The organism is Paenibacillus sp. J31P190, from assembly GCF_059692075.1.
On record NZ_JCAUAS010000017.1, the window covers coordinates 115,343 to 173,013 of the forward strand.

The 57,671-nt window shown below is 42.7% G+C and carries 57 protein-coding genes and 1 pseudogene (2 of these 58 running past the window's edge); 23 read left to right on the top strand and 35 right to left on the bottom strand.

Annotated features, from left to right (window positions below; genetic code table 11):
• Both AC58U0_RS25490 and AC58U0_RS25495 read right to left on the bottom strand, forming a co-directional pair.
• On the bottom strand, positions 1-1,299 hold the 5' portion of the coding sequence (locus AC58U0_RS25490; RefSeq protein ID WP_497381709.1) for an MFS transporter. Its footprint begins 105 nt before the window's first position; only the first 1,299 of its 1,404 coding nucleotides appear in the window; it begins with the start codon at positions 1,297-1,299; its stop codon lies off the left edge, out of view.
• 183 nt (positions 1,300-1,482) lie between these two features.
• Entirely contained in the window at positions 1,483-2,064 is a 582-nt protein-coding gene (locus AC58U0_RS25495; protein WP_057306750.1) for a TetR/AcrR family transcriptional regulator, read from the bottom strand.
• 406 nt (positions 2,065-2,470) lie between these two features.
• On the opposite strand from AC58U0_RS25495, the gene AC58U0_RS25500 reads away from it, so the two are divergent.
• The gene (locus tag AC58U0_RS25500) at positions 2,471-3,907 is read left to right on the top strand and encodes a DHA2 family efflux MFS transporter permease subunit (protein ID WP_497381767.1); all 1,437 of its coding nucleotides are present in this window, start codon (positions 2,471-2,473) and stop codon (positions 3,905-3,907) included.
• A gap of 217 nt (positions 3,908-4,124) precedes the next feature.
• Here AC58U0_RS25500 and AC58U0_RS25505 read toward each other — a convergent pair whose 3' ends face one another.
• From AC58U0_RS25505 to AC58U0_RS25520, 4 genes are all read right to left on the bottom strand, one after another.
• Entirely contained in the window at positions 4,125-5,372 is a 1,248-nt protein-coding gene (locus tag AC58U0_RS25505) for a DUF4153 domain-containing protein (protein WP_497381710.1), read from the bottom strand.
• 13 nt (positions 5,373-5,385) lie between these two features.
• Positions 5,386-5,598: a helix-turn-helix domain-containing protein gene (locus AC58U0_RS25510; protein ID WP_057306753.1), complete on the bottom strand. Its 213-nt coding sequence runs from the start codon at positions 5,596-5,598 to the stop codon at positions 5,386-5,388.
• A gap of 10 nt (positions 5,599-5,608) precedes the next feature.
• Complete coding sequence (locus tag AC58U0_RS25515) at positions 5,609-6,091, bottom strand: DUF2975 domain-containing protein (RefSeq protein ID WP_497381711.1); 483 nt, start codon at positions 6,089-6,091, stop codon at positions 5,609-5,611.
• A 218-nt stretch (positions 6,092-6,309) separates the two neighbouring features.
• Positions 6,310-7,515 (bottom strand): MFS transporter, encoded by a 1,206-nt coding sequence (locus AC58U0_RS25520; protein WP_497381712.1) that lies wholly within the window; start codon positions 7,513-7,515, stop codon positions 6,310-6,312.
• 228 nt (positions 7,516-7,743) lie between these two features.
• Between AC58U0_RS25520 and AC58U0_RS25525 the strand changes: the two genes are divergently transcribed.
• Complete coding sequence (locus AC58U0_RS25525) at positions 7,744-8,316, top strand: TetR/AcrR family transcriptional regulator (RefSeq protein WP_060648897.1); 573 nt, start codon at positions 7,744-7,746, stop codon at positions 8,314-8,316.
• A 339-nt stretch (positions 8,317-8,655) separates the two neighbouring features.
• Here the strand turns inward: AC58U0_RS25525 and AC58U0_RS25530 are convergent, their stop codons facing one another.
• Complete coding sequence (locus tag AC58U0_RS25530) at positions 8,656-10,062, bottom strand: ADP-ribosylglycohydrolase family protein (RefSeq protein ID WP_497381713.1); 1,407 nt, start codon at positions 10,060-10,062, stop codon at positions 8,656-8,658.
• A gap of 83 nt (positions 10,063-10,145) precedes the next feature.
• Positions 10,146-11,000, bottom strand: a complete 855-nt coding sequence (locus AC58U0_RS25535) for a helix-turn-helix domain-containing protein (RefSeq protein WP_497381714.1) — start codon at positions 10,998-11,000, stop codon at positions 10,146-10,148.
• 616 nt (positions 11,001-11,616) lie between these two features.
• Here AC58U0_RS25535 and AC58U0_RS25540 point away from each other — a divergent pair.
• The 6 genes from AC58U0_RS25540 to AC58U0_RS25565 all read left to right on the top strand — a co-directional run bounded on the left by AC58U0_RS25540 (position 11,617) and on the right by AC58U0_RS25565 (position 15,838).
• Positions 11,617-11,985: a hypothetical protein gene (locus AC58U0_RS25540; RefSeq protein WP_497381715.1), complete on the top strand. Its 369-nt coding sequence runs from the start codon at positions 11,617-11,619 to the stop codon at positions 11,983-11,985.
• Positions 11,972-12,220 (top strand): transposase, encoded by a 249-nt coding sequence (locus AC58U0_RS25545; protein ID WP_497381716.1) that lies wholly within the window; start codon positions 11,972-11,974, stop codon positions 12,218-12,220. The genes AC58U0_RS25540 and AC58U0_RS25545 overlap by 14 nt, the downstream gene beginning before the upstream one ends.
• A gap of 258 nt (positions 12,221-12,478) precedes the next feature.
• Entirely contained in the window at positions 12,479-13,918 is a 1,440-nt protein-coding gene (locus tag AC58U0_RS25550) for a DUF7948 domain-containing protein (protein ID WP_497381717.1), read from the top strand.
• Positions 13,919-14,133: 215 nt separating this feature from the next.
• Positions 14,134-14,538, top strand: coding sequence for a hypothetical protein (locus tag AC58U0_RS25555; RefSeq protein ID WP_497381718.1), 405 nt, complete (start codon positions 14,134-14,136; stop codon positions 14,536-14,538).
• Positions 14,539-14,573: 35 nt separating this feature from the next.
• Positions 14,574-15,281, top strand: a complete 708-nt coding sequence (locus tag AC58U0_RS25560) for a glycosyltransferase family 2 protein (RefSeq protein WP_497381719.1) — start codon at positions 14,574-14,576, stop codon at positions 15,279-15,281.
• Between the two features lie 200 nt (positions 15,282-15,481).
• Positions 15,482-15,838, top strand: coding sequence for a group I truncated hemoglobin (locus AC58U0_RS25565; RefSeq protein WP_497381720.1), 357 nt, complete (start codon positions 15,482-15,484; stop codon positions 15,836-15,838).
• Between the two features lie 142 nt (positions 15,839-15,980).
• On the opposite strand, the gene AC58U0_RS25570 is transcribed toward AC58U0_RS25565, so the two are convergent.
• From AC58U0_RS25570 to AC58U0_RS25585, 4 genes are all read right to left on the bottom strand, one after another.
• Positions 15,981-16,865, bottom strand: a complete 885-nt coding sequence (locus AC58U0_RS25570; protein ID WP_497381768.1) for a carbohydrate ABC transporter permease — start codon at positions 16,863-16,865, stop codon at positions 15,981-15,983.
• A 12-nt stretch (positions 16,866-16,877) separates the two neighbouring features.
• Positions 16,878-17,768, bottom strand: a complete 891-nt coding sequence (locus tag AC58U0_RS25575; protein ID WP_497381721.1) for an ABC transporter permease — start codon at positions 17,766-17,768, stop codon at positions 16,878-16,880.
• A gap of 85 nt (positions 17,769-17,853) precedes the next feature.
• Positions 17,854-19,521: an extracellular solute-binding protein gene (locus AC58U0_RS25580; protein WP_497381722.1), complete on the bottom strand. Its 1,668-nt coding sequence runs from the start codon at positions 19,519-19,521 to the stop codon at positions 17,854-17,856.
• Positions 19,522-19,586: 65 nt separating this feature from the next.
• Positions 19,587-20,906, bottom strand: coding sequence for an ABC transporter substrate-binding protein (locus AC58U0_RS25585; protein WP_497381723.1), 1,320 nt, complete (start codon positions 20,904-20,906; stop codon positions 19,587-19,589).
• Between the two features lie 173 nt (positions 20,907-21,079).
• On the opposite strand from AC58U0_RS25585, the gene AC58U0_RS25590 reads away from it, so the two are divergent.
• The 3 genes from AC58U0_RS25590 (at position 21,080) to spoVB (ending at position 26,409) form a co-directional block, all read left to right on the top strand.
• Positions 21,080-22,645, top strand: a complete 1,566-nt coding sequence (locus AC58U0_RS25590; RefSeq protein ID WP_497381724.1) for a response regulator transcription factor — start codon at positions 21,080-21,082, stop codon at positions 22,643-22,645.
• Entirely contained in the window at positions 22,642-24,408 is a 1,767-nt protein-coding gene (locus AC58U0_RS25595) for a sensor histidine kinase (protein WP_497381725.1), read from the top strand. Before AC58U0_RS25590 ends, AC58U0_RS25595 begins: the two co-directional genes overlap by 4 nt.
• A 450-nt stretch (positions 24,409-24,858) precedes the next feature.
• On the top strand, positions 24,859-26,409 hold the full coding sequence (gene spoVB, locus AC58U0_RS25600; protein ID WP_497381726.1) for a stage V sporulation protein B: 1,551 nt from the start codon (positions 24,859-24,861) through the stop codon (positions 26,407-26,409).
• Between the two features lie 110 nt (positions 26,410-26,519).
• On the opposite strand, the gene AC58U0_RS25605 is transcribed toward spoVB, so the two are convergent.
• On the bottom strand, positions 26,520-26,861 hold the full coding sequence (locus AC58U0_RS25605; RefSeq protein ID WP_057306766.1) for a winged helix-turn-helix transcriptional regulator: 342 nt from the start codon (positions 26,859-26,861) through the stop codon (positions 26,520-26,522).
• Between the two features lie 261 nt (positions 26,862-27,122).
• Between AC58U0_RS25605 and AC58U0_RS25610 the strand changes: the two genes are divergently transcribed.
• The 3 genes from AC58U0_RS25610 (at position 27,123) to AC58U0_RS25620 (ending at position 29,758) form a co-directional block, all read left to right on the top strand.
• Entirely contained in the window at positions 27,123-28,019 is an 897-nt protein-coding gene (locus AC58U0_RS25610; RefSeq protein ID WP_497381727.1) for an alpha/beta fold hydrolase, read from the top strand.
• A gap of 46 nt (positions 28,020-28,065) precedes the next feature.
• Positions 28,066-28,575, top strand: a complete 510-nt coding sequence (locus AC58U0_RS25615) for a dihydrofolate reductase family protein (RefSeq protein ID WP_497381728.1) — start codon at positions 28,066-28,068, stop codon at positions 28,573-28,575.
• Between the two features lie 250 nt (positions 28,576-28,825).
• Entirely contained in the window at positions 28,826-29,758 is a 933-nt protein-coding gene (locus AC58U0_RS25620; protein ID WP_497381729.1) for an aldehyde dehydrogenase family protein, read from the top strand.
• Between the two features lie 165 nt (positions 29,759-29,923).
• Here AC58U0_RS25620 and AC58U0_RS25625 read toward each other — a convergent pair whose 3' ends face one another.
• Both AC58U0_RS25625 and AC58U0_RS25630 read right to left on the bottom strand, forming a co-directional pair.
• Positions 29,924-30,628, bottom strand: a complete 705-nt coding sequence (locus AC58U0_RS25625; protein WP_497381769.1) for an MFS transporter — start codon at positions 30,626-30,628, stop codon at positions 29,924-29,926.
• A gap of 441 nt (positions 30,629-31,069) precedes the next feature.
• Positions 31,070-32,500, bottom strand: coding sequence for an aldehyde dehydrogenase family protein (locus AC58U0_RS25630; protein ID WP_497381730.1), 1,431 nt, complete (start codon positions 32,498-32,500; stop codon positions 31,070-31,072).
• A 415-nt stretch (positions 32,501-32,915) separates the two neighbouring features.
• Here AC58U0_RS25630 and AC58U0_RS25635 point away from each other — a divergent pair, with 415 nt between their 5' ends.
• Positions 32,916-33,314: a MerR family transcriptional regulator gene (locus AC58U0_RS25635; protein WP_497381731.1), complete on the top strand. Its 399-nt coding sequence runs from the start codon at positions 32,916-32,918 to the stop codon at positions 33,312-33,314.
• Between the two features lie 196 nt (positions 33,315-33,510).
• On the opposite strand, the gene AC58U0_RS25640 is transcribed toward AC58U0_RS25635, so the two are convergent.
• A complete protein-coding gene (locus AC58U0_RS25640; protein ID WP_497381732.1) occupies positions 33,511-34,302 on the bottom strand; it encodes a PaaX family transcriptional regulator C-terminal domain-containing protein in 792 nt (263 codons plus the stop codon).
• Positions 34,303-34,429: 127 nt separating this feature from the next.
• Here AC58U0_RS25640 and AC58U0_RS25645 point away from each other — a divergent pair, with 127 nt between their 5' ends.
• Both AC58U0_RS25645 and AC58U0_RS25650 read left to right on the top strand, forming a co-directional pair.
• A complete protein-coding gene (locus tag AC58U0_RS25645) occupies positions 34,430-35,125 on the top strand; it encodes a metal-dependent hydrolase (RefSeq protein ID WP_497381733.1) in 696 nt (231 codons plus the stop codon).
• A 529-nt stretch (positions 35,126-35,654) separates the two neighbouring features.
• Positions 35,655-35,777 (top strand): annotated as a pseudogene (locus tag AC58U0_RS25650) (TetR-like C-terminal domain-containing protein); the annotation flags it as partial.
• Positions 35,778-35,896: 119 nt separating this feature from the next.
• Here the strand turns inward: AC58U0_RS25650 and AC58U0_RS25655 are convergent.
• Complete coding sequence (locus AC58U0_RS25655; protein WP_497381770.1) at positions 35,897-36,556, bottom strand: SDR family NAD(P)-dependent oxidoreductase; 660 nt, start codon at positions 36,554-36,556, stop codon at positions 35,897-35,899.
• An 8-nt stretch (positions 36,557-36,564) separates the two neighbouring features.
• Here AC58U0_RS25655 and AC58U0_RS25660 point away from each other — a divergent pair, with 8 nt between their 5' ends.
• Positions 36,565-37,155 (top strand): TetR/AcrR family transcriptional regulator, encoded by a 591-nt coding sequence (locus AC58U0_RS25660; RefSeq protein ID WP_497381734.1) that lies wholly within the window; start codon positions 36,565-36,567, stop codon positions 37,153-37,155.
• A gap of 105 nt (positions 37,156-37,260) precedes the next feature.
• Here the strand turns inward: AC58U0_RS25660 and AC58U0_RS25665 are convergent, their stop codons facing one another.
• The 10 genes from AC58U0_RS25665 to AC58U0_RS25710 all read right to left on the bottom strand — a co-directional run bounded on the left by AC58U0_RS25665 (position 37,261) and on the right by AC58U0_RS25710 (position 48,415).
• Complete coding sequence (locus AC58U0_RS25665; RefSeq protein WP_497381735.1) at positions 37,261-37,566, bottom strand: spore germination protein; 306 nt, start codon at positions 37,564-37,566, stop codon at positions 37,261-37,263.
• 419 nt (positions 37,567-37,985) lie between these two features.
• Positions 37,986-38,894: a pyridoxamine 5'-phosphate oxidase family protein gene (locus tag AC58U0_RS25670; protein ID WP_497381736.1), complete on the bottom strand. Its 909-nt coding sequence runs from the start codon at positions 38,892-38,894 to the stop codon at positions 37,986-37,988.
• A 298-nt stretch (positions 38,895-39,192) separates the two neighbouring features.
• Positions 39,193-39,987: a hypothetical protein gene (locus tag AC58U0_RS25675; RefSeq protein ID WP_497381737.1), complete on the bottom strand. Its 795-nt coding sequence runs from the start codon at positions 39,985-39,987 to the stop codon at positions 39,193-39,195.
• Between the two features lie 63 nt (positions 39,988-40,050).
• Positions 40,051-40,644 (bottom strand): hypothetical protein, encoded by a 594-nt coding sequence (locus tag AC58U0_RS25680; RefSeq protein ID WP_497381738.1) that lies wholly within the window; start codon positions 40,642-40,644, stop codon positions 40,051-40,053.
• 215 nt (positions 40,645-40,859) lie between these two features.
• Complete coding sequence (locus AC58U0_RS25685; RefSeq protein ID WP_497381739.1) at positions 40,860-42,521, bottom strand: type 2 periplasmic-binding domain-containing protein; 1,662 nt, start codon at positions 42,519-42,521, stop codon at positions 40,860-40,862.
• A gap of 123 nt (positions 42,522-42,644) precedes the next feature.
• Positions 42,645-43,544, bottom strand: coding sequence for a carbohydrate ABC transporter permease (locus AC58U0_RS25690; protein WP_497381740.1), 900 nt, complete (start codon positions 43,542-43,544; stop codon positions 42,645-42,647).
• Positions 43,545-43,564: 20 nt separating this feature from the next.
• Complete coding sequence (locus AC58U0_RS25695) at positions 43,565-44,419, bottom strand: ABC transporter permease (protein ID WP_497381771.1); 855 nt, start codon at positions 44,417-44,419, stop codon at positions 43,565-43,567.
• Positions 44,420-44,825: 406 nt separating this feature from the next.
• A complete protein-coding gene (locus AC58U0_RS25700; RefSeq protein WP_497381741.1) occupies positions 44,826-47,147 on the bottom strand; it encodes a helix-turn-helix domain-containing protein in 2,322 nt (773 codons plus the stop codon).
• A gap of 189 nt (positions 47,148-47,336) precedes the next feature.
• Positions 47,337-48,131, bottom strand: coding sequence for a phytanoyl-CoA dioxygenase family protein (locus tag AC58U0_RS25705; protein ID WP_497381742.1), 795 nt, complete (start codon positions 48,129-48,131; stop codon positions 47,337-47,339).
• Positions 48,128-48,415, bottom strand: a complete 288-nt coding sequence (locus AC58U0_RS25710) for a hypothetical protein (protein WP_497381743.1) — start codon at positions 48,413-48,415, stop codon at positions 48,128-48,130. The genes AC58U0_RS25705 and AC58U0_RS25710 overlap by 4 nt, the downstream gene beginning before the upstream one ends.
• Positions 48,416-48,790: 375 nt before the next feature.
• Between AC58U0_RS25710 and AC58U0_RS25715 the strand changes: the two genes are divergently transcribed.
• The 4 genes from AC58U0_RS25715 to AC58U0_RS25730 all read left to right on the top strand — a co-directional run bounded on the left by AC58U0_RS25715 (position 48,791) and on the right by AC58U0_RS25730 (position 51,291).
• Positions 48,791-49,717, top strand: coding sequence for a helix-turn-helix transcriptional regulator (locus AC58U0_RS25715; RefSeq protein WP_497381744.1), 927 nt, complete (start codon positions 48,791-48,793; stop codon positions 49,715-49,717).
• A 73-nt stretch (positions 49,718-49,790) separates the two neighbouring features.
• The gene (locus tag AC58U0_RS25720) at positions 49,791-50,141 is read left to right on the top strand and encodes a nuclear transport factor 2 family protein (protein ID WP_497381745.1); all 351 of its coding nucleotides are present in this window, start codon (positions 49,791-49,793) and stop codon (positions 50,139-50,141) included.
• Positions 50,142-50,175: 34 nt separating this feature from the next.
• On the top strand, positions 50,176-50,481 hold the full coding sequence (locus tag AC58U0_RS25725; RefSeq protein WP_497381746.1) for a DUF1330 domain-containing protein: 306 nt from the start codon (positions 50,176-50,178) through the stop codon (positions 50,479-50,481).
• Positions 50,482-50,496: 15 nt separating this feature from the next.
• Positions 50,497-51,291 carry an SDR family oxidoreductase gene (locus AC58U0_RS25730; RefSeq protein WP_497381747.1) on the top strand — a complete coding sequence of 265 codons (795 nt, stop codon included), beginning with the start codon at positions 50,497-50,499 and terminating at the stop codon, positions 51,289-51,291.
• A 215-nt stretch (positions 51,292-51,506) separates the two neighbouring features.
• On the opposite strand, the gene AC58U0_RS25735 is transcribed toward AC58U0_RS25730, so the two are convergent.
• From AC58U0_RS25735 to AC58U0_RS25760, 6 genes are all read right to left on the bottom strand, one after another.
• The gene (locus AC58U0_RS25735; RefSeq protein WP_497381748.1) at positions 51,507-51,674 is read right to left on the bottom strand and encodes a hypothetical protein; all 168 of its coding nucleotides are present in this window, start codon (positions 51,672-51,674) and stop codon (positions 51,507-51,509) included.
• A gap of 304 nt (positions 51,675-51,978) precedes the next feature.
• The gene (locus tag AC58U0_RS25740) at positions 51,979-52,248 is read right to left on the bottom strand and encodes a hypothetical protein (RefSeq protein WP_497381749.1); all 270 of its coding nucleotides are present in this window, start codon (positions 52,246-52,248) and stop codon (positions 51,979-51,981) included.
• A 206-nt stretch (positions 52,249-52,454) separates the two neighbouring features.
• On the bottom strand, positions 52,455-52,574 hold the full coding sequence (locus AC58U0_RS25745; protein ID WP_497381750.1) for an S-layer homology domain-containing protein: 120 nt from the start codon (positions 52,572-52,574) through the stop codon (positions 52,455-52,457).
• Positions 52,571-52,756, bottom strand: a complete 186-nt coding sequence (locus AC58U0_RS25750) for an S-layer homology domain-containing protein (protein ID WP_497381751.1) — start codon at positions 52,754-52,756, stop codon at positions 52,571-52,573. The genes AC58U0_RS25745 and AC58U0_RS25750 overlap by 4 nt, the downstream gene beginning before the upstream one ends.
• A complete protein-coding gene (locus tag AC58U0_RS25755; RefSeq protein ID WP_497381752.1) occupies positions 52,722-53,600 on the bottom strand; it encodes an S-layer homology domain-containing protein in 879 nt (292 codons plus the stop codon). Before AC58U0_RS25755 ends, AC58U0_RS25750 begins: the two co-directional genes overlap by 35 nt.
• A 480-nt stretch (positions 53,601-54,080) precedes the next feature.
• The gene (locus AC58U0_RS25760) at positions 54,081-55,283 is read right to left on the bottom strand and encodes a multidrug effflux MFS transporter (RefSeq protein ID WP_497381753.1); all 1,203 of its coding nucleotides are present in this window, start codon (positions 55,281-55,283) and stop codon (positions 54,081-54,083) included.
• Between the two features lie 495 nt (positions 55,284-55,778).
• Between AC58U0_RS25760 and AC58U0_RS25765 the strand changes: the two genes are divergently transcribed.
• Entirely contained in the window at positions 55,779-56,615 is an 837-nt protein-coding gene (locus tag AC58U0_RS25765; protein WP_497381754.1) for a hypothetical protein, read from the top strand.
• Positions 56,616-56,991: 376 nt separating this feature from the next.
• On the opposite strand, the gene AC58U0_RS25770 is transcribed toward AC58U0_RS25765, so the two are convergent.
• Positions 56,992-57,528 carry an aldo/keto reductase gene (locus AC58U0_RS25770; RefSeq protein ID WP_497381755.1) on the bottom strand — a complete coding sequence of 179 codons (537 nt, stop codon included), beginning with the start codon at positions 57,526-57,528 and terminating at the stop codon, positions 56,992-56,994.
• Positions 57,525-57,671: the final stretch of an aldo/keto reductase gene (locus tag AC58U0_RS25775; protein ID WP_497381756.1), read on the bottom strand. Its footprint extends 258 nt past the window's final position; 147 of the gene's 405 nt are visible here — the last part of the coding sequence; its start codon lies beyond the right edge, outside the window; its stop codon occupies positions 57,525-57,527. The genes AC58U0_RS25770 and AC58U0_RS25775 overlap by 4 nt, the downstream gene beginning before the upstream one ends.

The following is a 57,671-nucleotide window of genomic DNA, read 5'->3' on the forward strand; positions in this document are numbered from 1 at the left end:
GGATACAGAAATAGCGTGTGCAAATTGTTGTTTTAATGGTGACTCTGATCGGTTCACTGTCTCAAAGACTGTAATAAGAATAGCTAAACCCATCGAACAGCCCGTTTGTTGTGCGACATTGATAAGACCTGACGCGGCACCCGAATCATGTGAATCAACACCAGACAGACCAAAAGATGTTAATGGTTGAAATATCATCCCCGCGCCCATACCCATGATGATCAACGGAACGAAGATTTGCGGAAAGAATTGTGAATCTACTGAGATTTGGCTCAACCAGCTCGTACCTATAATCGCAATGATCAAACCGGCAATTAGCACTTTTAAATTTCCAAACCGGGTTACCAACCAAGGCATAAGATACATCATCCCGAACTGCACACCCGTAAAAGGCAGAAATGCGAGCCCAGCTTCAAAAGAACTAAAACCAAGAACGTTTTGTAAAAATTGCGGGATAAAGAAAAACAATGAAAAATTGCCACACAAAAACAGGAACCTTCCAAGATATGCCCCTGACCGCTGACGGCTCGAAAACAAACGAAGCGGTGTAATAGGTTGTTTCGCACGAGCTTCGATAAACACAAAGGCCACTAACAATATAACACCAACAATAAGTGAAACTAATGTCTCTATATTCCCCCAGCCATGAGCTGCCGCTTGTACAAAACCAAATACCAGTGCAGTAATTCCGATTACTGATGTCAATGCCCCCATTATATCAAAGCGCCCCGAGTTTTTCTCCGTCTCCTTTAAATATCGTGGCACCATAATGAGCAGGGCAATTCCAATGGGTACGTTGATAAACATCCCTACGCGCCAAGAAATTAAGTCCGTCAGTACTCCACCAAGGATGAGTCCAATACTGCCGCCTGCTCCTGATACAGCACTGTATATGGCGATCGCTTTGGTACGTTCTTTGGCTTCTACAAAGGTCACCGACAATAATGCGAGCGTAGATGGTGTTGCTATTGCTGCCGCAAGGCCTTGTAATGCACGAGTAATGATCAGAAGTTCCGCTGATTGAGCTAATCCAACCATTATTGAGGCAAGCGTAAATAATGCAATACCAACACTAAACATTCTCCTTCTCCCCAAGATATCCCCCGCCCGGGCACCTAACAATAAGAAACCCCCAAAAGCCAAAATATATGCATTTTGTAGCCATGTCAAATTGGTTGTCGCTATATGAAGTGTACGACCGATTTCAGGCAGCGCCGTTACCATGATGGATGAATCGAGTACAACCATAAGTTGACATGCAATGATAATGGTTAAAATAATTTGTTTGGACTTGTGCATTCACTTCGCCTCTCCTTCTTAAGTGCTTGATTTGAACTATAGCACACAATATTTATAAAGTAAACACTTTATATGTATTTTGTCTATTTTGTTTTTAATGTAAAATTTGTGGGAACGACTTTTTACATACAAAAAGACCTGCTTGATATTTCTCATCAGCAGGTCTTCCTTTATCCATATAGTTTATTGAGAACGAAGCAAAGTAAATTGTTTGGCAAGATAAAGCGGCGTATACGGCATATCCTTACGAAGCCAAGCTACGATCGTACCGATCAAGGCTGAAGATCCGTACCAAATCGCAATGTCCTTTTGAATACCTACTGTAGAAAGGAATGATTCATTCCCCATTCTCTCTACTCTTGCGGTTACCAATTCCGTCAGCAGCTTTAACAACCGCTCCGTAAAGATTGGGGTACGTTTCGACGCTAGAATTACTTTATAAAATTTAGCATGTTCGGCAATATGTTCAAGCAAGTTCACAAGTAGCGGCCAATCCTCTTCTTCTGTGGAATTCTGATTCCCAGGCGCACAGTTCAATATTCCGTTAATGTCCCCGATCATATCATCCGCCATCTTCTCCAGCATATCCGGAATGTCTCGATAATGAAGATAAAAGGTAACTCGGTTGATGGTAGCGCGTTCTGCAATGCGATTTACTGAAATTTTCTCGATATCCATTTCCTGAAGCAATTCCACAAAAGCGTCTTTAAGCAATTGACGTGTGCGGAGTATGCGGGGATCGGTGCGGGATGTTCTATTATTCATATATCCCTTTCTTTTCCTTTATTTAGTAAGTTACATCTAATTTATATTATGTAAATTATATTACAAGCTGTAAATTTAGTCCACGTTAGACCCATCCTTTTCCATGTCCCTCGGGATTGCTCCAAACGCGAAAAAAAGTGTTGAGCCGGTAAGCTACAATTTCCGGAATTTACGTCGTATTTTTTCAAGATAAACTACAAAAAAAGATTTCCATGTATACTAATTTACACTTCGTCAAAGTTTGTCGCTTGTAAACACCATGTTTCTGGATATAATTTAATTTACAGTTTGTTTATTATATAACATATTGTAAATTTATTTGATAGACATGAAAGGATGAACTAAGTTGAGCAAAGGTTTAGAAACAAAAAGCAGTTCGATAAAAAAGGGACCGATCTTGTTCATTATGATTTTGGGTGCCTTTCTTGCGACGCTGAATCAAACGGTTATGAGTGTTGCCGTTCCGGAATTAATGGTTGATTTTAACATTTCTGCTGCAACTGCCCAGTGGCTGACAACAGGCTACATGTTGGTTAACGGTGTTCTGATTCCGATCACAGCGTTTTTGATGCAGCGGTTTACCACACGTGAGCTTTTTCAATCTTCGATGTGGATTTTCCTTGCGGGAACGATCATATCGGCCATCGCAACCGACTTTCCTGTTTTGCTGACTGGACGCCTGATACAGGCAGCCGGTGCCGGGATTATTATGCCGCTGCTCATGAATGTTATTTTAACGCTATTCCCTCCCAATAAGAGAGGAGCCGCCATGGGTTTGGTCGGGTTCGCCATTATTTTCGCACCTGCGATCGGACCTACTCTTGCCGGTTATATTCTGGAAAATTATCCTTGGGAGACGATGTTTTACGGCATGATTCCGTTTACTATCATTGTTATCATTTGCGGCTATGTTTATCTAAAAAACGTGTCGGAGCGAGTCTACGCCAAAATTGACCTTACCAGTGTCGCCCTTTCCACCGTCGGATTCGGTGTCCTGCTGTACGGCTTCAGCCGAGCCGGCAGCCAAGGATGGTCAAGTGCGGAGGTGCTTGTATCTATTATTGCGGGAATCCTTGCCCTCATCTTGTTTACTTGGCGGCAAATCGTTTCTCAAAATCCGCTTCTCGATCTCCGAGCCTTCAAATACAACATGTTCTCCTTAACTACCATCATTAATATCGCAGTTACCATTGTGATGTATGCGGATATGATGCTGCTTCCGCTGTACCTTCAGAATGCCCGTGGCTTTACTGCTCTTGAGTCCGGCTTGCTGATGCTCCCCGGCTCGCTCCTGATGGGCTTCATGATGCCGATCACCGGGAGGCTGTTCGATCGGTTCGGCGCGAAATGGCTTTCTATCATTGGAATGGCCATTACGATCGCCACTACCATTGGCTTTATTAACTTGACGGACTCAACCAGCTATACCTATTTGGTCCTCATGTCTACGGGGCGCCGCTTCGGCATGGCCATGCTCCTTATGCCTATTACCACAGCAGGTTTAAATCAGTTACCGGCCAGACTTAATGCGCATGGTACAGCTATCTCCAATACCATCAAACAAGTGGCCGGAGCCGTAGGTACTTCTTTGCTCGTGACCGTGATGACGAATCGTACCAAAACTCATCTTCAGGAAATAATGGCGACAGGCGGGGCAGATGGGGCAACGCAAAAGCACATGATTATGGAAGCATCCATTCAGGGTATTAATGATGCCTATCTCGTTATTGTTGGGATCGGCATCATCGGGTTACTGCTTTCTTTCTTTATCAAACATGTTGCAGAAAACTCAGAGGAAAAGTCCAAAGTAAATGTGATAAAGGCAACTGTCAAAGAAGCCTAAAGAATTTTGAAATTGAAAATTAATGAGAGTGGAGGTTTTTATTTAGCGTTGCGATCATTCCGTAATATCGGGCGTTTAATCGCGACTTGGTGCGACAGATATAAACCGCGGCAGTCTAGGGCTATATTTTACGTCCTAGTTTGCCGCGGTTTCTTTTAATTGGATCTGTCTATCTTGAAATTTTTTTATAAATTGTAAGTGTCTGACCAGAGCATTTCTAATAAAAAATTAAAGGAAAAGTAAATGTAACGAAAGCCGCCCAAAGTCCGTAGACCGGCAAATACTTAGTGACGGCATCTTGGATGTTGGAAGGTCCGGTTTTGTTTTGTAGAAAACGCATATAGGCGATCATAATCCAAATTAGATTGGCCCAGATCAGTATGTTTACGCCTAAAACAGCAAGTCTGTTGGGCGTAATCCCATAAGAAGAAAGCCTGAACACGATGGCTGATAAAGCCACACTGTCAATGATAAGAGCAAGAACAATGAGGCCAAAATTTATATAATCAGAAATGTTCTTTTTCTCGTCTGTGCTGCTTTCGGTAATGGAGAATATGGTGACGGCCAATACACTAAGGAGAATTCCGTTGAAGGATAGGAGGAAATTGCGGTCCAAGAATGGATTTTTTCCGACCCAAATAACCGTAATAAGATAGACCAACAATGTTGCCATTACAAGAGGGCTAAAAATTTTAGCTATATATGGTGCTATATTTTTAGCAAGTTTAAGGTTCCTTGATACCAGGTATGTAGCCACAATTGCGAGAGCGGCAGCACCAAATAAAACGACATTTTTAAAATAGAATTCAGATATATCCATGCCGACAAATCTAAATAACTGCATAGTTAAACCTGTTAGCAGCATTCCGCTAATTGCCATGCTGGCGTAGAGTATGCAAAATTCCCCATTAAATTTAAGATAGGCTAATCTTATCCTGCCTCTGCCATATTCATTTCCTGTAAAGGCAAGCCCTACTAATACCCATAAGAATATGGGTAGGTGTATATAAGCCAGGATAATACTATCTTTATGCTCTAATGGCAACATATTGAGAAAAAAACCGGAGATTAGGAATGACGATGCTAAGGTGTACAGAACCTTTTTTTTCGGGGTATTATTGGTTATAAAAAAGATAGCGATAAAGGGAAGGATTCCAAAAACAAGGTTAATTGGGGCTATTTCTTGCTGTTCGACAAAATGGAAAAGTATCCTTGTGCTAATCCCGGACAGAATTGCTAAAATCCCCATGGATAAGAAATCTTTCTGAAGCAAGGAAGCTTTTTCTGTATGTACCGTCTCCTTGAAATGCAATCTTTCATACCAAACGGCAAGAATCTTCGAATCTGGGTTCTGTTCCCAGGCGTAGGAGAATGATTTTTTAAAAGCTTCGGGTTCTTTTCTAAACATTCTTTCCAGCTCTCGAGGATTAGCCATATTTTCAATAATCAGATTGGTAATGTCCATGTTATACCTCCCTCTAATATTCGTCACTTTTATATTCTAAAATATCGCCAGGCTGACAGTCTAAAGCCTTACATATCGCCTCTAAAGTGGATAATCGAATCGCTTTTGCCTTACCGTTTTTCAAGATAGAAAGGTTAGCCATTGTGATTCCAACCCTCTCCGAAAGTTCTGTTACGCTCATTTTCCTTTTAGCAAGCATCACATCAATATTGATTATAATTGCCATGTTATTCACCTCAGACCGTTAAGTCATTTTCTGATTTTATATCTATGGCATTTTTTAAAAGCCTTTGGAGAACAGCAGCAAAAACAGCAATCACCATGGAGGCAAAAATCATAACCAGTCCGATTACTATGATACCTGGGGCATCGTCTTTCTCCGCAATGAGATAAAAGAGCGGCATGCCAACCACATACAAGCTACTGATTGTGATTGCACAGTATGTTATTTTCTTTAAAGCTCGTATAGATAATTCCGAGAAAGCTGTGTTCTTGTCAATATAGCTTAAAAGTTTAAAAGCTTGATACAGAGCAAAGTAAAAAGGTATCGCTGTTGCATACAAATCAATTAAAAAGAGATATTTTATATAAGCAATATCTGGATACAATTCTACAGCAAAATTCCCTATCTCAGGCACCAAAAATATGCACAAAGCAAGAACTGGGATTCCAATAAGAATAACAGCTATCTTTAAAAAGAGTGTTGTTCCTCGTTTCATAAAAAGCACCTCACTTATTTAATATTAAGTTGACTTTAACATACGATTTATCGTTTTACAATAAAATATTATTGTTTATTGTATTATTATTGTTGCAGAAATATCCTTTCATTTTAAAAAAAAGATAAAAAACCTTTCTCATTTTTCAATATATGACTTGTTCAACTAACCTCACCTTTAACGAGGCTGCCCAACATTCCCGGCAGCCTCGTGTTCCGTTATTTGATTTCTTCGGTTTTGTTTTTTTCGGTAAGAATGTAAAGCAAAGCTATAAGAGGCAAGACGACTCCAATAATAGAGGCAAAATTCCAGCCCCCGTATGCATAAGACCAACCGCCCAAAGATGAACCAATGGCTCCGCCAACGAAAAAAATAGACATAAAAAGCCCGTTAAGACGGCCTCTTGCTTCTCTTCCCAATGAATAAATGACACGCTGTCCAAGTACAAGATTTCCTGACACGGCCATATCAAGTGTAATCGCGGAAAGAAAGAGCAGTATGAGAGCAAACGTTGAATGGCTTTGGAATAGAAAGATTAGCAAAAAAGACAAGACGGCAATGATCATGGCCAGCCCGGTTAACCATTTGCTCCATCCTTTATCCGCTAATCTCCCGGCAATCGGCGCAGCTATCGCACCACCCACACCTACTAAAGCAAACAATGCAATACCTTGTTGTGACATTCCGAAATCATTCGCCAATCTTAAAGGAACCACCGTCCAAAAAAGGCTAAAAGCTCCAAATAAACAAGCTTGATATAGGGCACGGCGTCGCAATGCAGGCGTTTGTTTTAAAAGGCTGCCTAAAGAGACAATTAGTTTACCGTAAGTTACCGAAGGCGTAGGCCTGCGCTCGGGAAGAATACGCGACAATAGAACCGTCAATAGCGTGACAACAATCGCCGACAAAACAAATACGGCTTGCCATCCCCAGATGCTCGTTAACAAGCTTGCCACCGGCCGTGCAAACATAATCCCGAGCAAGAGACCGCTCATCACATTTCCGACTACTCGGCCGCGCTGCTCTTCAGACGCTAAATAGGTAGCATAAGGAACCAATATTTGGGCGACCACAGATCCAATTCCAATAAACAGAGACGCGGTCAAGAATAACGGCGCATTGGGGGCAAATGCGGCAGCTAGCAAGGCACCGACTGTAACCATTAGCGATACTACCGTAAGGCGCCGATTTTCAATAATGTCGCTGAGCGGTACGATAAACAGCAGCCCAACGACATAACCGATTTGTGTTAAAGTGACAATAAATCCTGCTGCTGTGGAAGAAATGCCCGTAGAGACACTGATAGGTCCTACAAGGGTTTGAGCATAATAAAGATTGGCAACAATAAGACCGCAAGCGGCTGCCAACATAAACATCATCCAACCTGAAATCCGGTTGCCTTTCATCACTTGTTCACTTTGCATGATAATCCTCCTCGTAATTGAATTTCTGAGTGTTCTGCAGCACCCACCTTTTAAGCACTGCCATTACAATATAGATACTAAACGTATAGTTCAATAATTATAGCTAAATAATATACTGAACGTATAGTTTTGTAAATAGTTAATTTCGTTTTATTTTCGTTTAAAATTCAGTATACTAAACGTATAGTTTATATTTTCTAGTTTATTTATGCGAAGGGGAGGATTCTGGTGCAGGGCAAAAGAGGGCGGCCACGTAATGTAGAAACGCAAAACTCTATCCTTTCCGCTTCCTATGATTTATTATTGGAAAATGGCTTTGGAGCAGTTACAGTAGAAAAAATTGCTGATCGTGCCAAGGTTAGCAAAGCCACCATTTATAAATGGTGGCCTAACAAGGCTGCTGTGGTGATGGATGGATTTCTATATGCCGCCTCGGCAAGACTGCCCGTGCCTGACACGGGAACAGTACTCGATGATATTCTGGTTCATGCCACGAATCTAACCCGGTTTTTGGCAAGTCGGGAGGGTAAAATCATTACGGAGTTATTAGGCGAAGGGCAGTTTGATGCAGGATTGGCGGAGGCATATCGGACGCGATACTTCCAACCTCGCCGGCTTGAGGCAAGGCGTCTTATGGAACAGGGGGTTCAGCGCGGGGAATTGAAGAAAAATCTCGATATCGAATTAAGCACGGATCTCATTTACGGGCCGATTTTCTATCGCTTGCTGGTAACTGGTGAAAAATTGGACGATTCCTACGTGCAACATCTTGTAAATAATGTATTTGAAGGAATCCGCTAAATCTGAAGCCTCTCAGTGGAGAATCCAGTGGGGATTGGCCGAGATCATAGGTCGGGATGTTCCTTGCCCAAATGCTTAAGGAGGCTGCCGATCCATTGATTTCGGCAGCCTTCTCCTGTTGTTTATTGCGCGTTTCTGTCACTCCGGTTGCAATTGTCGTATATGGGCTCCCAGGCGTTGTAAGTAGTGAATAGCTGGATGTAAAATGAATATGCCAGCCTAATATAAGGGATTTCCAACGAAACCAACAATGATCGTATGTCTTTCAATTTTGTGATTTTGTAAGCTGAGCGGTCTAGCAAATTAAAAAAGACCAGCCCATTGGGCCAGTCTTTACATTTATGAAAGCTTCTTGCCAGCAGCATATTCGGCAGATATCTTCTTAAACACCTCATAACTGCGCTTGGCGCAATCCGAAATCGCAATCGGATGAAATCCTGTCACTTCTGCGTATAACGTATCGTGAAGCGGCTCGGACCAATAGGCCGGAAGCTTATCGGCCCCTAGCTTCGCCCCCATAATCGACCCAACAGTAGCTCCGTTGCAATCGGTATCCCAACCGCCTAGAACCGCTGTCGTAATAGCCAGCTCAAAATCGTCCTTAGCAAAGATCAGCGACGCAGCAACTAAGGCTGCATTATTATTGGTATGGACACAATGATAGTGCTTGAACGCTTCCCAGATTCGATCAACTAAATCCAATTGGTCAACAGCACTGCGCGCAATTTCTACGGCTTGTCGAATATCGTGAGCCAGTCGGCTATCTCTAGGAATTTCACTAAGTCCAATTTCTACAATACGTTCATTATCGGTTTCGTTAAAAGCCGCTGCAATCATGGCTGCCACAAACATTTCCCCATAAATACCGTTCTTCACATGGGAAAAGGAAGCGTCCCGCCAAGCTAATTCAGCTGCCAGCTCTGGATTCCCCGCCGCGCCGTAAGCAAAGCCATCGGCTCTGATTTGAGCTCCAATCCACTCCCGATACGGATTTAACCAGGTTCGCACCCATTCACTCTTCTGTGCCCAGTCGTCCGTTTTTTCACCTTGCATATGGAAGGTTACCTGAGCGAAATTCAAATAAGATTGCGTCTCTGCTGTACACACTTGCTGATAGCTCAGATGCTTATGCCACAGCTTGCCAATATCCCAGCTATCAAAATCCAATCCTTTTTCCTCTAAAAGAATTAAGCCTAACACGGTATAACGAATATCATCGTCGGATTCCATAAACTGAATATGTTCTTTCCAGCTTTTCTTACACCACTCATTTACTTTCAAATCGTACTCAACTGACGCCCGTGAACTCCCTGGGGTATAACCGCGAATGGGCCAAGCATCTGCTCCTTTGAACCACAACTCAATATTTTTCCAGCCCGCTCTTCCTCCGCTGCCATCCATAAATTGACGGTTCTCAAGCGGTTTCCCCAAGGCACACCCTATACTCCGACCGAGCCACGCACCTTGAAATTGATTGAGCCATTCAGTTTCAGATTTATCCGCCGTTAGTTTTCGCGGTCCTTCTGGCCGCATGGCAAGTATACTAGGCAAATCTGAAGGCTCTTGATATGTGAATTCAGCACTAATTTCAAGCTCCATCAACTGATGATATACAGCCATCAGCTTCGTTTCATCCTCCCCAGCTGTGGCCCATTTGTCCTGAAACCCGCTTACATCGCAGCCTTCTTCTCCCCTTTGTATAAATTCCAAATGTACAATATCCTTTAATCGCTCCCAGCCAGCCATCGTAAAACCACCTTTAATGTAAGATTTTAAGCTGATTATACGGATTTAGCTCTAGCGAATCTTCTCAATTTCCTTCATAATTCTCAAAATAATTGCTTAACGCCAAATTGTTTACGGTATTCTTGAGGCGACATACCAACGACAGAGTTAAAGGCTCGATAGAAGGACGCCAAGCTCTGAAACCCGCTGGAAAAACTAATGTCTGCGATACTATCAAGATTAGTTACAAGTTGTTTCCTTGCTTCGCTAATGCGCAGCTGTGTAATATAGTTCAAAAAGCTGCTGCCTGTATGCTCCTTAAACAAGCGGCTTGTCCGCGCACTGCTCCAGCCTAGATGAGCAGCAACATCTGTAAGCTGAAGAGGCTCAAGAAACCGTTCTTTGACAAATATCATCATTTCTTTGATCTCACGCTGCGACTTGGACATCTTTAGCCATTGCTCGTTGCTAAAAGCAGTCCTGTAATGGCGAAGCAGTGTAACACCCAGCTCCAGCAATTTGCAGCGGGAAATCGTAATATAACCCTCAGCTTTCGCGCTCAGCTCCTCATAAATCTGTTGAATTAATGCCCCTATTCTTTGGGCAAGCGGTGTCCCAGCTGCTATATGATTCTCAAATCTCTCAGAACGATAAGCAAATGGCAGCAATAATCTTTCATCTTCTTCAAGGAAGAGACTAGGATCAAAATTAACAAAAATATATCGGCTCGGATCATGCTGAGCGGATTGTGCAATATGCAGCTCCGTATTATTGACAATAAAGACATCACCTTTGCTAACCTTATATTGCTTATTTTCAAAAACAAATTGCCCTTTACCTTCCAAGCAATAGCCTATTTCCAAGCTGGAATGAAAATGAAGAGGCTGCAGATACGGTTTGGGACACCAAAGATAAGCATTAATTGGAATTAGATTGTCATATTCAATTTTCTGCTTCATTTAGTTTCAGTCCACCTTCGAAATGATGATAGCTATATTTTACCATTAGCAAAAAAGTAATGAAATTGAAATGTGATTTGCAGCTTCCTTTTTAAAACAGCGAAAGCCCCGTTAAAGCAATCGCTTCGACAGAGGCTCATTTGCGACTTAGGGTACTTTTGGGAATGTTTAATTCCCTGGATATCTCGATCGCTCCACAACAGATATAGGCAAGCTAAATGTGCTTATTGCCGCCAACTTTGCGGTATTTCGCGAGATAAGACCACAGTGCGTGCTTATCTGCTGCATTTCCTAACTTACTAGGCTCAAGAACGCACAATAAGCACTCGTACCTTGCTAATGCCTCCATTGCCGCAGCCATTCGAACAAATAAGCACGTTCAGATATCTTATTCTCAGCGAGCGCATCGACTACACCCACGAGAGGATCGAATTTCAACATTAAGTATTGATCATAGTTGTTTATATTTACATTCCAATCCGTAACTCTTGACATATACTAATTTGACCAATAATCTTCATGTTAGAAATGAGGGATCACCATAATTAAACTGGACGATACCATTAAGCGAAAAATTAAAGGGAAGAAACGGATTGGCTCTGGTGGAACGCGAATTGTGTACGATTTAGGAAACGGTTATGTTATTAAGATTGCCAAATCGAAAAAAGGGATTAATTGTAACCGTATTGAAGTTAATATTTATTATTCCTTATTGGAACCGATTAAAAAATATTTAGCTAAGATTAAAGAGTACCATAAAGAATATCACTGGATTGCCATGAAAAAATATGATCGTAAATTCCCTGTTTCTTCCAAATATAAACTAAAACTTATGAAATTGGTAAAAACGTTTCGATCAAATGGAATTATTCCTTCAAAAGGGATACGTCTCTATTATAAACCATATGCACCGAACATCCGGTTAAAGCGGGGTGGCCAGATCGTGATCATTGATTATGGAGGGTTTAAATATGCCCGTAAATAAAAAATATCAGCGGGTCTGGATCGGTCTTGTACCATGCAACAACAGCGAAAGTACTGGTAAACGAAAACCCTCGGAAACTCGCAAAGGAAACAAATCTCTCCGATCGGCGCTTCTTGAAGCTTCACAATCCGTAAGCAGATCTGACAATTATCTCGGAGTCCTATACAGGCGAATCGCAGCACGTAACAGTAACAATCGCTGCTCCCGACGCCTTATAGTAACTCGTTCATATTAAAATACTAGACGCAGCCTTTTGAAAAACGTCATAGTTGCGCCTAGTTTCTTATTGCCATTTTCAGTTCTCTGCTTTATGAGATTTTCAGGAAGTTTATCTACTTCAGTAGATAACAACCTGTGTCATCACTTTTTCCGTCTACATGCCTATTTATTTATATTAAGGATGCATACCCAATCAAGTAATTATAGACATACGTATCTATGTATCAGTATAAATGAACTCACGGCATGAGTCAGAAAGGGGAAAAAAGATCCCATGCAGCCTGAGGAAGAGACGAAACAGAGAAAATTGGAGACTTATGGGCTTCCTATAGTGTTTGTTCCCAATGGTACACTGTTGAATGAAGCGGTTCGGTTCTATGCGGAAGATAGAGAATTTTGTTATACCTTTAGCCAGGAACAAGTAGGGATGACCTTCTTTGAGTTTGATCCTAAACTATCGTTTATTCATAAACCTAGTCTGGCTATGCGTTTTTTGAATGCCCGTTCTGACGTGACCCCTGAAGGAACATCACCGGAAACAGGACGCGGTAGTGATCCTAATGAACTTTACTCGAATCTCCCCATCTATCGGGAAGTCATCTACCGGCAGATGTGGCCTGGCATCGATGTGGTATTTCAAGGACACGAAGGGAATATGAAATATGATGTGATGCTGCAGCCGGGTGCCCGGATGGAGGATATCCGGTTCATCTGTGAGGGGGCAGACGAGATCCGGATCGATGATGCCGGTAATTTGTTGATCATTACCCCCTTCGGGACGTTCATGGACCTCAAACCGGTGGGTTATCAGAAAAAGGATCACATCCAAAACCCAGTCGGTTACCAGTTTGTAATTAGAGCCGAAGCGGATGGAAGCCAGAGCGTTGGATTTGAGATGATCGAAGGCTATCATACAGGTTATTCCTTGGTCGGTAACGCATACGCGACTGAGGACATTAATTCCTCCAATTTCCCCACCGAGCCCGGTACCCTTCCCACTACTTTAGGCGGTTTTCAAGAAGAATTTATGACAATACGGAGAATTACCTGCCCCGTCATGCAAGAACCAACGGGACTTCTAGGGGAACCCGGACCTTTCAGTTTAACAGAACCTCAAATAACCCAAGGAATGGAAGACTACCCAGGGCCTCCTGAATCGCAAGGATTACAATGTGAGCCTGGACCTTTCGGGTCGCCGGGTTCTCGAGCGCAGAAAAAACGAAAACGAATAAGTAAAACGAATAAAATAACAGGCAACCAATCACTGAGAACGGATCTTGTTTCATTAGACAAACATATAAAAAAAATGATTCAAGGAAAAAACATTATCGGTTTGGGTTCAAGACGAGTTGTATATGATCTGGGTAATGGTTACGTTCTAAAGGTAGCGAAGTCTAAATATGGGATAAAAAGTAACAAGAAAGAAGTAACGATATGCATGACATCTCCAACCGATATAAAAAAACATCTTGGCCACATCCTAAAGCACGATGATAGATACAATTGGATAATAATGAAAAACTATAAAACAAATTTCCGGAGAAATAAGGAAAACATGAAAAAATTTTTTGATATGAAAGGGAAATTTAAAAAAAATCGAATAATTCCTTATGAGATTTCAGGTCGTGACGGACCCAATTATCAAAACCTGCGTCTAAATTCTGACGGGGAGATCATTGTGATTGACTATGGAAATTTTAAGTATCAATATTAATTGTTGCTTATATATATAGCGTTTTGTTCAACTGACGGGAGCGATTGTTGAAATATTTAGTATACCAGTCAATGTCACCACACCCATCCGCAGTGCTTACAAAATTTTTCCTTGGCCACCACTTAACGAGGCCTATTTATGGTATATTTTGTAACTTATTAGCGCTGATGAATAGAATAACAAGACACCTTTTGACGGGAGGGGAACATTGTTACATGAAGAAGAAGATTAATAAAATGAAAGTTATCGGGGTAGGTAAGTGGCGAGTAGCATATGATTTGGGTAATCGCCGTGTAATAAAAGTTGCTAAATCAAAAAATGGGAGATCAAGCAACAAGCAAGAAGTAATTGTATATAAATCAGCTCCATCTAGGATTAAAAAACACCTTGGAACAATCACAACTTATGGGTATGGCTATCACATTTTAATAATGAAAAAGTACAAAAGGATGTTTCCCAGATCAAAAAAATATAAGAGAAAACTAATCGCTTTGAGAAGGAAATTCATGAGGAATGGAATCATTCCTCATGATCTTAATTCTAATAACATACGTTTGAAAAATGATGGACGAATCGTTTTTATTGATTATGGGAATTTTGAAAAACACCGCAAAAAGTGAAATGCACACGTATTTTTACATTGGGAGGAGATATCGTGAGCCAAAGAAAGCGGGGAATATCGATCATCACGTGTACGAATAGGCCAAGTTTTATTGGTAATGTTTTGGCAAATTATAAAAGACAGCGTTACCCGATAAAAGAGTTAATTATCGTATTAAATAAAAGTGGTATGAGATTATCCAAATATCGAAAAAAAACAAAAGACCATAAACATGTTTCCGTTTACAAGAGGCCGGAAAAAGTCTCTTTGGGTGAGTGTCTAAATTACGCAATAAAACGGACGAAGCACCCCTATATTGCAAAATTCGATGATGATGACTACTACTCCAAATATTATTTGACTGAGCAGATAAAGGCGATGCGTCGTACGAAAGCGCATGTTGTGGGAAAACGAGCTTATCTGGCTTTTATCAAAAGGAAAAATCTGCTCATCCTCCACTCAGCCAAAAAACAACATAAATACGTAAAATGGGTGACCGGTGGAACCCTTTTTTTTAAAAGGCGTGTATTTAATAAAGTCCGATTTCCAAACGTTTCACTAAATGAAGATGTGATCTTTGCAAAGAGATGCAGGATTAATCACTTTAAAGTGTACTCCTCAAGTCCTTACAATTATGTAATGATCCGCAGAAAAAACAAAAAAGGCCACACATGGAAAGCCAGTGACGACCATCTTCTTTCAAGAAGCAAAATAGTTGCAAAAACCAGGGATTTCCGAAAAAGGGTCACCCGAGCAAAATAAGATATTTCAAATTAATCTAACACATGCACATAACAAGGAGCAGCTGCTACTGTAGAACTGCTCTTTATTTTGTTCCAACTAACTTAATTAAAATAATTATTTATTAGCTGTTCTGTTGAAAGTATGGTGAAACTGGTAATCTGAATGGATATGCCATTCATGGGTATAATTAGATAAACCCAATTTTAGAGGAGTTGCATATGAGCACATTATATGAAAAGTTTGGCGGCGAAGAGTCAATCGCTAAAGTGGTGGACTACTTCTATGATTTAGTTTTAGCAGATGAGACTGTTAAACACTTTTTTGAACATACAGATATGGAAAAACAACGAAAACATCAAACGAAATTTATAAGCTATGCGTTAGGTGGACCTAACCAATACTCTGGCGGTGCTATGTCAAAAGTGCACGAAGGAATGGATTTGCAACCTCCCCACTTCGATGCTATTGTTAAACATCTTCATACTGCTCTAGCACATTTTGGTGTAAGTGAAGTTGATATTAGTAAGGCATTAGATAAAGTAGAGTCCTTGCGAGGAGATATCCTTTATAAATAAAATGGATGGGAAAGTTGTAAAAATAGCCCCTGGTGAGGGAAATTCACACCAAGGGCTTATTCGGCTGTTCTATCTATAACATAATCCGACCATTCCTTATGAAAGAAAGCAGCATCCGCTGCTTCTTGAATATGTATCTCTCTTATTCTTTAACTGAACCAAGCATAATACCATGAATGAAATATTTCTGTAGAAATGGATATAAAATGAGAATAGGCAGCATCGAAATGAAAATTTTTGCAGCATTCATCGTTTTAGCTGAGACATTTTGCAGTTTCACCAGCTGCTCTACGGTCAGTTTACTTGGGTCAATCTTGACGATCAGCTGTTGAATATAGGTTTGTAACGGGTAATGCTCGACCTTATTCATATAAATTAATCCGTCAAAAAAAGCATTCCAATGACCGACAATACTAAACAATGTGATAACGGCTACCGTAGGAACAGCTATAGGCAAGAAGATTCTAATCATCATATACCAAGGTCCGGCGCCGTCCATCATCGCTGCTTCTTCCAATTCCTTTGGTATGTTACGGAAATAATTCATGAGCAGCATGACGTTGAAGATCGGAACGGCCGAAGGCAGAATCAGCGCCCAAATGCTATCCATCAGCCCTAAGTTTTTCACCGTAAAATACATCGGAATCATCGAGGGCGAAAAAAGCATATTAAACAATAAAAAATACATAATGACATTCCTGAGCGGAAGCTGCTTGGTGGTTCTCGACATCGGGAAAGCAAGAAGCAGCGTCACTAGAAAATTCAATGAACTCCCGAGAATAACCCTCAAGATGCTAATCAGAAAAGATCTCCAAAACTGTTGATCTCCAATGATTTGAATATACGATGTAAAGTTGAATTGAACAGGCCAGAAAAACACAATTCCCGCTTCAGCTGCACTTTTGGAGCTAAAAGACAAGGCAAGCGTATGCCAAATGGGAGCAAGACATAATAAAGCCAGCAAGCTCAGCAAGATCACATTCAAATGATCAAAAATACGGGAAGCAACACCATTATTTGTCATGATTTCACACCTGCCTTAGAAGATACGGTAATTTGCAAATTTTTTAGCAAGCATGTTGGAAATAACGATCAATATAAAGCTAACCAGAGATTTCATCAATCCAACGGCAGTCGCCAAACTGTATTGTTGTGAGACAAGCCCCGCGCGATATACATAGGTATCAATAATATCCGAAGATTGATAAACAATAGGATTATACATATTAAATATTTGATCGAAGCCTGCGTTTAGTATATTTCCCAAACTTAGAGTCACTAGCAAAACAATGGTAGGCACGATGCCTGGAAGCGTAATATACATAATTCTTTGAAATCTATTCGCTCCATCAATAGCTGAAGCCTCGTATAAACCAGGGTTAATGCCTGCCAGAGCAGCCAAGTATACAATCGCGCCGAAGCCGAATTCCTTCCAGACGTCGCTTCCGATCAAAATAAAAGGAAATAGTTGATTATTGCCCAAAAATAGAATGGGATGAAATCCAAACCACTGCACCACCTTGTTTACCATGCCTTCAAGGGATAAAACGTCCATTAATATGCCCGACAAAATAACCCATGATAAAAAGTGGGGGATGTACACAAGCGTCTGGACGGATCTTTTGACAAACTTTACTCTTAACTCATTCAATAAAAGAGCGAATGTTAGAGAAACGACCATCCCCGCTACAATCTTCATACAAGCGATATAGATCGTGTTGAATAATATCAGGCGGCTATCAGGAAGTTGAAACATAAATTTAAAATGATCCAGCCCAACCCACTTGGAATGAAGCATTCCTTTGAACGGGTTATAATTCTCGAAAGCGATTATGGAGCCGAACAATGGATACGTATTAAAAATGAACAGCAGACAAAGCCCTGGAATCAACATTATCCAATAGTGTTTAACATTTGATTTTTCTCTCACACTCTTCACCCCCTGCGCACATAATCCAGTAGGCAAGCCAGCTCCCTTTCGACAAGGGAACCAGCTTGTTTGCAGATCCTTTTCTTTATTTTCCTGCCAGTTTTCTAATTTCCTGAGTTACCTGATCGCCGCCCAGCTCGTTCCATTTCTTCACAAAGTCATCAAAGGAACTCATATCTGCTTGACCAAGAACGATTTTCACGTACGTTTCATTTTCTAATTTATTTAGCGTTGCCCATTTTTGATTCATAAGGTCCGTCGTGCCCGTGAACTCGTTGTATACCGTGTTCATTGGTTGGTTAAGCACCTTGCCCGATACTAGCCAGCCCGCAGACGCAGCCCAATCTGCCGGCACTTTTCGCGGGTCTTTCTGATCTCGCAAATAGGATTCATACACAGCTTTCTTATCCGGGGTCAGGCTTTCAGATTTGGTTTTTCCGTCGATTACGCTTTGGACATCACGGTACATTCTCTCTACCTTATCGCCGTATTCAAGGGTTATCCGAATTGGCCAGTAAGCCAAGTCAACCTTTGGATCGAGCTTTTGTGCGCCTTCCAAATCCTCTCCGATTAGATTGGCGCCGTATAAGTTCATATACATAATCAAAGCTTCCGGATGCTTAAATCCTTTCTTTACAACAACAAAGTCGCCGCTTGCCGATCCGCGGTTTGTCGTATATTTACCATCAGCTCCAAATGGTGCAAGAACCGGAATCCATTCCGCTTTCGGATCATTTTTCACCGATTCCTGCAGCATGCCGAGCGGCATCCACCAAGGCCCGAAGAACATGCCGGTTTTGTTGCTCTTAACAAACGTAGAAGGATCATCGCGAAATGCGAACTGCTTGTCGATCACGCCGTCACTATACATTTTGCGCAAAATTTCGAGACCTTTCTTTGCTTCCGGCTGAGTGGATCCGTATACGATTTCACCTTTGCCGTTCTTTACCCACATCCCTGGAAAGGCATGGTCGATTGCGAAAATAGGTTCAAAACCAAAGTAGTGATTTTTGTCATTATTGACTACCGGCTGTTTTTTGTCCGGACCAGGCAATCCCATCGTGTCAACCTGACCATTTCCGTCCGGGTCCTTTTCTATAAACGCCTTGGCAATAGCAGAAATTTCGTCCAACGTCTTAGGTTCCTTCAACCCCAGCTTATCCAACCAATCTTTGCGAATCCAAAGCACATTCGTGAAATCAGCCATCGTATTGACGTTAGGCATCGCCAGCAATTTGCCACCAATCGTTGCCTGCTTCAACGCCATCCCGTTGGTTGAATCGTAAATTTTCTTCAAGGTCGGAGACGCATACTTATTGAACGCATCCGTCAAATCTTCAATTTGTCCGTTTTCGGCCAGTTTTTTGAAATCAGTTTCGCTTAATTCCATGACATCCGGCAGCTCATTGCTGGCGATTGCCAATTTAAGCTTCTGATCATAGGCGTCCGGAGAAGCCGTGAAAGCCGCTTTGAAAGATATATTCAACTTTTCCTTCACATACCTAGTGAATTGATTATTCTCGTAGGAGTCCCCTGACGGAAGATTGCCGGCTCCTAGCTTAGCATTAGGGTCTACAGACCTCGGAATACTGATTACCACTTCCTCTTTCATCTTTCCATCGACAATTGATTCGTTGCTAACAGTGCTACCGTCCGCTTTTACATTTCCATTTGCACTCTTGGTTCCGCTTTCACAAGCCGCCAAACTACCCACAATGCTCAAACTCAACATGTATAATGCAGCTTTTTTCATAGACAATCCCCCATTTACTAAATTAAGTGGTTTTCAATATCGTTTGATGCAAGCACCCTAAGCCTCTATTTCAACTCAGGGGCAACATTTTTAATACTTTGCGTTACTTTTTTCATCAATTCGTCATTGCCAATGTCGGGATCGGAAGCCAGCGTCTTCAAAGCGATAACAACGCCATTTGTGAAAATGGTATCATCATATTTACTTAGCGGAGAGTCCTTCGTGACAGCATTAATTTCTTTGAAGAAGGTAACACCGATATCTTGCTCACCAAACCAAGACGTCTTCCAATTAATAAAGCCTGGATTATCATAGGCAGCCTTGAAGTGAGTGAAAATTCCATCCTTTTTATTGGCTTCGGCACCTTCTTGTGAAAGTTGTGCCCATTGTATAAATTTCCATGCTTGCTCTTTGTTCTTTGCTTTTTTGAGAATTCCGTAGGAACTTCCTCCCCAAATATAGCCTCCTCCAGGCGGTACCATAAGACCCCATCTGCCGTTGTTGCCATTCTTGTCATTTGGTTCGATTTGATAGTGAGGCGACCAAATCGCCGCTGGGTAGAACATGTGGTTATTTTGTGCATAGGAAGCGTTATCCGCTGAAGAGCTTTGATCGATTTTATCAATGATACCTGCATCTCTCAGTTTTGTGATACTAACAAAAGAAGTGGACAATTTATTCACGTTTATGATATTGCCTGTTGCATTGGGCTCGGAATTCTGACCTGCAATGATCTGCCATGCTTCCCCGAGACTCGGGAACATGAAAACCTTGCCCCCACTTTTCTCTACAACTTCCTTACCCTTTGCAATAAACTGATCCCAATTTGGAAGAAGTAGTTGCAGTTCATTTGGATCGTCCGTCCCAAAATATTGCTTTGCCAATTCACGTTTATAGGCTAAGCCGGCAATGCTCATATCAATCGGCACAGCCACGACCTTACCATTTGCGTCTGAATTCTGAGGAACGTCATAATCAAAGATCAAATGACGATTAAATTTGTAAGGATCCGCTTCTAGGTTATCAAGTATATCCATGTTAACCAGTTGCCCCCGAAAACCGCGCTCAATCATGAACATATCTGGCAAATCACCACCGGACGCTAGGGAGACCTGTAATTTTTTCATGATATCTCCCGAGGGTATATTTACAAAATTAATCGTAATATCCGGGTATTTATGTTTAAACCCTTGCAGTACATTGTCCTTTGGCTTGTCCCAACCCCAGATTGTAACCGTACCGCTGTCTTTTGCTTCCTTGTGACTAGCAATGGATTGGCTTTCCTTCTTTTCTTGCTCTTTGGTTCCACCATTGCTGCAAGCTATTAGCGACAGCATGAATATAAGTGATAATCCTCTTATACCCAGATGAGTCACTTTATTCATCTTTCTTGACCCCCTTTTCTTTTTCTAAGGTTGGTTATGTTTTGAAGCATACCACTTCCCTTAGTGTGAAAAAACACCACAATTCTATACTAATATTCAATTTCCTATACTCGACTAGTTAGCTAATGATCGCGTGTTATAATGGATACGAATTTGAAATCGGAGGGTAGCTATTGGAGCCATTAACTATGAAAGTGATGATCGTTGACGATGAGGCTCTTGCTGTTGAAGATCTGGAATCTTTAATAGCTTGGCAAGATTATAATTTCCATATTATTGGAACAGCGAGAAACGGAAGACGCGCCATGGAGCTATTTCGAATTCATAAGCCTGATCTTGTTATTACTGATGTTCGCATGCCTATTGTAAATGGATTGGAACTCGCTGAACAAATTAGAGCTGAAAATGAACTTTGCCGGATCATTATGATAACGTCATACCAGGACTTCGAATATGCCAAAGGAGCAATTCGATACGGTGTGTCGGGTTACTTGTTGAAACATGAAATTGATGCTCAAACATTGCTGGATACATTGAAGTCAGTTCGTTTGCAGTGGGAGAGATTGATCAGCAGTGTTTCTATGATTCAAGAGGAATATTTACGGAAGTTATTCATAGGTAAGCATACGGAAGCACCTAGTCATCAACTTGATACAGACTGGTTGAAACAATTAGATTCTCCTTGTGCACTTTTTTATTTGAAGCAAGACACACCCTATCCCCTTTTTCCAGAGTTAATCCCGGAGTTTGGTATTCCATTATCGCAGGTATTTAAACAAGAGCAATTCAATTTAGAGATGAGTATGAAGCATCTGATCACAGTTACTTTAAACGATAGGGAAATTTTGCTTATTTATACGATTACAAAAACTCACCAGTTATGGAAAGTTCAACAAGAGCAGATCAGCTTTGCGAAGCATCTTCAAAAAATAATGCGTCAATACAGCCACGAAACGATTTCTATCGTAGGCTCAGTAGCAGCTGCCGGTAAACGGGAATTTAACCAGTTCTTTCATCGAAGTCATGCGTTGTTTCTCAAACGATGGTTTATTGGAAGAGAGGCTTACTACACGTTAGAGGATCATCCTGATACTGAACTTTCTCTGAATACCTTTCTTCCAGCGAAACTTCAAGAAATACAGGAAGAGCGTGATCTCATGGTACTTCAAGAACGAATTCCGGATTACTTTAATCACATTCAAAAGTTAAATGACTCGTTGTCGCTACAATTGTTAACTTCAGAATTATTAAAGAAGCTGGATTTTCTTCGTAATAAATACGGCATGCTCCCTACAAAGCCCTCAAAAGAAGACAAGGTGCATGAAGTACTGCAACTATTCCATGTTGATGATATCCAACAATGGTTCATCTCACATATGCATCTGCTTTCTCAAGAAATCGAGCAGAACGGGTTCTCTAATCTTTCCCGAAAAACACGCGAAGCCATTCAATTCATCCATAAGAACTACCATGCTGACCTAAGTGTAGAGAGTGTTTCCACATCGGTGAATATCAGCGTTCCCTACTTGCATCAGCTTTTCAAAAAAGAATTGCAGCAAACCTTCCTTGAATATGTCACTTCCTACCGTGTTAATATAGCGAAGAAATTACTTCAGGAAAACAATCTTAAGATTTATGAAATTGCCGAAAAGATTGGTTATCGCAGCAGTGCTTACTTCAGTCAGGTTTTTTACAAGGTGACCGGCTTCACGCCGCAAGAATATCGCAAAGGAGGTTGATTGTACTGATAAACCGTAGCATTAAACTCAAAATTATTATAGTCACAGCTTCCATTGTAACGGTTTGTCTGCTATTCAGCGGTACTATCTTTTACTTATACTTCTCCAAGATATTAAAACAACAAGTTATTCAAGATGACCAAGTCAAATTAAATCAAACAGCCTACCAATTAAACGATATGATTTCAAATGTACGTACCTTTACGGAAACACTCATGGTGGATGAAAACCTGCAAACCTTTCTCAAGAAAGATACGAATAAGGATGATGTCTACGACTTCCTAGATGGAAGAAACGAAATCGTCCGCAAGCTTAATAAGTATTTTGCTTTAAGAAACGATGTTCAAAGCTTTTATATCGTTAAGGGAGAACAAGAGGTTACGTTAAGTACTTCACCCCTTGATGACTCTGTGCGTGAATCCTTAGATGAACCATGGTTTCGTGATTTCATACATGCACACCAAGATGGGGGGTTTACAAGCCCGCATTTTATTCATAACGATACCTCTCTCGAAAAAAAAAGTGAAGTAATAAGTTATGCGGTGAATATACTGGACATTGATCACTATGATCATACGATTGGAAAATTGATTATTAACTTTTATTTCGATCATTTTGTAAATATTGTTCAATCCAATGCAGCATCCTACGAACAATACTGGTGGGTTAACGGAGATAGGCAAATTCTATATAGGAAAGCCGAAACTCCGTTGCTTAGCGATACTTTCAATGCGAGAAGTTCATTCGAGGAAAATAAAAGCGGCTTTGTCTATAAAAGTTCCATAGGTGATCAATGGCACATTATTTCTTACACTTCCAAAAAACAAATTTTACATAAAATAAATTACATTTTCACTTTCATTTTACTCATGATTGGCGCTAGCATAGTTGCCATATTGCTCATTCTAACCCCCCTAATTAACAATATAACCAAACCAATTTTAAAACTCACACGTGCAATGAAACAAGTGTCCGCAGGAAACTTAAACATGAATATAACGGTTCAAAGTAAAGATGAGCTTGAGGTATTAGGTCTTGGCTTTAACAGAATGCTTGAAGATTTACGGGGGCACATCCAGGAATCCTTGGAGAATGAGAAGGTCAAACAGCAGCTTGAAATCGATCTATTGCTTTCACAAATTAATCCGCATTTTATTTACAATACACTAAATACGGTCATTTACTTAGCAAGAAAACAGCGACACCATGATATTACGGAAATGATGACAGCGTTTATTCATATTCTGCAAGATGCAGTACGAATCGGGAATAACGAAGTGTTCGCTTCCGTCGAGAAAGAAGTCGGCATTATTCTGGACTATACAAAAATACAAAAGTATCGATATCGCGATCAATTTGAATTGTACTTGTACATCTCTGATAACGTATCTAGCATTGATATGCCAAAAAATATCCTACAGCCTATTATTGAGAATGCCTTATTCCACGGTATACTCCCTAAAGAAACGAAGGGTATGATTACCTTATCTATCCACCTCGAGAACGATCGACTAGTTGTGATTATAAGCGATGACGGTGTGGGAATGACGCCGGAAGCTATAGAGTCTATGGATAGTAATGGCAATGCTGCCTATTCCTCCGATGGACGCATAAGAAATATTGGGTTAACCAATGTAAAGAAACGCTTAGAATTACTGTTCGGAAGTGAATATTCCCTGGCTATTGATAGTATCCCACAAGAAGGTACTTCGTTAACTATCCATATCCCAATTAAACATAGGTCTGGTACCATGCTAATTTAACAAACACAGTCATGTCATGTTACAAATTGATTACTTCAGTACTTTATGTGATTTATTTATTAACATGCAGAGAAAAACAACCAACTGTTAAAGTAGGTTTTAGAACCCAATAATTAGGCTAAAATTGATTAGGAGCCCCATAGCCCACCTGTTCGGCAATTTCATAAAGTCCGCATTAATGAGTAATAACCGATGTTCTGTCGCGTAACCTAATTTTTGATTTGTATGGCTTCCTTGGCACTAATCCTTGTTAAAATTTTTAACCACCAACACAATCAAGCCAAGAACAAACAATAGAATACTATCGCCGAGAAGAAAAGTTAAATAGAAAAGCCTCCGCGCCGCTATGCGCCATCACATGCCCAAAAATGACATCAACATCGGCTTGTTCGCATGCTTTTCCATTTTTTGAATACATTTAAGTATTCGATAAACAGGAGGACATAAGTCATGTCACAACACGGGCAATCGTTCATGAGAGGTACGCTGGTCTTGTCTGTCGCTGCTTTCATCAACCGTATTCTCGGTTTTATCAGCGGCATGTATATCGCTCGCGTACTGGGCGCAGAGGGAATCGGCATCTTGATGATGGCTCATCCGCTCGTCCCGCTCGTCATTACGATTACGGAGCTTGGATTGCCGGTGGCAATCTCAAAGTTGGTCGCAGAGGCCCACGCTCGCGGCGAACGGATGAAAGTGAGGCGCATCCTGCATGTCTCGCTCGCTGTCACGGGCGTCTTGAGCGTAGTGCTCACGACCATATCGTTACTTGGATCTGAGTGGATCGCATCCATTCTGCTTAGCGATCAACGCGCGTATTACGCGATGCTGGCGATTACGCCGATCGCGCCGATCGTCGCTGTCTCCGCCGTATTAAAGGGATATTTCCGCGGCATGCAGCAGATGAAGACCATTGCCGCTTCCGATGTGCTGGAGTATACGGTGCAAATCGCCTGTGTACTTACGCTGGTCCACCTAATGCTGCCTTACGGCGTCGCTTATGCGGCTGCCGGAGCAATGGCTGCCTCTGTTGTCAGCGAAGCGGTCAGCCTCCTATTCCTGGTGGCAAGCTACAAGCTATACGGTGAATCGAAGATACCAGGCGAAACTTGGGCAAGCCACCTGAAACAAGGAAGAAGTACACTCGGCGAGCTGCTGCAGATCGGACTGCCGACGACCGTGCACGGTGTCATTCATTCGTTATACAGCACCTTCCAGCCGCTTCTTATTACAACCAGCTTGGCGATGGCCGGCATCGGCACGGCATTAGCCACGAAGCAATTCGGCCAGCTGGCCGGCTATGCGTTTCCGTTGCTGTTCATGCCAAGCTTTATCACGCAGTCCTTGTCCACCGCTCTCATTCCTGCGATTGGCGAGGCAGCGGCGAACAAGAACAGTCTGCTCATACATGAGCGGATGAATCAGGCTATGATCTTGGGACTCCTGATCGGCGCGCCGGCGACCGTTATCCTGTACGAGTGGGCAACTCCACTAACGTCACTTGTCTATAATGCGCCGGAAGCAGGATTGCTTCTGAAAATACTGGCGCCGATGTTTTTCCTGCATTATTTCGACGCTCCACTTCATGCGATTCTACTCGGGCTCGGCCGTGCGAAAGCTACGCTGTGGAATTACGTAATAGCCACCGTATTCAAGGGTATCTCGATCTTTGTGTTCGGCAGCCAATTTGGTATTATTGGCGTTGCGTACGGCATCGGTATCGGCATTGTGATGCAAACACTGCTGAACTTCTATTCCATCTCAAACTCGATCGGATTTTATTGGAGTATTCGTCCTTATATCAAGGTTGGGATCTGCATGATGCTGATGGTGATATGCGGACACTGGACCTATAACTATGCTGCCAGCCATGGTATGCCGCAGTTATGGTGCGTAATCACTTCAATCGTCTGTTCCTTGTTTCTCTATTTCGCCGCACTCGTATTGACGGGTACGTTGAATTGGAAAAGTACGCGTCACAGATTTTCGATTCCATGGTAAGTTTACTTGAAAAAGAAAAAGCAGCCATGATCGGCTGCTTTTTCGCTGTCGGCTTATAGCGTAATGTTCTTTTTTCCATGTTAATTCATTGCCTTGCTCAGCTATGCCATCTATGCCATCTCTTCCGCCCCACGCTCGGCACTTAAGCCATTTTCCTGAACCCATGCCCACATAGCCGCAAAAATAGGCTGCAGATTCCACCCTCGCTCAGTTAGCTCATATTCGACGTGCAGAGGCACACCGGGGTACTGCGTGCGCGTTATAATCCCCTTTTCCTCCAGCACCCGCAGTCGATCCGTTAACGTCTTCGGGCTAATCGGGTGCAGCTTTCGCCGCAGATCTCCGAATCGCTTGGTGCCGACAAACAACTCTAGCAGAAGAGGAAGGGTCCACTTACCATCCAAGATTTCCATCAAAGGATCAATGGCTTCGATACAAGAGCGATCCAACATTGACGTTTCCTCCATAGTTCATTTTTTGAAACTACTGCACTTTATTGTAACTACTTTTCAAATATACCACAGTGTTGTAGTCTTAATGAAGAGGCGAAACACAAAACTCTTCTTCATATCGATATCAACCCCTGAGTGGTGCGCGCAACCGGGGCGCTCAATCGATCTTAACAGGACTTTGAATCACATTAATAATCTGAATATTCAGATATAAATTGAATTTAAACGATGCTTGAAACAATTGGCAGATTGGAGGCATAAATGCAAAGACCGTTTGATGTAGATGCATCGGAGTATCCGTTCAAGGACCACTGGATGCCTTATCGCGATGGCATGATTCATTACGTTGACGAGGGGCAGGGACCTGTCATTCTTCTCCTACACGGAAACCCCACCTGGTCGTATCTTTACCGGAACGTCATCAAAGAATTGAGCGGCGAATGCCGTCTGATTGCATTGGATTACCCGGGACTCGGGATGTCACGAGCTCCTTCCGATTATGGCTATACGCCGAAGGAGCATTCTGAAGCTGTCACCGAATTCATCCGGCGACTGAATCTCAAGGAATTCGTACTAGTAGTCCAAGATTGGGGAGGCCCGATCGGATTCAACTACGCCGTAAGGCATCGTGAGAACCTGCGCGGAATTGTCGTGATGAATACCTGGGCATGGCCGGCCACGCTCCCTGCGATGAAGCTATTCTCGTTTGCCATGGGCGGATGGCCCTTCGGATATTGGCTACAGACAAGGCGAAACTTCTTCGCCAAGAAGATTGTCCCGCATGGGATCTATCATTCCGAGAAAATCACGGATATCTTGAGAAAAGCCTATACCGATCCATTTCCAACCCCAAAATCCCGGAAACCGACATGGGTATTCCCAAGGCAGATCCGAAAAGCGCGTCCGTGGCTCGCGGAAATCGAGGCGAAACTGCCGGTTCTATCCAATTTGCCAGCACAGATTCTGTGGGGGATGAAGGATAGCGCGGGCTTTCCACCCGAAGAGATGGCTAAATGGCAAGGTTATTTGAAATTGAACGAAACCGAGTCGTTAGACGATGCCTCCCACTACGTGCAGGAAGATCGGCCGGACCGGGTGGTCGCATCCATCCGCAGAGTCCTTGAACGGACATCGCAGCAATCAAGAAAGCTAGGCTGAAATATAAATCACCTTTTATTTTCATCGACTATTAGGAGGCTATCCAATGAAAACAATTCTATGGGCAACACTAACAGGCAATGGCAACTACGCGCAATCGAGTCCGAATAATCCCCCAAAAAAGGAAGCACTGGGCGATTTTGCGGCACATGCTCAAGCAGCTGGTAATTTTATTGTCGGAAGACGCACGTTTGAAGGGATGCAAGCGAGCGGAGGCGGGGGTGCTTTTGCCGGCATGGATATCGTCGTCGTATCGGCAAGCGTGAAAGTAATTCCCGGTGTGACGGTTGTCGGCTCGCCTCTCGAAGCCTTGAGCTACCTGCAGGATAAAGGCTATCAAACCGCCCTCATCTCGGGGGGCGCTGACCTTCACAATGCTTTTCTGGGTCAAGGGCTTGTTGACGAGCTCATATTCAATGTCGCGCCGGTACTGGAAGGGAAGGGACTCAATCTATGGATTGACACGGAGAAGTACCAATACAAGGAAGTTGAATTGTTGAACTTCAAATCACTCGGCAGCGGCGTCGTTCAATTACACTATGCGATTGGTCATTAAAACGGAAGCCAGGTAGATCGCACCAAACATATGAGTGGCGCAATTGAGCAATGATCAAATCTTTACAGTTCAACGAGGCCGTCGATCGTTTCCGTGGCAGCCTCGTTATGTATTTAATATGAACTAACGGTAACAATAGGTAATCGATTGAATGCACCGACGCAGCAGGGATTTCGTGGCATCTAGTTATAATACCTTTTCATTTAGTAATACTGTCCTCAATACCCATTGAAAGGATGGTTTTACAACTTTGCGTATACTTGACCAACATTTTATAAATGGCCTCTTTGTACGGTCTAGCGGCACAGAAGTTCAGGAACTCATCAACCCTTCAACCAAACAAACCATTGGCAAGGTTACTCTAGGAAACGAGAAAGATGCGCAGATGGCCATCGCAGCAGCGAAAGAAGCATTCAAAACATTTTCTAAAACAACCGTCGAAGAACGTAGTGACATGCTGCAAAGGCTTCATGATGCAATTATGGCTAAGGTTGACGTGTTAGCGCAAGCTGCCGTAGAGGAGTACGGTTCACCGCTGAGCGGGTCTCACGGACGTACTGTTTTTGCTGCGAAAACATGTCTTTATGCCAAAGAATCCCTTGAACAGTTTGCTTTTGAAAGTTTCGTGGGCAGCACGAAGGTGATACTGGAGCCATTGGGAGTAATCGGAGCCATCACGCCATGGAATGCGAACTACACCCATATTTGTAATAAGATTGCTCCTGCCATTGCAACGGGATGTACCATTGTGGTGAAACCAAGTGAACTGAGTGCCATACAGACTCAATTATTGATGGAATGTATAAAGGACGCGAATCTACCAGGTTATTTTGCAAAACCTACGGTGTTTGCGCATGCTACCAACGATATGACCATTGCAAGGGAAGAAATCTTCGGTCCGGTACTCTCCATCATATCCTATAAAACGGAAGAAGAAGCTATCGATATTGCGAATGATACTATATATGGATTAGCTGCTTATGTCAGCTCATCTAATCTAGAAAGAGCAAGGAATGTCGCATCCAAAATCGTTGCTGGACGGGTATTAATAAACAAAGGAGTTCATGATGACCCTTTCGCTCCTTTTGGGGGCTTCAAACAGTCAGGACTTGGACGGGATTCTGGGGTATATGGTTTGGAAGAACATGTTGAACCGAAAGCAATTTTGGGGTATGAGGTATAAAGTCTTCTCTACTTATCTTTTATCACTGAAAAACCATTACTCGTATGCGGAGTAATGGTTTTTTTATCCTGAACTATTTTCAATTTTTGGCCAGTTCTCTCTTCTTTTGTGTGATGCCTTGAGTAACCGAAGCAAGAAAGATTACACTGATCAACATCATAATGATTAGAAAAACGGATTAGCATAACCGCTAGAGTCATCTGTGCGATCGGAGCCGCTTTCGCCATTTTGTTTAACAAAATGGGATAAGCCAATCCAAAATCCAAAACCGACCAAAGCAACGCCCAAAGCAACCATCCATAACGTATAAGCTTGGCTCATCAGTAAAAATGCTAGTCCCATTAGAAATAAAATAAAAGGTACTATTCCTTTTTTCAAAAATTGATTAAGCCTGGTACCTGTTATACCTGCAAGAAACACGAAAACAAATGATACTGCGGTTAAATATCCGGAAGTTGCTGAGTTACCAAGGCCGTTATCGACAACAAATGAGGCAAGATTCGATGGAATCACATAATAAAGAATCATGAGACCTGTTGTCATCATGCCGATCATATACACTCTAATCGGTATTGGTGTTTTTTGTTTAGTTTTGTCAATCTGCACCTTTGAAATCGGTTTTTCACGAGGTACATACAAAAGCACTAAAATGAGTAAAACAACACCAAAAGAATACGTCCAGAAAACACCTCTCCACCCCAATGTCGTAATGGCCCCACCGATTAACAGGAAGAAGGCCCCTCCTAACCCGTTGACTCCGACAGTAAGTCCATTCATTTTAGAACGTTCATTACCCTCAAAATGCTCTGCGACTAATGCATTCATCAATGGCGTAATAAAACCGATTCCAAGACCAAGAACGGCACGCAGGGTTCCCCTCTATGGAATTCATGAATGCTGGACCAACGCCCCCAATGACGTACAGAATCAACCCAAAACAAAGAAGAGCTTTTTTGGATATCCGTTTGGACAAATAACTTCCGATCAATAAACTTGGTAAAATGAAAAAGGATGCGAAGGTGACGACAAGCTGTATGAGCAACGGATTCGTATCTTTAAAATCAAGCATGAGAAGCTTGACAGCCGGTGCTGCCAACATAGGTGCTAAAGTTGAAGTGACCGCCAATGCCAACAAGTAAACTTAAAGCTATTTTTCATAACGGCCTCCTATATTCCTGACTTCTATTATTCAAGTGATAGAAATTAAAAAGGCTGAGCCTGGATAACCCAGGCTTCAGCCACAGCAGTAAGCTTAATGCCTGCCGCCTATGCCAAAAAACTCTTTCTCAAATAACTAATCAAAAATAATTATTATTGCGCGGCATCATGACCTAAAATTGTTTTAGGTTCTACATAGGCTTCAAGGCCATATGCACCAAATTCCCTGCCGATTCCGGATTGTTTGAATCCGCCGAAAGGAGCTTTCGGCTCGTCATACAAACCATTAATCAAGACTCTGCCCGATACAATTTGAGAAGCAACGCGATTAGCTTTCTCTAAATTGGAAGAGCTGACATACGCAGAGAGACCATAGATGGTATCATTGGCAATTTCAATCGCCTCTTCTTCCGATTTGAAAGTTAAGATAGACAGAACCGGTCCGAAAATTTCTTCTTTAGCTATCGTCATTTCCATGGTGACATTGGCAAAAACAGTGGGTCTTACAAAGTATCCATTTTCTAGCCCTTCCGGATGCCCTTCGCCTCCAATAATTAACTCAGCGCCTTCTTCAATACCAAGTTTAATGTAGCGTTGAACCGTTTCATATTGCTTTTGGTTAACCATTGGACCAATATACATGCCATCTTCCCATGGATTCCCAACTTTGATCCCCTCTACCGTCGTTTTCACAAGTTGTTTCACTTCTTCCAAACGATGCTCGGGAACAATTAATCGGGATCCGACATGGCATGCTTGTCCACTGTTGCTGAAAGCTGTCATAACGGATAATGGAATAGCTTTGTTAAAATCGGCATCATCCAGGATAACGTTAGGCGACTTACCACCCAACTCCAATACCAGCCTCTTCATAGTATTCGCAGCATCTCTGCCAATGATTCTTCCAACTTGAGTCGACCCTGTGAACGAAATCATCGCTACATCTGGGTTACGGGTTAATTCTGCGCCAACTACATCGCCTCTGCCGTTAACGAAATTGATAACACCAGCAGGAATCCCAGCTTGATCGAAACATTCCGTTATGATTTGTGTTTGGATCGCACTAAGCTCACTAGCTTTAATCACGACTGTGCAGCCAGCTGCAATGGCAGGAGCTAACTTCGTAGAAATATGTGTGTAATTAGCATTCCAAGGGGTGATCAGGCCAATAACGCCTAATGGCTCCAGTACAACCTTGGCATTGCCAATATGTTTTTCAAATTGAAATTCTTTCATAACATCCATATTATGAAGAAAGTTTTTAGCGGCATATTGTGTACGAGCGGCAGTTGCGTTCGCAGGTGCACCATATTCCTCAACAGCAACCTGATTGAGAATTTCAGATTTTGCCATCATCACATCATGCAGACGCTGCAGCATCAGGCTGCGTTCTTCTATGGTTGTTTTGGAGAAAGTTTTAAAAGCTTCTTTCGCTGCTGCAATAGCGTCCCGAGTATCCTTCTCATCCCCCAAGGTCACTCTGCCGATAATTTCTTTTGTTGCAGGATTAATTAGGTCCTGTACTTCAGTACCATTTGGTTTCACAAATTTACCGTTGATATAAATCTGATCGATAATTCTCATTTTACATGTCTCCCTTGAAGTTATTTTGTGTAGTGGCGCTCATCCTTAAGAAGCAAATCTTGCAACGAAGACTACCTTAAACGTTAAAGTGCACTTTAAGTCAAGCGATTTTTCAGATTTCTTTTTTTGGACCTTCTCACGAAACACTTTAGAGTTCGTCGTTCTCCTTTTCTTCATTTCTTGTCTCTAGTTAAAAACTAACACTTGCAAGCAAGAAGCTAATCTTGCTAGAAACAACCTTAAACCTTAAAGTTTACTTTAAGGCAAGCATTTTCTTTCATATTCTTGACTTAAAGTGTACTTCAAGGTGTAAGATGACAGACATAATGAAAAAATAACTTAATACGAGCTGATGCCTACAAGACAAGCAAGACAAGCCTCATTTTAAATATGGTTTGAGAAAGGAGTTGTTAGCTTGGGACTTTCTATTAAAGAAGCTTCGGAACGGCTCGGAATTCCTCCACATACGATTAGATACTATGAAAAAGAAGGACTCCTTCCTTTTATTCAAAGAGATGAGCATGGAAACCGCATTTTTGAGAACAAAGATTTAGATTGGATTAATTTAATGACATGTTTCCGTGTGACCGGTATGCCAGTAGCCGCGCTAAAACACATTGTCGATTTAGCTCTTCAAGGCGATTCAACCATTTCGGAAAGAAGAGCGATACTGGAAAAGCATAAGGAGGAACTAAAAAAACAACAATTGGATTTGGATCGCGCTTTTGAAGCTGTAAACTATAAGTTATCGAAATACGACTCCATTCAAAACGGAAAGTCAGACTCGAGTTCAGAATTCACTATGAATCCTTAATCGGAAGATATCCTCTTAAGGCTAAGAAATAGCCTTTATCAAAAAAGAGCGCCTCGGTATGATGGGTTTGTCCACGGGTTCGAAACCCAACACCATCAAGGAGGCGCTCTTCCTATGAAGTTTAAACCCGTAGAAGGGTTTGAAAAATGATCGGGAGTTTTGCAAATAGGGCAGCATTGTCCGGATACTCATGTGTTTACACGAGAAATTGATAATATTCTGAAGAGCTTGGGATGAGGGTGGCGAACGACTGAAACGAACGATATAACTCAGCGATTACGCGATGACCCATCCAATCGGATGGAAGCAAAGATACCGGAAGCATGGGATCCCTAAGGCTAATCTCGCTGATAACCTCTCCGACATGCAAATAAAGGACAAACAGCTCTAAGGGATCCATCCTGCCCCTGATTTCCTTGTTCAAAGCCGGCACGAATTCGTCTTGATACCATTGCCACTTTTCCTGATGCAGGCGGTGGATGTCGGCTACAGGCCAAATGTCGGCTGCCCGCTCAGGGGTAATATCCCGAAATAAAATCGACGCTTCCGAGATCGTGACGTATTCATCCATAGAGGACGCATGAATCAATGACAAAAGCTGCTTTCTGTAATCCCAAGGAGAGACATATACGCCTTTATATAGTTGACCGAAGCCAAGCTGCAGCAGCTGCACACGGAATTGATCCCTTCTTTGCCTCTCTGTCTCCGGCACCTCGAAGTGCACGAAATACCATTTGCGGTTCCAGTCCACATCGTATTGCCCCGGTTTCCGGTTCACGAAGGATAAAAACTGCTCCCCTTTGTCCATTATGGAATATAGGGAACGTTCTTCCGCATGAATATACTCTTCTTTCTTCATTCGTGATAAAACGTTCCTGATCGACTGCTCCTTATAGCCGCGTTTCGTATAAATTTGCACTAATTCTTTGGCATGCATACAACGCTTTTTTGTCAGCAGAAAAAGGATCTGCTTCTCGATTGACAGCATTGGGTGTTTAATCCCCTTCCAGAATACTTGTTATTATCATCTTACAGTAATTTGACAAAAAAAGAAATAAGGAATATACTCGCATTGTCGTCAATCGTATAATAAAAAGTATATGGAGGAAGCAAAAATGAATCTTATTTTTCACGGACACTCTTGCATTCAAATCTCAGATGGAGAGCGCTCGATCATCATCGATCCGTTCCTGAGCGGCAATCCCGTTGCCAAAGCGAAAGCTGAGGACATTCAAGTTCAATACATCTTGCTTACACACGGACACTCAGATCACACCGCTGATGCGGAAGCAATCGCCAGAGCTAACGATGCGACTATTATCGCCACCTTTGAACTCGCTACCTATTACTCTTGGAAGGGCCTGAAGACGATCGGAATGAACATCGGAGGTACTGTGGACTTGGGATTTGCCAAAGCAAAGCTTGTTCACGCATTCCACAGCTCTTCTATTATAGCGGACGATTCCCAAAGCATCGTCTATGCAGGCATGCCGGGCGGATTTGTCATGGATTGGAACGGAGTTACGCTTTATCATGCCGGTGACACCTCCTTGTTCGGAGATATGAAAATGATCGGCGAGCTCCACGATATTGATTACGCGGTACTGCCGATCGGAGATTTTTACACAATGGGACCTAAGGATGCCTTGATTGCAGCAAAGTGGCTGCAAGCAAAGAACGTGATCCCGGTTCATCACAGCACATTCCCAGGCATCGTGCAAGATTCTGCAGCCTTCACCGCACAGCTAAAAGAGCAAGGAATTGAAGGCTTCGCTCTCCAGCCAGGAGAACAGCTTACACTTGTAAAATAAAGTGGGTGTCAACGCTATACATATCGACCAGGACATCTCATTCTGACGTCACGCTTGAAGCAACGTGTAATTTGAGCAAGGTACTGACTTCGGCGCCGGAAAGCGCTGCAACTCGGGTAGCACATGCTGATTGTAAGAGTACGGATACAAATTCGAGTCGAAGGCTGCGAAGCCCACGTCGGGCTATAGATTAAAGATCCTGGCTAATTTAGAAGATTTCGAACTTCAGGCCGATGAATTAGAAGACGATGATGTTTTATTAGCGACGAGACCTACACTGCCTTATTTAAGATGAAAGAAACCCATATCCTTATGAATTGGAAAATCAATTTGCTTCCAAAATACGGGTATGGGTTAATTTAGTTTTCGTAAGCAATACACTACATTAGACTGCATCCAAAATGAGATACAGCGGTAGACATGGACGAGAAAATAAAGTCCTTGACTGTCGCTTTTTTCTTATGGTGTTGATAATTGCTCTTTACCGCGCCCCCCCGACTCTTCCACATGCGGAGAATATAGAAACTGAATTGCTGAATTTGTTGCAAATGCTTACGTAGGTGTAGTGGAATGGTGGATAAAAAATGGCATGCCTTATTCACCTCGTATTCTTGCTGAACAAGTAGGAGAATTGTTAGATAGAATTTTATAACTGATTGGACACTCAATAAGGAGCAGTTCACCTGGCAACTGCTCTATAACTATCCTCCCGTTAGCGCAATAACGGCTACCCCGCGGCAGCCGTTTTGGTGTTGCACTATCGTTCTCCCTTTAAACCGGAAACTTCACACCGATTAGATCTTCACTTAACTGCCAGAGTTGCTCAGCAAATTCGGGATTAGCAGCCCAAGGCCTTACGCCTGGTGGTTGCGGACTATCTGCCGGAACTGCCCTAGCAATATCGACATTCTCGCAATAGACACCTCCCATTCCATCCAACTGCTTGTTTACGGCACACCAGACGATCGTAGCTGCCCCTTCTTCTATTGTCTTAAACTCCTCATTATATTCATTAAGAACTCGCTTTCCATTCTCGTCCATTGCCCCCATTGCTCGCATTTCTTCATCGGATAAATTACGTGACAAATCGGTTACGATGGTTCCTGGATGTACCGAAAAAGCCCTGATGCCATCACTTATCCCTTTCTTATCTAACTCGATTGCAAATAGCGCATTAGCCGTTTTGGACTGCCCGTAAGCTTTCCATTTGTCATACTCGCGTATCTCAAAATTGGGGTCATTGAAGTCTAATCCACTGATCCGATGGCCTCTGGAAGAAACAGATACGACTCTTGCACCCTTTGCTTTTGTTAAGGCTGGCCAAAGACGCGCCGTTAATTGAAAATGCCCCAAATGGTTCGTTGCAAATTGGGACTCAAAGCCGCGTTTGTCTCGTGCAAGCAGTGAGGCCATAATACCTGCGCTATTGATAAGGCTAAGTGCAGCCCGAACTCGCGGCTTATGCGCTGCGCCGTTTCAAAAATCGGCTTGGCCGCATCCAGCGTACCCGATGTACCGATCCTATGCCCGAGAATTTCACAATTAATGATATTTCTGAACGGGCAAATGTAAACCGGGGAACCATCTACCTTCACTACACGGATAAATATGACCTGCTTAATTCCTGCATAGATAACCATTTAAGCAAAATGTTCCTATCATGCGCACCACACGAATTTAATCAAGAGAAAATAGATCTAATCAGTGAGCTAAAGCCCGTATTTACTTATTTCGAGGAGAATTTCTTATTCTTTTCTTCTATGCTTTCTAATAATAGGGCCTCTGTATTCCGGGAACGCATGCTGCAAATCGTTGCAGATAACATAAAACAGAAGATAGATAGACAGGAAATTAATCAGGGACTGGATAAGGAATTGATTACACAATTTATGGCTTCAGCTTTCGTCGGTACAGTGGAATGGTGGATTCTAAATAACATGCCACATTCACCTCAAATTATGGCAGAGCAAGTATGGAGATTATTTGAAAAGAATGATATATACAAGGTCGGCTCATCTGCGCCAACGTAACCCATCTTAAATCTTAGAGTGCACTTTAAGTCAACCCCAATATGTAAAAAAGTCTTGAGCAAACCGTTGATGGTTTTCGCAAGACCCTTTCTTTTTAAGTTTGATCTAATGTTTTAGAGTCATTGGGATGATTAAGGCATTTGGAGATCCGTCTACGATTAGTGCTACTTTTCCTTCCATCAAACTTGCTGCAACAGCATCCGGACGTTCGGTATTTAGAATTTGTGGGAACACAGACATAGGATGATCTTCTATGAATTCTTCCACATATGCGGAATCAAATATCCGATCCGTATGAATGTTATTAATTCGCTTCCTTGCTTCTGCTAAGACTTCTGGGATCACATCCCCTTCCATATAAACTAGAACCATTGTTGTTTTAGTGGTAGTACTTAATTTGGCATCAATCAAACCATCCGTGTATACAACCAAACAATTTAAAGATGCTGAACTTTGTAAGGCTCGAATTTGAATATCTGAACAATTGGAAACTCATATTTGAGATGATCTTCATTCTCAGAGAGGACCTGGCTTATCGGAAGATTCGTTTGTGGGGAAATAGTTGAAGTAATCAAGCTGTTCCACTCCTCACTATGATATCTTCATCGTCTCCGCCTTATGGAAATAATATGCATTGGATAAACTGTTCTCAGCAGTTGTTGGATACCTACCTATAGAAAAAAAAGCACAAAATCGACAATCATGTCGTTTGAGCTTTTTGTAAGAATTACAATTTGAAAGGCAAGAAAAAGAACATTCCTTCTTAAATTAAAAGTCCTGAGCATGCTTGAAATCCAGCAGGACTTCAAACGACTGACCTCCTGATAGTGTTACAATGTAGGGTTTGAGGAAGAATACTCAATAAAATTCCAGACTAATCCCGCGTTCATCTCCGTATGTAGGACCTCTGCGATTTCAAATCGTACAAGTCGTTCCGCACCTGGAAATTTGGAAATTTCAACTTCATCCCAAATAATTACGGATTGTCCGGTTAGCTGTAACGAATGCCCGTATTCAAAATCGATGAATAAGATTCCAGTGCTCGGGTTACTTTGAATATTCCCAAGAGTATTGAACATAGAATTCCCAAAATAGTCCGGAAACAGGATGGCTCCGTCTTCAACTACTTTTATAAAGCCGGGAAAACCGCCGCGATGGGAAGCATCCATCTTCCCTTCCGAACTAATACTTCCAATGAAGAACGTATCCGATTTGCGAATCCATTCTTGTTGTTCGGGGCTCAGACGCGAGCTACGGTATATTGACTTCGGTGATATTTGATACCCACTTTCGGGATTCAACATTCTTTTTTGGATATACTTCGGGCAATTACCATATACCTGTTCCGTTGAGACTACTAATCGATGATCCGAATCGAAGATACCTGTTCCGTTAATTCTCAACCGGGTTCTCCTGATGAAATCAATGGCTAACAAGCCCAACTCATGATTCGACACCAAATTCCCGATCAAGGGATCGCTAGCTGCCGGGGAGGAGTGAATTGTTAACGTTGTCTCGTCATTCACCTCGATAAAACCTGGCTCTCCGGACAAGAAGGAAGTCCATGTTCTGCCCTGTTCATCAATTGAGGCTATGATAAGAAAGGACTGCCTTTTTAGAAAAGCAGCAGCTCCACTTACAAGAAAGGGCATAATCATGGATCCATTTCGTTGCGCTGCAACTTCAGTACCTGCTTTTTTTTGAACAGCCAATTCACCAGAATGGTAAACACTAGTCATAATTTATTTTCAACCCCTTATTAACTGGATTAAGACGTGTTATTGCCGCATTTTTATAGTAAATGTCTAGATATTGGTCATTGGTTTTCTCTTTCTATCTCCTCACTTTCTTGTACGCAATCGAAAACTTTCCAATCCGGAATCTGACGAAGGACCTCAAGGCGAAAAGCCGAAGGCCATGCCACGAGCCATTGTGATACTTGAAACGTGACTTTCCAGCGTGTGTGATAAAATCCTTCATCCTGGCTGCCAATAGGGCGCTCTTTTCCCATGACTGTCAATGTCCCGTCGGAAATACCTATTGTTGCGTTGGACCAAACGGCCATTGCACGCTCATGCCACTCCGCATTTCCCGTTTTTTTGGCGAGTTGAATCCAGTCTTCCACAAAAGCCAATGCATAAGGATCGAGATGATGGTGTTGTGTGGAAACAGCGGTCCCCCCCATGTATCGTACCCTAATATACTTAACGCACTATCTTTTGGATATGTTACCGTATGATGCCACTGCCACGAAGCCAAATACCAAGCTGTTCGTTCAGCCCATTCTAAATATTGCGGATTACCTGTCACATCATAAAGAGCTAGTCCGGCTTTGAGCAGCGGTATCGACGATTCCTTATCGATACAATATGTGTCCAATGCTCCAGCTGTCGTATACCCCTTTTCCAGAAGTTCCGAGATATAATAGTGATATCCTTTTTCCGCAGCCTCCAGATACGTGCGGTCATTGGTCAATTGAAATAACTTCACCAGCGGAGGGACAAGGAAACATCCGACTGTTCCATCAGGATCAATCGTCGTCCCATCGTTTAACCAGATCTTTCCGATCTTTCCGTTTTCCGACTGCACTCTGACGGCGAAATTACAAATCCCAACCGCTAATTCCAGATACTCAGGAAGTTGTATCCCGCACGCCTTGGCTAATTCATTCGCTTCCATGAAATTCATTGCAGCCGTGCCCAAATTGCAGGCGTCTTGCACTTCTTTCTTACCGCTTTTATCCAACAAGTAATCAAAATGGCAGTGAATCAACCCATTTTCCAATCGACCTTGACCAGCCCATGCATCCAAGGCAGCAAGTCCTTTTTCCAACGAGTCTTCAGCCCAAAAACATCTTGTTCCAAGCTGTTTTTGGGCGTTCCACTCGTGCTACGACTATAAAGCGGTAGCTTCAAAACGATCGCCCGGATGCATATGCAAGTCCTCTTTCCAGTCTTCCCCATAGGAGTCCCTATCATGATAGACTACCGGAGATTCCTCCTCCGGCCATATCAATCGATGAACGGTATATTCCTGTTCCGAAATAAGTGAGCAGGAGAACCCTCTCGGCAAGTCACTCGCGCTGCCAAAAAGCGCTACAGCCCAACGGTTACCCTCAGAATAAGTAGCTCCAGCCACAGCAGTTCGGTGCCAAGCAAAAGACCAGGGTATGCCATCCATATCGAGGCCCTTCGGTTCGCACCCTTTTCCCCAAGGATTTCCATTGTAGGATATCGCAGGTATCATGTAGTATGATGGTCGATAGCAGGCCGCAAAATCCATAATGAGCCGCCCCGTGAAATTATGGTTTCCCACTGTGGTAAATGTACGGGTCCACTTGAACACTCCTTCGCCAATGCATGCTAAGTTATCCGAATAACCGATTTTATCATCTTGAAATCGTCTGATTTCCCCAATGACCTGTCGTTTGTCCCATAATTTCATAACCCCATCCACTTCTATCCAACGCAGTTCATCTTTCTGCTTCATGAATACACACTACCCTGCCTAAGAATCTCACCGTAATCTACAACCAGAACATCCTTTTTAAGCCTTATTTTATCATTTAATGTTTAATACTATATAATGAAAACAATCATACTTATACTGTTTTTTGATATCATTCAAATAAACTAGCAGGCCAAAATATAAAAAAAATATCCTGTGCGACCACTAGGCCGCACGGGATCGCTTTGCTTGCAACGTTATTTCTTAAATGATTTATCGTAGGATTGCTGCATAATTTCCAGGTAGCGTTTCAGATTTAATTTATTCAAGCCAGCTACATACGCATCCCAGTCCTTATTTAAATCTTTTGCACCCGTAACGAACTGCAGCGCATTCTGATCGATGTAATTTTTGATGTTCGTCTTCAGCATTGCCGCTTCATCGGCCGTGGTTGGATCGATCCAGATAGCCCAGTGTGGAAACACATCTTTTGGCTGCTTAGAATCATATAGATGGGTTGCTTCCTGTAATCGTCGCTCGTAGCCTGTCGTGTCATAAATGTCGGTAGCTGCAATCCATCCGTCTCGGAATGCTTTAGGTTGGAAATATTGCGCCATTGGGCTCCAAGACGAGTTGTGCGGAGTTTCACCTGTTGGAGTAGGGATCGTAGCCAATATGGAAGCGGCTCCCTTCTCAACAGGAACATCAGCATCCTTTGGTTTTCTCCAGTCTTTGCCTTCTTCCCCGAAGTGACCACGGATTTGACCTTCTTGTGTGAATAAATAGTCGACTAATTTAATCGCAGCGATTTGCGCATCTTTGCTCGCTTTATTCGTCAGAACGAAGGTAGCGCCGGGATCACTCGGGTAATTGTACGTTGCATAAGCTCCGTTTGGTCCAGCCAACGGTGGAACTGCATCATAAGTTTTGGAGTTATCCGATCCACCCGTAACGAAAATATAAGGATGCATGCCTGCGCCTGCGCCCAAAATTTGCGCATCAGCATTATCGCCGATTTTCTTAAAAGCCGCAGCATTTTGCGTAAACGCCCCTTTATCGATGAGGCCTTCATCATACATGGACTTAACGAATTGCAAGCCTTGCTTCCATTCTGCTTTATTAGCCGCCATATCTACTTTCCCATTGTTCAACAGTAGATACGTTTTATCGTCGTCATAGATGTAACCATTCATAAAATACGGAATAATATGAACGCCATAATCCTCGATCGAACCGCTCAGCGGCACTTCGTCCGCTTTCCCGTTGCCGTTCGGGTCCTTCGACTTAAATGCGTGCAATACTTGTTTATATTCATCCAGCGTTTTTGGCATCTGAAGATTTAGCTTTTTCAGCCAGCTGGAATTGATCCACATTTTATTCGGATAGGAACAGTGGTAGCATTCGATCAATTGCGTCAATCCATAAATTTTGCCGTCCGGCGCGGTATTCATGGCCTTAAAGTACGGAAATTTCTCCAACGCTGCTTTCACGTTAGGCGCATATTTAATGATCAGGTCGTCAAGCGGTAGAATGACACCCTGCTGCGAGTAGCGTAGAATATCCGTCTGTGAAAATTTATCAACCCACGGAATCAGCATATAGAGGTCCGGGTAGTCTCCGCTGGCAAGAGATATTTGCCGTTTCTCCGCCGCCCCGTCGAACGGAACCGTCTGCCATTGAAATTTAATATTAAACTTCTCTTCAACTAATTTCGAGAAGCTGTTTGTCGCTAAATCTGTATTCGCGTCTTGTTGTGCGAAAATTTTGATTGCTACCGGACTGTTGCTTCCCCCCGATGCTTTTGGCGAATCCTTGTCGTTCGGAGTATTCTTATCAGAAGCAGTTGGGGATGAACAAGCCGCGAGAACTAGACTGATAGCAAGCAACATTATTATTAGGAATGGTACTGTTTTTTTCAAATACGCCCTCTCCCTTTCATTGTCAAGTGGTAACATCTACATGTGCCATTTTTGAAATGTATACTTTTAATTCTTGTTTGCTTGCCCTGCATCACCTCCTCTAATTTATTCACAGACTCCCATTTATCCCTTCAAAGAGCCAATTAGCATCCCTTTTACGAAATACCGCTGCACGAAAGGATAAATGACCAAAACGGGCAAGCTCGCTACAACAATGAGTGAGTATTTGGTCAAATCAGCAAACTGTTGTCTCCTCAGCTGTTCCGACGCATCGATGTTGCTCGAAGCCGCCGAATTAAGAATCAGGATGCTGCGAAGGATCAATTGAAGTGGGTAAAGGCTTTGTGATTTTAAATAAATTAATGCATCAAAGTAAGCATTCCATTGTCCAATCGCATACATCAAGATCAGCACTGCGATGATAGGTTTGGAAAGCGGGAGCACAACGCTCCACAGAAAGCGTAAATCGGTGCATCCGTCCATTTCGCTCGCTTCCGCAAGTTCATCGGGAATCGACGACTGGAAGAACGTCCTGGCAATAATGATTTGCCATACCCAGATTGCTTGAGGGATGAGCAGAGCCCATCTTGTATCGAGCAGCCCGAGCTGTTTGACGACCAAATAAGTAGGGATCAAACCGCCGGAAAACAGCATAGTAAACGTGATGAAAATCATAAGCGCATTGCGGCCAAAAAATGACCTTCGCGATAAAGGATAAGCCAAAACTACCGTTAAAGTAACGCTAATCAAGGTGCCCATAAAGGCATACAATAGCGAGTTCCCGTAGCCTTTCAGTACTTGCGGATTGCTCAAGACGACCCTGTATCCGTCGAATGTTATATCCACCGGCCATAACCAGACTCGTCCCGATGAAACCGCGAGCGGACTGCTTAACGACGAGCTAACAATGAACACCAACGGATAAAGAACTACGATAAGCGCGATAACTAGAAATACATACACGCCCATGAGGAATAGCCGATCCCCATTCGATTCACGAATGCTGCGCCCATACCCAAACATGTCGACGCCTCCTTTCTCTTTTACCAAAGACTCGAACTGGAAATTCTTTTTGCGAGCGTGTTAACCAGCAAAAGCAAAATCAGGTTGACAAAGGAATTGAACAAACCAACAGCAGTAGCAAAGCTGAAGTTCGCATTCAACAACCCGATCTTATACACGTAGGTGGCAATAATTTCGGACGTTTCCAAATTAAGCGGATTTTGCAATAAATAAATTTTCTCGAACCCGACGGACATAACGTTGCCTACACTTAAGATTAAAATGATGACAGCCGTTGGCATAATACCGGGAATATCGATATGAATTATCTTCTGAAATCTTGAAGCCCCATCGACTTTAGCTGCCTCGTACAGCGACGGGTCTACCCCAGCAAGCGCCGCCAAATAGATGACGGCCGAGTACCCCGAACCCTGCCATACGTCGGACCACACATAGACGTTACGGAACATGCTTGGTATACCGAGGAAGTTGATTGATTCAAGCCCGAAGCTTTGTAAAATGATGTTGATAACCCCCAATCTCGGGGAGAGAAGTAACATAATCATCGAAACCATGACAACTGTTGAAATGAAGTAAGGCGCATAGGTAACGAGTTGGACCGCCCTTTTGAAAATCCCGTTCCGGATTTCATTCAGCGCCAAAGCCAGCAGGATGGGAACTGGAAACCCGATTGCGATTTGATACAGACTGAGGAACAGCGTGTTCTTCATCAGCACCCAAAATTGCGGATTGTTGAAAAACAGATGGAAATGCTTGAACCCTGCCCAAGGGCTCGCCCAAATTCCTTTGACGACGCTGTAATCCTTGAATGCGATGATGGCGTTCAGCATTGGAATGTATTTGAAAATAATAAAGTAAAGAACGGCTGGTAGGATGAGCAAATAAAACTGCCAATGCTTCCGGAAGCTCTTATTCGCCTCTGTCCAAATTTTAGACTTCTTCGTAATACTCGGAGCACGTGCCTCTCTGACTGTTACTGTTTTCAAAACAATCCCTCCTAATTTGGTAGCGCTTTCTATATGTCTACAAGACCACATTTGCCACTACACCGTAAAGGTACACCTCAAAATGAAGGGTACACCTGTCTTTTAGCTGGAAGGTACACTTCCTTCTAACGGGGACATTACTAAATGAAACATCAAACGACGGATTCAATGGAACCCGCCGTTTACGTAACGATCTTCATTCAGCTGCAAATGCTCGGATTCCGGTTCGCCTAAAAAACACAGGCAAGTAAAGGTACACTTTCGCTATGAGGGTTCTCTAACAGCATATAAACAATTAATTTACGGTTTTTCGGTAAATGCTAGGCGAGACACCCGATACACGCTTGAAAGCTCTCCGAAACGCGTGTGCGCTGTTATAGCCAACTTGCTGCGAAATATCATCAATCGTATGCTCGCTGTTGAAGAGAAGATCAGTCGCATTTTTAATGCGGATCTTCTCTAGGTAGTCCGATAGATTCTCGCCTGTCTGCTCCTTAAATAACTGCGAAATGTACTTCTCCGGGAGTTCAACGGCTACCGATATCCGATAAAGATTTAAATCAGATTCAGGATAATGACTCTCCAGGAAGGTCACAATTTTGCTAATTATTTCTCCGGTGCTATCTTCTTTTTTCTTCAACACCCTATTGCAGAGCGCCTCAAGAAGCCCCAGAATTTCATTGCGGAAGCGGTCCAAACTTGTTGATAACTGTAATTGCTCCACGCGGGGTTTCAACCCTTCCGATACGGATTGATCCGTAAACGGACTATGCAGCAGCAACTTAAAGAACGTCCCTTTTAATTCGCCGAATAATTGCTGAACCATCTCCGCCGATAACTGTCGTTCCGAGAAATTCTGCTCCAGCAGCTGTTCAAAAATGCGATGAACCTCTTGAAGTTCGCCGATTTTAACCGCATTCATGATCCGTAGCTCCATATCGATTGGATAATAATACGTCGTTGATTCCTTGATCACATCCTGATACCAAATTGTTTTTGCTTCTTCAATCAGAACCGAGTAATCAAGCGCTTGTCTCGCTTCTTCAAATGAGCGACTGCTGTCGGAGAGCGCCTGGAAGCTGCTGCCGATCGCAACGGTAATTTGAATCCGATATTCCGCCTTTACATAATCCCGAAGCTGGTCAAACACGGCTGCAAGCTCATTTGCCTCCAAAGAGTGGACCGCTTCGCCGAAAGTGATCAAAATAGCCATTTTATCCGAGTCTATATCGGTCACATTCAGTTGAAATACACCCTCAACCTCATAAAGAAACTTTTTCATAAGTAATCTGGCTGCATTCAGCTCGTGAATAATTTCTTTACTGACTAGACCGCTGTAGCCGTTAATTCGGATGATCGCTACATAACCGGCATCTCCTTTCAAATTCATATTAGGCAGTGAATACATTAATGTCCGTACTTCCTGAAGGGAGTCAAACTCTCCCTTCAGGAGCCGCTTAACAAAAGCATCCTCCAATAAGGGTTGCTGGCGTTTTAGCTCCTCCTCGAGAGATTTTTGACTTGCTAGCAAATTAGAGATGTTTCCTTGTAGAAAATCATATTCATTCTTCCCTTTGTAACCGGCTTGACTGGTTTGCTCCCAAAAGACCGTGACAATCCGGTTTATCGGAGCACTGTTCCTGTAAGCAAATAACAATGCGGCCACAATCCCTAGCAATAACGTAGAAGCGGTTATCGTCCACGTCACCTTTGCGATGAACGCCGACTGCCTCATGACGGTATTTTTCGGCAAACCAACGACGTATACCCACCCATTATAGGTTGATTTTGAGGAAATGAGCAGCGTATTGTCTTCAACTAAGGTGTTGGTTGAACCCTTGCCGATAAGATCCGGTATATTTAGTGCTTTTATTTGCGAATCCTCGATGCCGACTCTAGCAATAGTATTACCTTCCTTATCACATATATAGGCCCAGCCCCCATATTGTTCCGGTACACGATGCAGCATTTTGGCAATTTCACTTTCGTCAATCAAGATGACAGCCGTTCCAAGCGAATGCTGAAAGGTATCAAAGGGAATCGACTGCAAATACGTGATCACGTTTGTTTTTTTTCCATTATTGATGAACGGTTGCGACGGCAACGTCTCTCTGCGATGAATTTTCCCCAGAATTTCCTGTTTCCACTGGCTGCGTTCCATATCCTGATAATGGTACAAATCAAAGTAATCATCAGGACGCACAAAAACACCAGAAGGTGTAAAAATAACTTGATAATTGTTCAAATAAATGTAGAAATCTTCTAGGAAGTTATTGGTCAAGCTATATGCCGAGGTATTGCGCCAAGATTTCCAAAGTGCGTAAACATTGAAATAATCCACATCCACCTGCTCGTTCAGCAAATAATTCAGGTCTTGGTCCAGTGAAAGCTGCCTTGTGATATTTTCAACCTCTTCCATTCTTCTGTCTAAAATGTCCTTGCTCTGGTTCAGCAGCATCGCGCTCGCCTCAAGTGAATTGGTTTTAATAATGTCCGAGGAAACAAAATAGGAGATGAACCCTGTAAGCATCGGGATAAGCAAGATGAGCACATAAGAAATAAGGAAGCTTCTGAAAATGGGGGAATGCTTGAATTTCAGATTAAACTTCAGCTTCATAACGGATTATTCACCTCAATTGGCATATATGACCAGAATTTATTTTACGCAAACGCTTTCAATTTTGGCTATTATAAAACGAAAATGAGACATTGTCTGTCGAAATAAGGCATTTTTCCAAAATAGAAGCGGTATCAGTACGGATAATAAAAAAAACCCGGCGTTTGCCGGGGGAATCACTTCCATTTATCATATGGTGATGTTCATTCTGGTTAGTGAACGTTCAAACGAGACATCGATGTGATCATCACCCGTGACGTAACGCCATAGTTTTGCCCGCATGACATGATCGAGCCTTGCCTCATTTCCTTGCCATTGCTCATAGCCTCTATCCAAGATCGCCGTAACCTCCGGATCCCTATAGTCATCGGTGTTAAACAACGCACGCTGCTGCTGCCCGGGACGTAACCGAAGCTTAAACACGAATCGCGTCTTATCCGTAGAATTAGGCTGAGCGCAGTGCCAGATGCCTTGGTGAACGAAAAACATCGTTCCGGCTCTTGACACCATCTTTTTCTGACCTTTAATGTTTTTATATCGACCGATACTGGACGTATTAACTCTACGCAGATGAGATCCTGGAAGAACAAGCGTTGGTCCCATCTCCTCTGGGGCATCGTGGGCAAAATAGAAGGCTTGAATGTCAAAGCCGTAATCTCTTGTATCAATGATGGAATCCGCATGCCATTCTTGCGCTTTGCTGTGCTGGGGTTTTACTACATGCAAGTAAGAATGATCATAGATCGAATACTCGCCAACTAAACTTTGAATTATTCCTTTGACTTGAGGCAGAGCGAACACCTTCTGAATGTATTGAGACTGGTTCCAATATAAGTGCCCGGGGATGTTTTCCAGCCGCTGCTCTTCATCAACAAGCTCATTCCACTCCTGAGGCACGATATCATCCACCAGCAAGTACCCGTCTGTTACGAATTTGGCCATTTGTTTGGCCGATAGTAAGTGCTCTTTTCCTATGAGTTTCATTGGACAGTTACTCTCCTCTCCAGGACGTACTCGTATGGCAGATGCCCAGATTCGTGCTCGTTCCCCCGTAAATAAACAGGCAATGCTGCTAATTGAATGACGAACCATCCGTCTCTCATTGCGTGAAGCACGGATGGATAGGGTGGCTCTTGCTGATCCCCTGTATTCATCTGCCTTTGGCTCTCTGGAAGCGAACCATCATACAGCGCCCAAGCAACTGTTGAAGATTCTAAATCAGGCATGGCTAAGTGTAGGATTAGAATTTGTTGTCTTAGCTCCGACATCTCGATACCCTCCTTTTACAACCTCTACCATCAAAAAAACATACTTTGCTTTCTTATGTAAAGGTACACTTAAACCAGCAGCGTACATTAGGCTAAGACACATCATTCCGATCGTACCTATGGAGATCAAATCCTCTAAATCTTCGCCTGTATTGTTGACGTTGTGTCCTCGAAGTTCGAAACAACACAAAATCTTGAAAAAATCGTTCAATGGATGGATATATGCAAATAGCATTTACTAGCGCGTTTTCATGATTACATGTCATTAGCGCTTCACTGAAAGCCGATCCATTAAAGTGTGATGTCAAACCATCACGTAATATGACTTTATAATGTCATGTTTTAAGGTGTATGCTAACAAGAGAGGTGAAGCTTATGTCGTTAAGCAGACATTTTGAAATCGTTTATATGTTACTCCATAAGAAAAAAGTGACTGCTGATGAATTGGCAAAGCATTTTGAGGTTTCCAAACGAACGATATTTCGGGATATAGATGCCTTAAGCGCAGCCGGGATCCCCATCTACAGCAGCAGAGGCAAGGGTGGCGGAATCTCATTGATGGAGGATTATGTCTTTAACACCTCTTTACTGTCCGAGCAGGAACAAGGTGATATCTTAATGGCCCTTCAGAGTGTGGCTGCCGCTACCATCCCACAGATAGAAGAAGTACTGAACAAATTAAGTAGGCTGTTTAAAAAAGACATGGGTAACTGGATCGAGGTGGATTTTTCCCCATGGGGAAGCCCAGACAGCCAGAGACAGCTATTTTCTCTCATTCGCAACGCCATAATCACGAATCGTATTATAAAATTCCGCTATTATAACGTCGCCTGGGAACAGAGCTATCGCAGTATCGAACCTGCCAAGCTCTTATTTAAAGATAAATCCTGGTATGTGGAAGGTCACTGTTTAAATACCGAAAGTCATCGTGTGTTTAAGATTAACCGAATGAAGGATATTGTAGTTACCGAAACTAGTTATGCACCAAGAACGGTGGTAACGTTTGCAGATACAAAGCAAAGCAACTTACTTCATACAATTGAAGTGACTCTTCGAATTTCGGCTCAAGGTGCTTACCGAGTGTACGACGAATTTGCTGAGAAAACGATTACTCAGGAGGAAGACGGCTCTTTTACTATCACGGCACAATTTCCTGTAGGCAATTGGCTGGACAGTTATCTGCTGTCCTTTGGCCCCCTCCTTACAGAGGTTAGTCCCGAACAAGTACGTACGAGACTATTGTCTCATCTAGAAACAATGAAAAAAAATTTAAAAGATCCTTTTAAACATGACACCATGTAGTCATATTATGACTGCTATGATGAGTTTGAAGTTATCGCACACAACATACTCACCATAGGAGGTTGAAGGATCAATGAATCCACATAGAACCATGCCAGCAGCAGTAGAAACTTACTTTACATCAGTGAACAAATCCGGGCTTGAAGCATTTACTTTCGCTTTTGATAAAGATGCGTTGATCTTGGATAACCATCGCGAAATCAAAGGTATGAATGCCATAAAATCATGGTGTGAAGCAGAAATAATAGGGCCGAATGTCACCTTCGAGATCGTGGATACGGATTACACGAATAATTACGTTGTCGTAACTGCAAAAGTAAACGGAGACTTTGATAAATCGAATCTTCCCGATCCACTCCTTCTTAAACATCAATTCCAAGTAAACAACGATAAAATTAAAGAACTGATTATTACACTTTCATAATGTAATTAAAAATAAGAAGGATGGGAAAACGTTTATGCCCGCTTATGTTGTTTTTATACGGGAACAGAGTATTGATCAAAGTGAACTCCAACTTTATTCTCAGTTGACACCGGCAGGTTTGGCTGGGCATTCCGTCAAACCTCTTGCCCTGTATGACGCATACCAGATTCTAGAAGGACCGGAGATTGAAGGGCTGGCTATCTTGGAATTTCCCACTTTTGAGGAAGCACAAGATTGGTACAATAGTCCAGCCTATCAAAAAGCCCTAAAGCATCGACTTCGCGGAGGTCGGTACCGAGGTGTCATTGTCAAAGGTATACAAGGTTCCCAAGAGAAGTAAGGAGGAAATATTCGCATGAGTTTTCAATTAAAAAGCATTTTAAGTGAATTTAAAGGCAAAAAAGCCTTGGTCACAGGCGGTACCAAAGGAATGGGCGAGGCCATTGCTAAGAGACTTACGGCTGCAGGTGCTACCGTAATAACTACGGCTCGAACTACTCCAGTTCATTTAGAAAATCCAGACCTGTTTATTCCCGCCGATATTAGTTCGCCTAAAGGTGTAGATAAAGTGGTGAATGGTGTTCTTGAACGCCTAGGCGGTGTAGATATTCTTGTCAACAATGTTGGAGGCTCGTCAGCCCCATCAGGCGGAGCTCTTATTTTGACAGACGAGCTTTGGCAGCAAACTTTTAACGCCAATCTATTCGCTTCCGTTCGTTTAGACCGTGGGCTGCTGCCGGCTATGGTGGAAAAGGGGTCCGGTGTTATTATTCATATTTCATCCATTCAACGTCGCTTGCCGCTGTATGATGCAACATTGGCTTATGCTGCGGCCAAAGCAGCTTTAACCACTTACAGCAAAGGATTATCCAAGCAGTTTTCGCCTCAAGGCATTCGTATTAATACCGTTGCGCCAGGTTTTATCGAAACGAATGCAGCACAAAGGTTGATTGATCGGATTGCTGAGACGACAGGCGACCGAGAAAGTGCATTAAAGCAACTGATGGACTCGTTGGGAGGAATTCCAATTGGTCGTCCAGGACTACCAGAAGAAGTCGCTGAGCTTGTTGCTTTTCTGGTATCCGATCGAGCCGGTTCCATTACAGGAAGTGAATATAATATAGATGGTGGAACAGTTCCAACAGTCTAAAAGTCAATTTAAATACGTTTCTAAATAGTGTAGAACTTTAACATAGTCAAATGATTAAAAATCAATAGGCCCGAATTAGCATAAATTAAGCTAACGGGCCTATTTTATATTCAAGGTTTTATAGCAACAAACGTTATAGGTAATTTAATAAAGGGTACCATTGAATCTCCTAGCAGCAAATCAACAATAATTAGGTAGAGATTACGATAGTCTTATTAAATTGTCTCGTCATCTTCATGCTCATCGTATTTGTTAATATGAGCTGTCATGGCTTCTACTGCTTCATTCACATCCGTTGTTGCAGGAACTTCTTTTACTTCATCCTCGGTTTTATCTAGAAAGTTTGCTTGATCTACTTTAATTGCATCTAAGCTGTTACTCATAAAAACCCTCCAATATTAAGGTTTATTCTTCAAATCCAAAATAAAATTTGCATTTGGCTTAATTGATTTTCTAAAGGAGTTAATTCATTTGCGATTTCCATTTTGACCGTATCCGCAATTTCATCTGCAATTTCCACTTTTGAAACTACCTTTGACAATTCCTCTCAAAATCATTACCTCCTATTGGTTAACTATCAAGTTGCACAACAGAAGTTATTGTGTCTTTAAAGTAATGAATTATACGAACGTTTTTTAGTTATAAAAATTTCCATGATACTCACTGATTATGTAGTGATCTCGCTTTTTACTTATCCTTATCATCATTTTTATCATCATTTTTATTATCTTTTTTGTCCTCTACTTTATTCGTACTTTCATCTTTACCATTTAATTTTTCAACTTCTTTATCAGTCTTTTTTGCTTCTTGTTTATCTTTTTGTTTCTCTGAATCATCAGATGAACTTTTGGAACTTTCATTCTTCGCCTTTATTTTTGGATTTGCATTACAGCCAGTAAATGATATCGCAAGGGTTAATATACTTAGAATAGCAATAATCCTCTTTAATTTAGGCAATTCTGTTCTCGCTCCTTCCATTTTTACATAGATAAAAACGTCAAAGCTGCAACTAGTATTGCCATTTTTAGTTCTCAGCTATGTGAAATTTTCAGGGTAGTTGAATATATTTTAGCTTAAAGATTCCGGAATTCTTCCATAAATAGAAAAAAACTGCGCTGCATCAAGCCTTCGCGGTTTAATTGACACATTTTGTTGTTTCTAATTCATTTACTCTTTGATGCCAACATTTTCAATAGTACAGTCACGGCCTCTCCTCTTGTCGTACCGGCATTTGGATCAAAGGCATTGTTTCCTTTGCCTTCCAAATAGCCAAGTTTTTTCATGAGTGCAACAGCGCCTTTCGCCCAAGCGGGAAGTCCTTATCGTCCGCAAAGCCCGTGGCCGTATTCGCTTCGATAGACAGACCCGAAGCGCCGGCAATCATCGTTGCCATTTCTGCCCGTGTAATAACGGCATCCGGGCGGAATGTATCATCTTCGTAGCCTATAATGATGCCTGCTTGCATCACTTGCGCGACCGCTTTCTGCGCCCAGGCCCCGATCTTCGCTTTGTCTGTGAACTTCAGCTCCGTTCCTGTTCCTTGCGTCTTTATCGCATTCATCAGCATTGCGGGTCACGGCCGCATTCGGCTTGAACGTGCCGTCTGGGTAACCTGTAATGATTCCGCCACTTACCGCTTGCTTGATGTTCGCCTCAGACCAGTGTCCAGAAATGTCAGAAAACACGACAGAAATGGGCGGAATTATTGGCTTTGCGGTAGCCAAAACGGCGAACTTAGTGAAATGGTCGACAGAACCAGTCACTGACCCATTTTCCACTTGTATGTTATCTAACAGAATCCACTTTTGCGTCTCTTCGTTCAACCAGTAGATACCAACTACTGCTTGATCGAAATCTACATATTTAACATCAAAAGGTAGTGTGATGGATACCGCTTTAGTAAATTTACCGTCTATGTCTTTCTTGATTTCAAAAACATCACTAATCCGTTTCGACGATGCATCCATCGGCAAGCTGGACGTATCTGTTACTTTATCCACGGTAACCTTGAAATTGCTAACTTTGCCGACAACTACCTCCGCTGGAACGGTAATCTTAGCCCCATTAAGAGTAAGTGTGCCTCCTGTACTTACATAGATGTAATCTGAATTCGTTGAAAAGGAGCCTCCGTTTCCGTTTCCATCTATGCTAGCAGGAAGTCCATCTGTCGTGTAGATGACAAATTGCGTAAAGTGCTTCGTCCAAATAATTAAGTCGTTTCCTGAATTGATCTTACCCTCTCCGCCCGCTGGCAATGCATCTCCAGCAGCTTGGCTATCCGCGGTTAGCACGGTTGTAATTGGTATCACTCCGGTTGCGCCTGGACGAGTTTTTTTCTGATAATCGGCTTATCAACAACTACATAAATGAATCAGTTCTTCGGATGGAGAAGCCCAGTTCCCGGTTAAGCACCGAACATAACCGGTATACAGAGAAATCATTTTCAATGTTATCCCAGAATATACTCATATGATTCCCCCCTTAAGCAACAACACCACGAGGGGGATTGCACTGAAAATCGCTGATCCCGTGTGCAGATCACCTTAATTGATGGTAGGATTCAACAGCTAAGACTTTATAGCTTGGACAATGTTTTGCTGAACACAATGCGTTTGTGCACGCGGAACTCGATTTTGTGAAGTGTGATATTCCAGAATTAATTATAAAACGGAGCCCGCAAAACCTGCGGGACTCCGTTATTGTTGATTAAGAATTGTTTAGAATTTGTTGTGTGCCGCGGAGAAATTACTGTTTCGCAGAATTTGTTAGAAAAAAATATTTGGTTTTCGTCAAGCCGCCTCTTTCGACCCTTTTTTCACTAAAAGGAAGTAGGACATCATCGCTGCGGCGCTAGTGGATAAAATAATGACACCCAGCGGAACAGCCGTGTCTTCCCCGGCAATACCGACTAGCGGAGAAACGACCGCACCGAGCAAAAAGGGAATGACGCCCATCAGCGCAGCCGCACTGCCCGCCATATGCCCCTGGCTCTCCATTGCAAGTGGGAAAGCCGCCGTGGATGTAATACCGATGGCCGCTACAAAGAAAACGAGCGGAATCACAAGTGCGTACAGGGGCCCGTGGAAAATAGCTACCAGCAAGACGGCGATGCTGGCTGCGCCGGCAAGCCACAGACCGAACAGCAGGAAGGTCTGCTCCGACACACGGTGAGCCATCCGACCAACCAACTGCGAGCCGATGATCAAAGTGATGCCGTTCGAACCGAACAACATTGCAAATACCGTAGGGGAAACCCCGTAAATATTTTGATAAATAAAAGGTGTTCCGGAAACGTATGCGAAGACCCCCGCTATCATGACCCCCTGCGCGAGCATGTATCCCGTAAATGAGCGGTCTCGCAAAAGCGATCTATAGTTTCGTAGTTGTTGAGCAAAATTGCTGGGACTGCGACGCTCGACAGGCAAGGTCTCTTGGAGTCTCCATTTTGTCATGGCAAAGAGGAATGTCCCCAGTACCGCCAAAGCAATAAAGACGCCGATCCAGCTCGTGAGCGCTAGAACACCACTTCCCGTTACAGGCGCCACAAGCGGACCCAAATTTCCGACAAGTAAGAGCAGCGAGAAAAATTTGGTGAGCTCGTGACCGCTAAACAAATCGCGTGCGATTGCACGGGAAATGACAATGCCTGCCGAAGCAACAAACCCCTGCACTAGCCGTGAAAGGATCAGCAGCCAAATACTCGGCGAAACCGCACAAGCTATGGATGCCACAACATATATAGCCATGGAAATTAGCAACGGCTTGCGCCTGCCATAGACATCGCTGAGCGAACCCATGACCAGTTGGCCGATACCCAGCCCGAGTAAACATGCGGTCAGACTGAGCTGGACGAGGGATGCTGTCGTACCGAATTGTTCTACAATCTGAGGAAAGGCCGGTAAATACATATCGATGGTAAAAGGCCCGAGTGTCGAAAATAAACCTAACAGCAGCGCTAGTCTAACGGCATGCTGATTGTTCTTGTTGGTCATCGTATAATGTTCTCCTCTTTCTTCATTCCATATCCGGAACTCTTATCTGTTTTTTGTTACACCTTAGCACAACTGTATAGTTATTGACAACAGTTACTTATGACGTGATAAAAGCAAAAAGCAGCCGCTCCAGGAGTTCCCTGTACCAGCTGCTTCTCATTAGTTTGTTAAAAAAGGTTTTATCACTTCCTACTAAATGATAATTCCCCGTTCCTCATCAACGACTTCAATAAAAAATGCTCCAGCCAAGGTTCTCCAGGTAAATAATGGATCAAAAATTTACATTTCCAAAATTCCTCCCATGAATCGTATGCTTTCCAAGCTATATCAGGCTGGGAATGCCTCAAAAAGTTATATACCCCTTTTCGAAGATTATTTTACAAAATATTGATTTATTAGTTAATTGAGCTTATGATTCATATATATAAGTTTAACTAGTTTTAGATATATTATTATTAGTATATTCTGATTGCTAAATAATAAAGGAGAGTATGCATGAACATTTCAATAAATCTAAAAAACGAACGCACTCCTGGAATGTTAGAGATTTCACCTGCCATTGGACCGAGTGTTCATCATAGAACAATTGACAAGCACAAGCGAGAAGAAAATAAGGATAATATAACGATAAGTCCACAAGCTCATAACTTGTTCAGTAAAAATGGTTGGAAGAAACCAATACTTGAACGTTTAATGGAACATAAACAAAATATTTTGGATCGACGTAATGACTACATATCAAGCGGCTTAGAAAGAGGAGCTAGTCCGGATGAAATGAAATCAGGACTTGAACAGATTGATAAGCAAATCCAAGATATTGATAAACAAATACAACAATTGCAGCAAGAGGAGTTCCGCAAAGCGACTGGTTCAGGTGATAAGAACCTCAAAGAAGATGATGGTGTAGTGGACAAAACCGTTAAGAGTACCGATTCATCAGACTCCCAACATTCTTCTACTATGCAACTTACTTCGGACATGATGAAGGCACTAATATCTACAAGCAACGAAGTTAAACAAGTCAAAAGTGTTAAAATGGCTCAATTGACACTTGAAAGCGAATCATTAAATTGGGCAAGCGCCCCCGAGCGCTCCGCACTGCTAAAAAGAAAAGCTGCTGAATTAGATGGTAAAATGATTAATACTTCCCGGAACGCAGTGAGTAATTTGAAGCACGCTATTGAAAATAGTAACGAAGATATTCAGCCTCAATTACCTTTAAACGAAGATAGCAACATTGCTAAACTAGTTGCTGTTAATGGTATTGAATCAAATATGGAGAAAGAAAAAAAAGAATTACTCTTAGAATCAAATGCAATTAATCCTATCTAACCTAATTTTCGTACTTCAGCCCCTATTTTTTTAGGGGGCTATCTACGGCTTAGCGACACAGTGAGTTCACTTCCGCCACGTACACAGCTTCGACTAAATCATGTCGAGTGGGGATATTTCGGTAAAGTGTGACAATACCGACGCACGCACGTTTCGCGATCTCTTCTAACGCCAATTCGGCCCCTGCTCGGTGAAAACTCGTGCGGTAGCAATAACCGCGTCAAAGTTGCACGCCGCATCCGCCTCGATGGGGACGTCGCTGCGCAAGCAGCTCACTTACAGCCACCTCCGAAAATCATCTCTGTTGAAAACTAAAGTTCTAATTCGAAAATCGATCTCTAATCCAGGCGACGGTCTTTCTCGTGGATCTTCAGCTTCAATCCTCCTCAGGGATAAGTTGGGTGATTGTGTCTACTTCCTCCGGCGCCAAACGGATGCTGGCAGCGGCGAGATTATCCTTAAGGTGATCAATGCTGGTTGTCCCGGGGATTGGCAGCATCCGCGGCGAACGATGCAACTGCCAAGCTAGGGCGAGTTGCTGGATTGTGACGCGATGTTTCTCCGCAATAGGGCCCAGAACGTCGCGGAACCTTTTGCCTTCCTCGCCCGAAGGCACAGCAGCCGGGTGCCACGGCGAGAAGATGTTACCGGCTTCATCTGCCACCTTGAGCAATGCTGCGCCGAGCCGGGTACCGATATTGTAATGAGCCGTGACAGCGGCAATCTCGGTGAGGCTCATTGCAATTCGAAGCTGTTCTGCACTGATGTTGGACAGGCCTATGTGCCGGATTAGACCTTCCTTTCGCATTCCTGCAAGTGTTTCAATGATCTCCTCGAAAGGCACGTCGGTCATTGTCGGCGTGTGCAAATAGTAGAGATCGATGTGATCGACACCCAGACGCCGCAAGCTCATGACGCGCACTGGCGTAAGTAATTCCGATTACCCACAGCGCTCAAGTCGGTGTAATCAGGACCGCCCCGCACGAAACCGCCCTTGGTGGCGATCACCAGATTCTTCGGATAAGGGTGGAGTGCCTCGCGGATGAGTTCCTCGTT

What these genes read in the sequence shown, in the direction of transcription:
- AC58U0_RS25750 (WP_497381751.1), bottom strand. Translation starts at nt 52,756, where the DNA reads ATGCAAGCAGGCATCATTATAGGCTACGAAGATGATACATTCCGCCCG.
- AC58U0_RS25495 (WP_057306750.1), bottom strand. Translation starts at nt 2,064, where the DNA reads ATGAATAATAGAACATCCCGCACCGATCCCCGCATACTCCGCACACGT.
- AC58U0_RS25735 (WP_497381748.1), bottom strand. Translation starts at nt 51,674, where the DNA reads ATGAGTAACAGCTTAGATGCAATTAAAGTAGATCAAGCAAACTTTCTA.
- AC58U0_RS25500 (WP_497381767.1), top strand. Translation starts at nt 2,471, where the DNA reads ATGATTTTGGGTGCCTTTCTTGCGACGCTGAATCAAACGGTTATGAGT.
- AC58U0_RS25760 (WP_497381753.1), bottom strand. Translation starts at nt 55,283, where the DNA reads ATGACCAACAAGAACAATCAGCATGCCGTTAGACTAGCGCTGCTGTTA.
- AC58U0_RS25670 (WP_497381736.1), bottom strand. Translation starts at nt 38,894, where the DNA reads ATGACTAGTGTTTACCATTCTGGTGAATTGGCTGTTCAAAAAAAAGCA.
- AC58U0_RS25700 (WP_497381741.1), bottom strand. Translation starts at nt 47,147, where the DNA reads ATGAAGCTGAAGTTTAATCTGAAATTCAAGCATTCCCCCATTTTCAGA.
- AC58U0_RS25715 (WP_497381744.1), top strand. Translation starts at nt 48,791, where the DNA reads ATGTCGTTAAGCAGACATTTTGAAATCGTTTATATGTTACTCCATAAG.
- AC58U0_RS25580 (WP_497381722.1), bottom strand. Translation starts at nt 19,521, where the DNA reads ATGAAAAAAGCTGCATTATACATGTTGAGTTTGAGCATTGTGGGTAGT.
- AC58U0_RS25645 (WP_497381733.1), top strand. Translation starts at nt 34,430, where the DNA reads ATGAATCTTATTTTTCACGGACACTCTTGCATTCAAATCTCAGATGGA.
- AC58U0_RS25515 (WP_497381711.1), bottom strand. Translation starts at nt 6,091, where the DNA reads ATGAAACGAGGAACAACACTCTTTTTAAAGATAGCTGTTATTCTTATT.
- AC58U0_RS25720 (WP_497381745.1), top strand. Translation starts at nt 49,791, where the DNA reads ATGAATCCACATAGAACCATGCCAGCAGCAGTAGAAACTTACTTTACA.
- AC58U0_RS25730 (WP_497381747.1), top strand. Translation starts at nt 50,497, where the DNA reads ATGAGTTTTCAATTAAAAAGCATTTTAAGTGAATTTAAAGGCAAAAAA.
- AC58U0_RS25605 (WP_057306766.1), bottom strand. Translation starts at nt 26,861, where the DNA reads ATGTTGGATCGCTCTTGTATCGAAGCCATTGATCCTTTGATGGAAATC.
- AC58U0_RS25615 (WP_497381728.1), top strand. Translation starts at nt 28,066, where the DNA reads ATGAAAACAATTCTATGGGCAACACTAACAGGCAATGGCAACTACGCG.
- spoVB (WP_497381726.1), top strand. Translation starts at nt 24,859, where the DNA reads ATGTCACAACACGGGCAATCGTTCATGAGAGGTACGCTGGTCTTGTCT.
- AC58U0_RS25680 (WP_497381738.1), bottom strand. Translation starts at nt 40,644, where the DNA reads ATGAAGCAGAAAGATGAACTGCGTTGGATAGAAGTGGATGGGGTTATG.
- AC58U0_RS25765 (WP_497381754.1), top strand. Translation starts at nt 55,779, where the DNA reads ATGAACATTTCAATAAATCTAAAAAACGAACGCACTCCTGGAATGTTA.
- AC58U0_RS25745 (WP_497381750.1), bottom strand. Translation starts at nt 52,574, where the DNA reads ATGAAAAAACTTGGCTATTTGGAAGGCAAAGGAAACAATGCCTTTGAT.
- AC58U0_RS25545 (WP_497381716.1), top strand. Translation starts at nt 11,972, where the DNA reads ATGCCCGTAAATAAAAAATATCAGCGGGTCTGGATCGGTCTTGTACCA.
- AC58U0_RS25550 (WP_497381717.1), top strand. Translation starts at nt 12,479, where the DNA reads ATGCAGCCTGAGGAAGAGACGAAACAGAGAAAATTGGAGACTTATGGG.
- AC58U0_RS25520 (WP_497381712.1), bottom strand. Translation starts at nt 7,515, where the DNA reads ATGCAAAGTGAACAAGTGATGAAAGGCAACCGGATTTCAGGTTGGATG.
- AC58U0_RS25585 (WP_497381723.1), bottom strand. Translation starts at nt 20,906, where the DNA reads ATGAATAAAGTGACTCATCTGGGTATAAGAGGATTATCACTTATATTC.
- AC58U0_RS25505 (WP_497381710.1), bottom strand. Translation starts at nt 5,372, where the DNA reads ATGGACATTACCAATCTGATTATTGAAAATATGGCTAATCCTCGAGAG.
- AC58U0_RS25555 (WP_497381718.1), top strand. Translation starts at nt 14,134, where the DNA reads ATGAAGAAGAAGATTAATAAAATGAAAGTTATCGGGGTAGGTAAGTGG.
- AC58U0_RS25630 (WP_497381730.1), bottom strand. Translation starts at nt 32,500, where the DNA reads ATGAGAATTATCGATCAGATTTATATCAACGGTAAATTTGTGAAACCA.
- AC58U0_RS25690 (WP_497381740.1), bottom strand. Translation starts at nt 43,544, where the DNA reads ATGTTTGGGTATGGGCGCAGCATTCGTGAATCGAATGGGGATCGGCTA.
- AC58U0_RS25725 (WP_497381746.1), top strand. Translation starts at nt 50,176, where the DNA reads ATGCCCGCTTATGTTGTTTTTATACGGGAACAGAGTATTGATCAAAGT.
- AC58U0_RS25710 (WP_497381743.1), bottom strand. Translation starts at nt 48,415, where the DNA reads ATGTCGGAGCTAAGACAACAAATTCTAATCCTACACTTAGCCATGCCT.
- AC58U0_RS25565 (WP_497381720.1), top strand. Translation starts at nt 15,482, where the DNA reads ATGAGCACATTATATGAAAAGTTTGGCGGCGAAGAGTCAATCGCTAAA.
- AC58U0_RS25530 (WP_497381713.1), bottom strand. Translation starts at nt 10,062, where the DNA reads ATGGCTGGCTGGGAGCGATTAAAGGATATTGTACATTTGGAATTTATA.
- AC58U0_RS25610 (WP_497381727.1), top strand. Translation starts at nt 27,123, where the DNA reads ATGCAAAGACCGTTTGATGTAGATGCATCGGAGTATCCGTTCAAGGAC.
- AC58U0_RS25535 (WP_497381714.1), bottom strand. Translation starts at nt 11,000, where the DNA reads ATGAAGCAGAAAATTGAATATGACAATCTAATTCCAATTAATGCTTAT.
- AC58U0_RS25510 (WP_057306753.1), bottom strand. Translation starts at nt 5,598, where the DNA reads ATGGCAATTATAATCAATATTGATGTGATGCTTGCTAAAAGGAAAATG.
- AC58U0_RS25640 (WP_497381732.1), bottom strand. Translation starts at nt 34,302, where the DNA reads ATGCTGTCAATCGAGAAGCAGATCCTTTTTCTGCTGACAAAAAAGCGT.
- AC58U0_RS25770 (WP_497381755.1), bottom strand. Translation starts at nt 57,528, where the DNA reads ATGAGCTTGCGGCGTCTGGGTGTCGATCACATCGATCTCTACTATTTG.
- AC58U0_RS25705 (WP_497381742.1), bottom strand. Translation starts at nt 48,131, where the DNA reads ATGAAACTCATAGGAAAAGAGCACTTACTATCGGCCAAACAAATGGCC.